The organism is Acinetobacter sp. (assembly GCF_041919735.1).
In the GTDB taxonomy this organism is placed as follows: Bacteria; Pseudomonadota; Gammaproteobacteria; order Pseudomonadales; family Moraxellaceae; genus Acinetobacter.
This window is the reverse complement of sequence record NZ_JAYRTF010000002.1, coordinates 1-57,671: the sequence shown is the minus strand read 5'-3', so window position 1 is coordinate 57,671 and position 57,671 is coordinate 1. Positions and strand designations below refer to the sequence as shown.

Genomic DNA, 57,671 nt, shown 5'->3' with positions numbered 1-57,671 from the left:
CGCAATAAGCGCACGCTGGCTCAAGCCAGCATTGTTAATCAGCCAGTCAATACGGCCTTTGCATTTTAAAACCTGCGCATAGGCTTGGCGAACTTGGCTTTCATCGGTAATGTCCGCAGGAATAGAAATATGCTGATCTGGATGAAGCAAACTGACACGGACTTTTTCCAGCTCTTCAAAACGCCGCGCAGTCAAGATCACTTGCGCGCCCTGCAATGCGCATTCTTGCGCCAAAGCTTTTCCCAAACCGGATGAAGCGCCTGTAATCCACACGATTTTTCCGTTTAAATCATCCAGTTTCGCCATGATGCATTCCTTATGAAATCATTGCATTATTCAAAGTTTACAGCGCTTATTTTAAACCTTTTTTTATTTCTGCTCATTATTCAAAAAAACCAAAAAGTGCTCAAAGTAGCCGCTCATCGAATTGGCGTCATAGACTTTTCCTAATTTATCAAAACGCTTATAGCCCAGCTGCGTGGTCACATGAATCACGCCATTTAAGGTTTTATCTACAACAACATTGAATTTCAGCATTTTTTTCGGCTCACGGATTAAATGCGTCACCCCTTGATCAACCACCTCAGTAAACGCTTTCAGCGCTGGCGATACAAAGGCATTGTTGCCGTCCCTCATTTTGCCGACATGGCTCAGCAGCTCATTGGCCAAGGAATAATCCACAGGATAGGTCATATAGAACTGTCCTTCTTTCTCCACCGTTAATTCACGCAGATAATTCACCATCGGCACAAGACGGTCATTGCCGAAAAAAGAGACCGACCATGGCATATATTTGCGTGTCGTCTCAATAATGTGCTGAATAATTTTTTCTGATTCCCCGTCGCCGGATTTGGACATTTTGGCAATATCGCCAAAAACCTGGTCGATAATTTCACAAGCGATATCCGCTAAATTTTCACCGAGGGGCTTCGCTAAATTTGCGCTGTCCCCCTGATTGAGCCGCTGATGCAGGTCTTCAAAACGCCGATGGGTTTCTGGCTGTATTTTTAGTGAAATATTATAAGTCATTCAGCGGCTCCTCTTTTTTAAATTATGGCGGCTGCGAATTTTGCGCTTCAATCATGACATTATCATAAAACCATCAAAAAATACTGCCAACTGCGACACATTTTTTATAATTCAGCGCCGCTGCCGCTTTTCGCTGCGCCTGATTTTATTTTCACGGTCTTTGCCTTCAAGCTATCTGCCTAAAGCAGATATTTTTTTGCTACAATAGATGCAATTTTTTATTCACTTTCGATCTGTTTTCACTATGACTGATTCTGCGCAAAATATTGCTACGACCTACGATCCTACCGAGATCGAGAAAAAATGGTACAAGACTTGGGAAGAGAACGGCTACTTCAAGCCATCTCAGAAAGGCGATTCATTCTGTATCATGATTCCGCCACCAAACGTCACCGGTAGTTTGCACATGGGTCATGGTTTCAACAATGCCATCATGGATGCCTTGACGCGTTACAACCGTATGTCTGGCAAAAACACCTTATGGCAACCAGGTACTGACCATGCCGGTATTGCAACGCAAATGGTTGTAGAGCGTCAGCTCGGTGCAGAAGGCATCAGCCGTCATGACCTTGGCCGTGAAAAATTCATCGAAAAAGTCTGGGAATGGAAAGAACAGTCTGGCGGCACAATTACCCGTCAAATCCGTCGCCTCGGCTCATCTGTAGACTGGTCACGTGAACGCTTTACCATGGATGATGGTTTATCAAACGCAGTTAAAGAAGTGTTTGTAAAACTGCACGAAGAAGGTTTGATCTATCGTGGTAAACGTCTTGTTAACTGGGATCCAAAACTGCAAACTGCCCTGTCTGACTTAGAAGTTGAGTCAGATAAAGAAGAACAAGGTTCACTGTGGCACTTCAAATATTTCTTTGAAGATAAATCACTGCGTACGCATGACGGTAAAGATTACATCGTGGTCGCGACTACGCGTCCTGAGACATTGCTCGGTGATACTGCAGTTGCAGTTGCACCAGATGATGAACGCTACGAACATCTTGTGGGTAAAAACATTGTATTGCCAATCACCGGCCGTACTGTTGCGATTGTTAAAGATGAATACGTCGAAAAAGAATTCGGTACAGGCTGTGTAAAAATCACTCCTGCACACGACTTCAATGACTATGAAGTAGGTAAACGCTGCGAATTGCCAATCATCAACATTTTCAATAAAAATGCTGAAGTATTGGCTGAGTTTGAATATATCGCAAAAGCGGGTGAACAAATTTCTAAAACCATTCCTGCACCTGCGGACTACATTGGTTTAGAACGTTTTGCTGCACGTAAAAAATTGGTTGAGCAAGCTGAAGCTGAAGGCTGGTTAGATCAAATCCAACCGTATACCTTGAAACCGCCTCGCGGCGACCGTTCAGGTGTGGTCGTTGAACCACTTTTAACAGACCAATGGTATGTGAAAATTGCACCATTGGCTGAGCCTGCAATCAAAGCGGTAAAAGACGGCGAGATCAAATTTGTACCTGAGCAATACAGCAATATGTACATGGCTTGGATGAACAACATTCAAGACTGGTGTATTTCACGTCAATTGTGGTGGGGTCACCGCATTCCGGCTTGGTATGACAAAGACGGCAATGTATTTGTAGGCCGTGACGAAGCGGAAGTTCGTGCTAAACACAATATCCCTGCTGATGTTCAATTGGATCAAGACGAAGACGTACTGGATACATGGTTCTCATCTGGTCTTTGGACATTCTCAACATTGGGCTGGACTGGCGACGCGGCAAAAGATAAAGAAAACTATTTCTTAAATACCTTCCACCCGACTGATGTACTTGTCACTGGTTTTGACATCATCTTCTTCTGGGTTGCTCGCATGATCATGATGACCATGCACTTCATGAAAAATGAAGACGGCACACCGCAAGTTCCGTTCAAAACTGTGTATGTACACGGTTTGGTACGTGATGGCGAAGGTCAGAAGATGTCGAAGTCTAAGGGTAACGTGCTTGACCCATTAGATTTGATTGACGGTGTTGATCTTGAAACTTTAGTACAAAAACGTACAACAGGTTTGATGAACCCGAAACAAGCGTCGAAAATTGAAAAATCAACGCGTAAAGAATTCCCAGAAGGTATTCAATCTTACGGTACAGATGCGGTTCGCTTTACCTTCTGTGCACTTGCCAATACAGGCCGTGACATTAAATTCGACATGAAACGTGTTGAAGGCTACCGTAACTTTGCCAACAAAATCTGGAACGCAACGCGTTTCGTGATGATGAACATTGAAGGTCAACCTGTAGGTCAAGAAGTTCGTCAAGACCTTTGGGAATTGCCTGAACAATGGATCGTGAGCCGTCTGCAAAAAGCTGAACTTGCTGTGCAGCAAGCTTTTGCAACGTATCGTTTGGACTTGGCTGCGCAAGCAATTTACGAGTTCATTTGGAATGAATACTGTGACTGGTATGTCGAGCTGACTAAGCCTGTTCTGAATGATGAAAATGTTTCTGAAGAGCGTAAAGCGGAAGTTCGCCGTGTATTGCTTGCGGTAATGGAAGCATCTTTACGTTTGGCTCATCCGCTGATGCCTTACTTGACTGAAGAAATTTGGCAAACCCTTGCACCGAAACTTGGCATTGCTGGCGAAACCATTATGTTGGCGCAGTACCCTATTGCTGAGCAAGCGTTAGTGAATGAGCAAGCTGAAGCAGATATGCAATGGCTGCAAGGTTTGATTGGTGCGGTACGTAACATCCGTGGTGAGATGGGTCTAGGTAATGCTCGCTTGTTGCCTGTTCTTCTTCAAAACACGACGGATGCTGAAAAAGCGCAGATCACACGTATTGAAGCGTTGTTTAAAGCTCTGGCGAAAGTTGAGAGCATTACTTTCTTGGCTGATGCTGAGCAACCACCATTGTCTTCATCGAGTGTTGTCGGTCACGTGTCTGTATTCGTTCCAATGAAGGGCTTAATTGACCCTAAAGCGGAATTGGGTCGTCTACAAAAAGACCTAGACAAGGTTCAAAAACAGCATGACCAAATTACCACTAAACTGGGTAATGAAGGTTTCGTAGCGAAAGCGCCTGCGGCTGTGGTTGAAGGCGAGAAAGTGAAGCTTGCTGAGTTTGCTGACCAGTTAGCGAAGATTAAAGCAAATATGGAGCAAATTGCAGCGCTTTAATGTGTTGATGATTTAATCTAATTCGTAGTATAAAGGGCTGATTATTCAGCCCTTTATTTTTATAAGAAGATATATATGAATTCCAAGAGTATAGAAGAATATGATTTTGATAATCCAAATCGAATAACAATTTCTGCATCATTTGGAATCACTTCAAACCGAGCTAAAACCGTTTCAACAACAGTCGATGTACCAATAAAGAAAACTCAAACATTAAGTAAAACTGTTGCTATACCAATCAAAAAAGCTAGATCAGTTATTTCTGTAAATACAATTATTTCAAATTTAGAAAGATTAGCATCAAGCTTTGGAATTAATATCAAGGAAAATCAGAATGTTGTTGAATTAGAAGATATCGATCTAGGTGATATAGAAAAACTGCTTGAATTTGCAAATGACCCCATTTTTTCAACGGAGGGTGCAAACTTAAAGGAAGCATATTTTAAATTTCAAAATTCTGATGGAACCTACACACATAAGTCATTTATCGTTGAAACAGTACGGGTAAGTGACGAAGTAAAAGTTGAACCAAATTTATCTCCTACAACTTCAACAGATAATTTACAAAAATTATTACGTGTGATGCTTGTCCTATTAGCATTGTTTAATAACTCAGAATTGGGCAAAACGGCAAAGGATATTAGTACAGGTCTTTTTGCTTCGATTTTATATGACTATGGGGTAAAGCCCTATATTGAAAATTTAAAGCCTGATACTCAAAAGCAATCAGATATCTCTAACATAGAAAGTCTTAGAAAATTCCTTACGAATAAGAGAGTTACTAAACATAGAACTGACTTATTTGAATCCCCACAGTTAAAAAGTTCCATTATTGAAAACTTGCCTCCAGGTACTATGCTTACCTTTGTACCCGATAAAACTATTCCTAAATCTTGGTTAAAAGTGAAAATTACTTTAGATCAAAGTGACGTTGAAGGTTACGTTTTAAGACGATATACAGCACAAATCAGATAACCCTCACCCCAGCCCTCTCCCATAGGGAGAGGGAGCAACCCTTTGTGAATTCCACTGTTGTTTGATACTCAATGAAAATTCCCTCTCCTCTTAGGAGAGGGTTAGGGAGAGGTACTTTTCAATTCAAAGCATTTTTTCCACAAATCATCCAACACCAAATCCATCCGCCCCAACACATCAAGATTCCAATATCGCACCACAGTTAAACCCAAAGCATCTAAAAACTTTGTGCGTTCACCATCATATTCAATCGCATCATCTGTGCCATGCTGGCTACCATCCAACTCAATCACCAAACCAATTTCATGACAGTAAAAATCCACAATATAAGGTTTGATCACATGCTGACGGCGGAATTTAAGATTCATAAAACGCTTGGCACGAAGAATTTGCCACATGAGGTGTTCTGCATCGGTAGCGGTGTGGCGCATAGATTTGGCGAAGATAAGGAGTTTGGGGTCGAGCTTCTTGTTCATTTGGGATTTAATTTTTATTATTTCCTTTAGATTATCAAATTTTATAACCTCTCCCTAGCCCTCTCCTAAAAGGAGAGGGAACGTTCATTATTAAATTACTTGATGGTATCTAATCAAATGTAACTCCCTCTCCCTTTGGGAGAGGGCTGGGGTGAGGGAAACTAAAGAACTTGATGCCCCAACAGCATCTCCAGCCCACTCTCTTTCCCCATATAGCCCAGCCGTTGCTTTTCCACTTTTACTTGCTGTTTTAAAGCCGAAGTGTCTGCATCTATCTGCTTATACAAGTCCTCAATTTTCAGCTTGCCTTTCGACTTCTGCACGGTAATTTTGGCACTTTCAGACCAGACCAAAGCATCAATCAAATCATTTATTTGGCTCTGCAGTTTCTGACACTGCGCATCTAGCGCCATTTTATAAAACTTGACCTGTTCAGCGCTTAAACTCTTTTGCACACTGCTTTGACTCGACTCAACTTGCAACTGCAATTTCAGTAAATAAAATAAATCCTGCTGTTCATAGGCCTCATTGGCCCGTTGGAACAATTCAGTTTTCTCTAATTTTTTAGCTTCATCAGGCTCACGGTCAGGGTGAATGCTGGCGGCAATTTTCAAATACACCGTTTTTAGCGACTGCTCTACTAACTTCTCGGCTTGTTCACGTTTTTCTTGCTGGCGTTTCTGTTTGGCTTGTTCGCGTGCTTGGCTGTACTGCCCAGTGTTCCAATCGCTACTCTCCCATTGTGCATTTTCCCAATCCTCTGTTGCATCTATTTCACTGTCATCATACAAAGCGTCATTCACGCTTGAATGTTCTGTATCTGAGGAATTTTTCTTTTTGCTTTTTTTATTCTGTGCATATTCAGCCGTTTGCTGATAATACACATATAGATCATCCACTTTTTGCAGCTGCTGCGGATTCAGCAGTTTTGAAGCTTTCAGCATCTTGGCTAGAGCATGAATTTTATTTTCTAACTGTGCGGTATCGGCTTTATTAAACTCATATTGACTGAGGCTATTCCACAGCTGTTCTAATTGCTTAAACAGCACTTCATGCAGTGCTGCATATACAGGCATAAAATGCTTGCGGCTATAGAGCTGAATTTCCGATTGTGCATTTTCCCATGCCGCCAAGTCCCGTTTCAGCTGTTCAATTTGATCAATTAAACGGTTGAGCTTTTTATCAGGGGTAGAAAGCTCAATATTCGGCTGAATCGTGGTTTTTAAATCGAATGACATCAGAAAATATGCGCAAAAAGAATCATTATAAAGGATGCGCCATCAAAGCGGGAGGAAGCTACCATGCCATCAAGCAGCGTTCAAAGACCGCAGCGATAAGCTGCTCTAATGCTGTTCTTTTAAAATCCCCCTGAAGTTGATGCTTTTACATTCAACATCAACATTTGTTACCATAGCGCCACCCAATAATAATAATTTCTGATATTCCCTTATGACCGATCATTTAAGAGCCAAATTTGAAAATATAGAATTGAATGCTGGACTGGGCAAAATCAGCGCGTTCATCTCGATGACGCTCAGCCTGCTTTGCCTATTTGGCGCATTGTGCTTTTTATTTCCCAGTGTATTGACCACACCCGAACTGCGTCCGCTCTACAGCAAACATTATGATCTGTTTTATTTCAGCCTCATGGCTGGCATTGTCATTAGTGCGGGCTTTGGTGCATTCAGCGCCATTGTCCGGCAAAACCGCTACGGTTTTTATGGCCTCTGCATGGCGCTTGCTGCGGCGGTTCTCGGCTGCGGTGTAATTCAAGCGCCTGTGCTGCCAAGCGTGCCCTTTTATGCAGGCTTTGATTATTTTGTGCTGACCTTGGTCATTTTGGCGTTGGTGTTTATTCCGCTGGAAGGTTTTTTTGCGAAGAATCCGCAGCAAAAGCTGTTACGGGCTGGCTGGATTACCGACATGAAATATTTCATGTTCAGCCACATTGGCATTCAGCTGTTCAGCTTTTTAACCGTGATGCCTATTCAATACTGGATCACTCATCTGCCGAGCAATCCGATTGTGCCGTGGGTGCAGGCTCAACCGATTTGGCTGCAGTTTATAGAACTGCTGATTGTGGTAGATTTGACCACTTACTGGCTGCACCGCGCCATGCATGAGGTGAATTTCCTCTGGCGCTTTCATGCGATTCATCATTCGACTGAACATATGGATTGGCTGGCATCGTCGCGGCTGCATATTGTTGAAGTGCTGATGACCCGCTTTATTGCCACCCTGCCGATTTTCCTTTTAGGCTTTCACACCTCTGCAGTGTTTGCCTATCTGATTTTTATTTCGTTTCACGCGATTTTCATCCATTCCAATGTGCGTTTCCGTTTTCCTTATCTGCGCTGGCTGATTGCCACACCGGAATTTCATCACTGGCATCATTCTTCAGAAAAGCCCGCCATTGACAAAAACTATGCGGCCTTCATTCCGCTGTATGATGTGATGTTTAAAAGCGTCTATATGCCGGATCATCTGGCCAGCGTGTACGGCACAGTGGGCTATAAAATTCCCAACAGTTTTGTAAAGCAGTTTACCTGGCCCTTTAAAAAATACCTAAACCGCTTTAAAAAGCGCTTTGGCAGCCCGAAAGATCCGTCTTAACGCCCTGTTTTTTGCAGTTGATTTTTAGATGCTGCAGCTTTTGAACCCAGCATTTGCGCCATGCAGATGCTTTTCATTTCCCCTCTCAAGACATGTACAGCGCTATGTTTGGTCAATTCACCGCGCCCAAGTACATCATGATAAGCCTGCCCGCGTTCTGCATTCATATAGGCAGCCATCTAAAAAGCAGCATCAACCCATCCAGCGCAAAAATTTTTATAAGTTTTATTATTAACTTAGAGCAAGAAAACTTAAAAGCAATGCTCCTTTCAGGCAGTCGAGTGCATTGATCTTTTGTCTAAGCTGAAGCATTGCCGGCCTACGTATGGCACACATTGTGCTGTACTTTCCTCATATTTCCCTGCCAGAAAAACTTTTTAAATCCTAAACAGTTACCGTTAACAATTCGTAAAAAAATTTGCTTGAGCAATCCTTCAAATCTCGCTTAAGATGAATTCTGGTGTATTTTTTATACATAAAACAAAAACATCTGTTGCACCTATTTGATGGAATGATTCCATCGGCAACTAAAGCAATTGATGAACATGCAATAAAAAGGAGTTTTGCCAATGATCTATAAACGCACCATGACTTCCCTGTTCTGCGCCAGCGCACTGATGCTCGGTCTCAGCGCCTGCAGCGACAATAAAGCGCCATCTTCAGAAAAACCTGCCGGCGGTGAGGCTGCGGCTTCAGATTCGGGCACTTTAGATAAAATTAAAAAATCCGGCACGATTGTCTTAGGCTACCGCGACTCATCCATTCCATTTTCATATATTGCGGACAATCCAAATCAGCCGGTCGGCTATGCGCACGATTTGCAGATGCAAGTTGTTGATGCGGTGAAAAAGAAATCGGATATGCCGGATCTGAAAATCCGCTATAACCTGGTGACCAGTCAAAACCGCATTCCGCTGGTGTCGAATGGCACCGTTGATTTGGAATGCGGCTCAACCACAAATAACAAAGAGCGCCAGCAGCAAGTTGCTTTCTCGACAGGCTTCTTTGAAGTCGGTTCCCGCTTGCTCACCGCAAAAGACTCCGGCATTAAAGATTTTGCCGACTTAAAAGGCAAAAAATTAGTCACCACTGCCGGCACAACTTCTGAACGCTACATCCGCCAGCATGAAAAAGAGCTCGGCATTGGCGAAGTCATTTCTGCCAAAGACCATGCAGAATCATTCCTGATGCTGCAAAACGGCCGCGCGGCTGCCTTTATGATGGATGATATTTTGCTTGCCGGCGAAAAATCCAAAGCCAAAGATCCGAATAAATGGGAAATCGTCGGCACTGCGCCGATTCATGAAATTTACGGATGCATGATGCGCAAAGGCGATACCGGCTTTAAGCAAGTCGTGGATGATGCAATTAAAGCCACGTACAGCTCTGGCGAAATCAATGCCATGTATAAAAAATGGTTCCAGTCGCCAATTCCGCCTAAAAATATCAACCTCAACTTCCCAATGTCAGATCAGCTGAAAGCCTTGATCAGCAATCCGCATGACCGTGACGAATAACTATCCCTAACCATTCAAAATATGCTTAAGCCAAAAGGAGTTTGGCTTAAGCTAAATAAAGGGGGTTTCTATGAATTATAGCTGGAATTGGGGTGTGCTCTTCCAATCCACAGGTGTGGGAGATTCCACTTACCTGGGCTGGGTTTTAATTGGCTTAGGCTGGCTGTTTGTGATTGCGCTGGTGGCGTGGAGCATTGCGATGGTGCTCGGCAGCATTCTGGGCATCATGCGCACCTTGCCTAGCCCGATTGCCCGCGGCATTGGCACAGCCTATGTGACCATCTTCCGAAATGTGCCCTTATTGATTCAATTGTTTATTTGGTTCTATGTGGTCCCGAATTTTCTGCCGGCGCCAATCAAAACTTGGTGGATGAATGATCTGGGAGCCAATACGACAGCGCTCATTTCCGCCAGTGTCGGCCTAGGCTTATTTACCGCAGCGCGGGTCTGCGAACAGGTGCGCACCGGCATTGAAGCGTTGCCTCTGGGTCAAACCAATGCAGGCTATGCCATGGGTTTCAGCACGGCGCAGCTGTACCGCTACGTGATTTTGCCGCAGTCGTTCCGCACCATTTTGCCGCCGCTCAGCTCTGAGCTGACCAACTGCGTCAAAAACACCTCGGTAGCGTCTCTGGTGGGGGTAGCAGAAATTATTTCGCAGATGAAAACCATCAGTGAATACACGCAAAATACCATCGAAATTTATACCTATGTCACCATTATTTTCATGGTCATCAATGTATGCCTGATCGGCGTTATGACCTATCTGGAAAAGCGCCTGCGTGTTCCGGGCTTAATTGCAGGAGATAAATAATGGATTGGCTGACTTCATTTGTTCAAGATTTGGAACTGTCCGGCCCTGCGCTCTGGCATGGCTTCAGCATTACGCTGAAAGTGGTGATTGCGGCGACCATCGGCGGGGTGTTCATTGGCACGCTGCTGGCGCTGATGCGCCTGTCATCCATCAAAGTATTCAATCTCTTTGCCAAAGGCTATGTGAACCTCTTCCGTTCTATTCCTTTGCTGCTGGTGCTGATGTGGTTCTACTTTGCTGTGCCGTTCATCTACACCGGCATTACCGGCAATTACCTGACCATCGACACTGCGCTGGTATCGAGCATTGTGGCCTTTATGCTGTTTGAGGCTGCGTATTTTTCAGAAATTGTCCGCGCCGGCATTCAATCAATTCCCAAAGGGCAAACGGCTGCCGCCTATGCGCTGGGCATGAGCTACGGCCAAGCCATGCGCTTGATTATTTTGCCGCAGGCTTTTCGCAAAATGACGCCTTTGCTGCTGCAGCAAACCATTATCCTGTTTCAGGATTCCACCATGGTTTATGCCATTGGCCTTTTGGACTTTTTCCGCACCAACTACGTCCGCGGCGACTTAATGTCTCTCTTGACGCAATACATTCTTTTCGCAGGCTTGGTGTACTTCACTATTAGTATGATCGCAACGTATGCAGTTAAAAAATTACAACGGAGGTTAAGTGTATGACAGATCAAAAAACGATGATTGACCTCCAAAATGTCAGTAAATGGTATAAAGATTTTCAGGTGCTCACCGATTGCACCACGCAAATTAAGCAAGGTGAAGTGGTCGTGGTCTGCGGGCCTTCAGGTTCAGGCAAATCGACCCTGATCAAAACCGTCAACGGGCTGGAGCCTTTTCAATCCGGCACTATTTTAGTCGATGGCGTTTCAATCAATGATCCGAAAACCGACCTCAATAAACTGCGCAGCCGTGTCGGCATGGTGTTTCAGCACTTTGAATTGTTTCCGCATTTATCGATTACCGAAAATCTGACTATTGCGCAAATCAAAGTTTTAGGCCGTTCAGAAGCCGATGCTAAGAAAAAAGGCTTGGCCTATTTAGATCGTGTAGGCCTAAGCGCGCATGCCAGCAAGTTCCCGGCTCAATTGTCTGGCGGCCAGCAGCAGCGTGTGGCGATTGCCCGCGCGCTGAGCATGGACCCGATTGCCATGCTGTTTGATGAACCGACCTCGGCCCTTGACCCTGAAATGATCAATGAAGTGCTGGATGTGATGGTCGGCTTAGCCAAAGAAGGTATGACCATGATGTGCGTCACCCATGAAATGGGCTTTGCGCGCCAAGTGGCCAACCGGGTGATTTTTATGGATCAGGGGAAAATTGTTGAGGATTGCACCAAAGATGAATTCTTTGATACCCCGCGCGGCGAACGCGCGCAGCAGTTCCTCAATAAAATTTTGCATTGATCCTGCACCCTCACACAGAAAATGCGCGCCATGCAGTTAACTGACTGACAGCAATGGAAAAAAAGCAGATCACTTGGTCTGCTTTTTTATTTGGATCGCGCAATGCGTGATTAAATCACTCATCTTCTCTTTATTGGGCATCCAGCAGTTTTCAATTAATCCGTTCTGAATCAAGATCAGCCAGCTATGCGTTTCAGCTGGTTTTGCAAAATTAAGCTCCAGCTGTTCAGCGCTTTGCTTGCATTGCCCTTTTCAAACATCAAAGCAACAACAAACACGCTGCACAGAAGAATATTCAGCGGCATGCCCTGCCAAATAAATCAGCAAAAAGACGGTCAGGCTCTTATAGGCATGAGCATGGGAAAATTCTTAAAATTGATTCACTTGTCCTTGCTGATCAAGCGGGCCAAACTGCTCAGCCAAGGACAGAATCCAAACACTCAATGCTGTGAAATTTTATATCTCCGCCAATGGATTTCAGTACGTACTGCAAACCTTGCTTTATTGCAGTGCGTTTTATGCTTTGCATGCGCTGAGTGTCAGATTTTTTTCATCTTAAACCGTTTATTGAAATAGGAAACAAGCATGCACCTTTGCAAATCATTCAAAGTTAATTCACTATTTTCATAAAAACAAACTATTGAATTTAAATGATTTTATAAAAATACAATAGCATGAAAAATGCACCATATTGATGCAAAAATTGCCGTTTTGCTTTATATCGAGGCTTATCCATTTTTAATCGGCATTGATCAAAATTTCCCTTAACCTATGCTCTTTTCGAAACCGCCTGCATCGATATACTGAATTTCTTTTGTGACACTACGCACTAATATAGGACTCACAATGCAAAATATCGATTTACTTTTTCTCCTCCTTGGTGCTGTTTTAGTGCTTGCGATGCATGCCGGGTTTGCTTTTCTTGAGCTTGGCACGGTCCGTCATAAAAACCAAGTCAATGCTTTAAGCAAAATTTTAACCGACTTCTCCATTTCTGCAGTCGCCTACTTTTTCGTAGGCTATTACATCTCCTATGGACAGCATTTTTTCCATATTGGCCCAACGCTTGCCGCCGACCACGGCTACAATTTAATGCGCTGCTTCTTTCTGCTGACCTTTGCAGCAGCCATTCCCGCCATTATTTCCGGCGGCATTGCAGAACGCGCCAAGATGCGTTCGCAAGCCATAGCAACCCTCTTGCTGGTCGCGTTGGTCTACCCTTTTTTTGAAGGCATGATCTGGAACGGCAACTTTGGCTTTCAAAGCTGGCTTGAACGCACCTTTGGCGCAAGCTTCCACGATTTTGCCGGTTCTGTCGTGGTGCATGCCATGGGCGGCTGGATCGCGCTGGCAGCGGTGCTGCTGCTTGGCCCGCGTTATGGCCGCTATAAAAAAGACGGCCGCATCAGTGCGCATCCGCCTTCATCCATTCCATTTCTGGCCCTCGGCTCATGGATTTTAATTGTCGGCTGGTTTGGCTTTAACGTTATGAGCGCGCAGCGTCTGGATGCGATTTCCGGCTTGGTAGCCATCAACTCCTTAATGGCGATGGTCGGCGGCACCATTTCGGCAAATTTCATGGGTAAAAATGACCCCGGCTTCCTGCATAACGGCCCGCTGGCAGGCTTGGTGGCCATCTGCGCCGGTTCCGATATTGTCCATCCCGTCGGCGCATTGATCATTGGCATGTCTGCCGGCGTGATTTTTGTGAAGCTGTTCACCTATACACAAAACAAATTAAAAATTGATGATGTCTTAGGGGTTTGGCCTTTGCACGGTGTCTGCGGCGCTTTTGGCGGCATTGCTGTCGGCATTTTTGGCCAGCAATGGCTGGGCGGTTTAGGCCACGTTTCTTTGATGGCTCAGCTCCTGGGCACATTCCTCGCCATTGTCATTGCTTTGGCCGGCGGTTTGGCCGTCTATGGCGGATTAAAAGCAGTCATGGGCATCCGCCTCAGCCAAGAGGAAGAATTCCGCGGCGCCGATTTATCGATCCACCGCATCAGTGCAAATTCTGAAGACAATATGTTTTAAAATTCGATTCCGAAGACATATTTTGGGAACTGCTCTTTCAGGAAACTTAAAAACATCTGTTCAAAACAGTGTGCTTAAAGAATATTTCAATATGCAGCAGCATTGAATCCACGCGGCCTCACCGGCCGCTTTTTTTTACAGGCATGCCTCTGAATCAGCAGCGGTTCATTAAAAAAACAGGTTTGATCTAGGCACTGAATGCGGTTTGAAATCATCCGCTGATCGCTATGGGTATGAGCCATTCCAGTAAAAGCCTGCCTATCCCAAGAGTATCTTACTCATCATTCACTTGATGGCTCCCAATAAAGAGGCCTTGCTCTGGCACAATCTTTCATTTAACGCGGGTCTGAGGAAAAATTTATGGCTTCAGCTTACTAATATCTTCAAACTCCGAATGGACAATTTCATTCGAATAATTGCTGAAGCCTAAACCTTTCAGATGATTCAGCCACATTGCTCGCCTGCCCTTGGAAATCACCGCCAATTTATACGGCATCTGCTATAAAGCCTGCAGCAAAGGTTCTGCGCCCTGCCGCCAGAGCATGATCGCCAAAATGAACAAACCGAAAATATGTCAGCTCATCCGAATCCAGCCGAAACCCAAATCTTTAGATGCGTCAGCAATTGTTTTTCAGGATAACCGACATGATCGATGCGGTGAATAATGCTTTGAATCGGCGCCAAGTCTGCCTGCTTTAACATCGCCGCATAATGCTGTGCCAAAAATTGACTGCAGGCGGCAAAACTTTGCCATCGGCTGGTTTAGGCATTATCCAAATCAGAATCCTGCGGGTAGAGGCATAGCCCTCTTCAGGCATTCAGGCAGGGTCTGACTGGAATGTAGCACACTCAGCTCTTGCGGTTTTCTGATGCTTCATCAGCCTATCGGGCGGGTGTTGTTAAATCGTGTTTTCTATGCTGAATTTAAGAAACGTTTAAGCTGACTTTGCTGCAATGGAGCATCATTAAAAATCAAATGCTTTCATGAACGACCAACAACGTTTTATTTTCCTGCAAGCCAGCTTGCTGCTTTTCTGCTGTGCGGTGCTGTGGGTATTTTTTCCTGTGGGCGGCGCGCTGGATTTAAGCCTGATTGAACCTTGGATGGATGAAGCGGGCAATTTTCCGCTGCGCTATGACTGGGCGCTGGCAGTGCTGAATCACAGCTGGGTGAAAAACGTGCTGATTGCAGCCTATGTCATGATTTTGCTGAAATGGATCGCTTCATTTAAATATCAGCCCTTAAAAGCGCATCGTTTTGAATTTGGCTATTTCTTTTGGGTGGCCATGCTGTGCACCGCAGTCGTCGGCATTCTTAAATCACAATCTGCGCACGCCTGTCCATGGTCCATGACAACTTCATTGCCGCATGGTTTTTTATGGGTGCTGAAAAATGAAAACGGGCATTGTTTTCCAGGCGGCCATGCGTCTACAGGCTTTGCCTTTATGACTGGATATTTTGTGTATCGGCTATCTCAGCCCAAACGCGCCTGCTTTTTCCTGTTCTCAGGCTTGATTTTAGGCTTTGCCATGGGCTGGGCGCAAATGATGCGCGGCGCGCATTTCCTGAGCCATAATTTATGGACAGCATGGGTGGTTTGGCTCATCAATGTCATTGCTTATGGCATTTTCTACAAGCGCATGGCTAAAGATGCTGTGCTGAATCACCCAGTATTAAATGAACAGGCGCTGAATAAACCTGTGCCGAGCATATAAGCCTTTTCCCATCATGATGCTTCTGCTTCGGCAGGCGCAAATACCGCCCTGAAGGTTTCAGGGCATCGCTGCTGTAAAATAGACACTAAGAGACAGTTTCCCGGTTCTCAGCAGCAAGTATAGGCTGATCAGCATGGATTTATTTGCAATGCATAAGAAATGCTTTATGCAGATTTTCCTATAAAAATAAAAGCATAACAACTAAGTATTTTTCACTTACAGCTCGGCATTCATCGGCAAATGGACTGTGACCTGCAGGCCGCCCAAACTGGCGCTTACGCCGAAGTTCAAACGGCCCTGCAAGCGCTCGACCGCTTTATCCACAATAGACAATCCTAAACCGCTGCCTACTTCTTTGTGATGATGCACACGGTAAAAACGCTTTAAGATTTGTTCATGCAGCGCAGGATCAATGCCCGGGCCGCTGTCTTCAATCTGCACGATGGCTTTGCCGTTTTGCGCATAGACAGACACATTTATCACGCCATGTTCCGGCGTATATTTAATGGCATTATCGATTAAATTATAAATCACCGAATGCACCGCTGTTTCTTGCGTATGCAGCTGGATTTCTTCCTGCAGCTCAACACCTAAATCGATATCTTTTTGCATGGCCAAATCCATCAGCGACTCGACGCAATTCACAGCAGTGACATTGAGCAGAAACGTCTGGCTGCTTTCCAGTTCTGGCAAAGAAGCATCCTGTTTAGCCAAGCTCAGCAGCTGCGCCACCAAATGCTGCATACGCACCAAACCCAAAGCCAGATTGTTCAGTGCTTTATGTTCTGGGAACTCTTGCAGCAGGACTTTGATCTGCAGGTTCAGGGCCGTGATGGGCGTCCGCAGCTCATGCGCCGCATCGGCAATAAATTGGCGCTGTTCCTGCTGCGCCACAGAAATGCGATCAAATAAGCTGTTCATTTCATGAATGGTCGGCACAATTTCAATCGGGTAGTTATCCGATTGAATCGGTGACAATTCTTTCGAATCGCGCTGTGACAGCTCGGACTTGAAATCATCCAGCGGCTGTAAAATGCGGCTGATCATCCAGCCCAGCCCCCACAGCACAAAAGGCATAAAAATCAGATAAGGAATGAACATGCTGCCCGCAAGCTCTAAAGCCAAATTCTGGCGCACGGACTGCTGCTGGCTCACTTGAACCTGATAATCTTTAAGGGGCAAGACATAAGTGCGCCATGTGCCGTGCGCAGTTTTATGCGTATAAAATCCAGCCTTATGAATGGGCTGGATCAGCAGGTTAAATTCATGATATTGGTGGGTCTGCTGCGCATAAGGCCAAACATCCACAAATAAATCTTCTTCATGATAATGCTTGTCCGGATCAAATGCGCTTTGCACGGGAGCGGGCGAATGCGCGGCGACACGCTCCGCCAGATTCTGCATTTGCGCATCTAAAATTTCATTGGTTTCTTCCAAGGCAATTTTATAAGCTGAAACCACCAGCAGGCAGCCTAAAACCAAGCTGAAAAAAGAAGTATAAAGAATCAGCTTCCGCTTTAAAGAATTGCGTGTCCGCAGCGCCATGGTTGATGATTTCCCCGTTTTATTGCTGTCCTAGACGATACCCTAAACCGCGGATGGTGCGGATAAAATCTTTGCCTAATTTACTGCGCAAATGATGCACATATACTTCGATGGTATTGCTGCTGATTTCACTGTCAAAATCGTAAAGCTTATCTTCCAGATTGGTTTTGGAAAAAATTTTATTCGGATGCGTCACCAGCGGAATCAAGATTGCCCATTCACGGTTGGAAAGATCAATATATTCGCCTTTAAACTTGGCCAAGTGCTGTTCTACGTCCAAGACCAGATCGCCATAGCTTAAGATGGACTGGCTGTTTTGCAGCTGCTCTTTGCCGCTGCGGCGCAGCAAAGCATGCAGGCGCGCCAGCAGTTCGTCAAACTCATAGGGCTTAATCAAATAATCATCTGCGCCCTGATTCAGGCCATCGACCCGCTGCTGCAGCTGATCGCGCGCAGAAATAATCAATACAGGCAATGCTGGATGATTTTGGCGGATCTGCTTTAAAACCTGCATGCCATCCATCATCGGCAGGCCTAAATCCAGCAGGACCGCATCAATCTGCTCTTGCTGAATTTTTTGCAGGCCTTCAATGCCGTTATTGACCCAAACCACATCAAAGCCTTGATATTTCAGCAAGGTTTGCGTCGATTCGGCGATCATGAAATCGTCTTCAATGATTAATATCTTTGTCATTAATGCACTATCCTTTAGGCTGCCGGCGCACAATTCTGCAGCATGTTGTTCTTTGGATCAATCACTTGAGTACTTACATCCAGCAGGCTTAACAGGCTTGGGAACAAATTGTCCTGGCTTAATTCTTTGCTTTTTTGCGTGCTGAGGCAAGCTATTTGCTGTGGGTTTTTAGTTTTCCAGTCTGCAGAGAACCACATGATCATCGGCACATGCGTTTGCTGTTCAGGTGCAATCGCATAGGGCGCGCCATGCAAATACATGCCGTGTTCACCTGTTGATTCGCCGTGGTCAGACAGATACCAAAAACCGGTCTGATAGTTTTGATCCGCGTTTAAAGTGTCAATGATCTGGCTCAAAACATGGTCTGTATAGACAATTGAATTATCATAGGAATTGATCAGCGCATCCTGTGTGCAGCCTTGAATCGCGTTGGTATCGCACGTCGGTTTGAATGGCTGGTACGGCGCTGTGCTGCGTGCATAATACGCTGGCCCATGACTGCCCATTTGGTGCAGCACAATCAGGCGCGGTGTATGGTCATCAGCAGGGATTGCCTCGATATACTGTTTTAAGCCGTCAACCAGAATTTCGTCTTTGCATTCACCATTTGCGCCATTGCACCATTTTTTCTTCAATTCAGGGCTGATCTGTACTTGCTCAATCCGGTCGCAAGCCCCCTTGCAGCCTGAATTATTGTCCAGCCACGCCACTTTATAGCCGGCGCGTTTGGCAATATCCAATAAGCCTTCGCGGTGGCTGGCCAGCTGCTCATCATAGTCTTTACGCGGCATGCCTGAAAACATGCACGGTACAGAAACAGCCGTTGCTGTACCGCAAGAGCTGACATGGCTGAAATTCAAAATATCCAATTTTGACAATTCTGGATTGGTATTTTTGCTGTAGCCATTCAAAGAAAAGCTTTCCGCGCGCGCAGTTTCACCCACCACCAGCACCATCAGCTTCGGTTTATCCTGATGAGAAACTGCGATATTGCGGTGCGCATCCGTACCATAAGCCACCAAAGGCAGATTTTCTTTCGGCGCCTGATGGCGGTAATAAGACAGGCCTGAAGCAATGGCATTTTGCGGCGACAGCATACCTTTCAAGTCACGGTGTTCACGGAAAATCGCGGCATAATCCACATAGAAAACAAAAAGCAGGCCGCCGATAACCGCAAAAGATGCCACCAGGCTTAATGCCTTTTTCAGCAAAACTTTAGGGAAGGCTTCTTTGCGGATTGGAATCTGCGACAGCACCGCAATCGGCACAATCACCATCAGAACCGCCCAAAGCAGCAAATGAACAGACGCCAAATCTTTCACTTCATTGGGATCGGTTTGCATGGCATTTTGGATTTGATCAGGAGAAATCACCACGCCTAGACTGCTGACAAAATATGCGCTGAATCCGCCCACAAAAAGCAAAACCGCCGCCAGCGCTTTTGCATTCCAGCGCCATTGCAGCAGCTGCAGCAAAGCATTATACAGCGCGATGACCACGATCACGGTGGCTGCTAAAAACAGCTGCGCTTTGATGCCTTGATAAGGCGTGAGCTGCTGAATTTTTTGATAAAACATAGTATTTAGTGCAATACCCAGCCATAGCGCGACTAAAAAATTAAATCGTCCTAAAGAGACAGCCGGAATCTTTTTTTTCCATGTTGAGAATGTTGTCAGCATCTAAATTCATCATTGGCGTTTATTGATGCTGCTAACTTAAAGGCTCAAACTTAAAACTGGCTTAACACTTTTAAGCTTTTAAATACATAGGCTTTTTCTAGCCGCAGTGAATGATTGAAAATGTCGTACAAGGCTGCGCCTATCCAGAAAAAATACAGCAGCATCTGAGCGTTAGAACGCTAAATCCAGCGGTGAAAAATGCTCTTTTTTAAGACTCAGCAGATATCTGCATGCATTTTCGCTGTTCACGCCCCCAAAGCACTATCGGCACTATGCATAGCGTGGCAATGATCACAATCAGCATTAAATAATGGCTGTAGCCCAACGCATCTGCAGCGATGCCGCTCAGGCTATACAGCCCGCCGCTGACCGTTGCCATCAGCCCAACCTGAAAAGTAAAGTCCGTTCCAGCCAAATGCTTACGGCTGTATTGCATCACCACGGTCAGCATGACCACCAAAAGCATGGCGGAGAACAGATCTTCCAGCGCATTCACCGCATAAATGATCCAAGGCGGCACGGCATGCACCGCATCATACTGCCGCGCCAGCCATGCATAGGCTGCCAAACTGCCGATTTTGAGAATAGAAAACAGCAGCAGCGCATGAAAGCGTGAGAGCAATTTTAATGAAATCCCTGCCAGCCCAGCCCCTGCAAGCGCAGCTGCAGCCCCCAGCATCGTCACATAAAGGCCGATTTGGCTGAAGCTTAAGCCCATATCCACCATCAGCGGTTTTAACACCGGCCCGGCCAGTCCATCGGCTATTTTAAAAGTAAGCAGTACCAGCAGCCAGCAGCGCTGCGCTGGCGTATGCATAAAATACGACAGATATTCACGAATAATGGCCCAGTGCGGACGGCGCGCAGCATTGGACGTTTGAACGGTAGGGCTTGGCAGCAAAGTGCGGGCAGCTTCTGGATAAAATAAAATCGGAATGGTATTGAGCAGCACCAAGGCCGCTAAGATTAAAAACGTGCTTTGCCAGTGCAGCCAATCCAGCGCCCATAAAACCGCCCCGCCGCCGACAATAAAACCCAACCTTGAACCGACCACTTGAAAGGTATTGCCCCAATTCTGCTGTTCGCCTTTTAAAATATTCACCGCCAGCCCATCGGTCGCAACATCCTGCGTTGCGCCAATCAGGTTCATGCTGAGCAAGGTCACAAAAAAAGCCAGCAAATACAGAGGCTCATTCAAAGCTTGAATCGGTAAAAAAGATAACCCTGCGAGCACAGCGACCGTGAGCAGCTGCGTGGGAATAATCCAGGAGCGGTAATGTCCAAAGCGGCTGGAACCCGCACGGTCAACCCACGGCGCCCAAAAGATCTTGATTGACCAAGGCAGCATCAGCAGGCCAAAACCGCCGATATGCGCCAGCGAGACGCCCTGCGCCCGCAAAATGACTGGCAATGCATGCGTCATGAACCCCACAGGCAAACCTTGCGCCCAATACAGCGAAAACAGCAGCACATATACATTGCGCATTTGAAGCATGAGGTTTCCTTTTATGCTGAAGCATTGATCCAGTTTGCCGGATGTTTATTTCAAGACGGTTTTCATCTTTAAAGGCGGATTTTGGCCTTGATCGAATTTCCGAAGTGCACATAAGCGGGAACTGCACCCATTTTGGCGTTCATCATTGACTGCCGCTTTGATTAACTTCCATTTTGATTGACTGGCATGTTGATCCATTTGACTTGAAAACGCGCCAAAGCATGCGCCGCTGTTCATTGTTCCAGTCAAACTGCAGCATTTTGCCAATGCAGTCCCTATTTTCAAGGCTTATCATAAATTAAATGAATGGATTTCTCTGATAAAAACAATGACTCAACATTTTCCAACATTGCCAGACCAAGTGCCTGCACGCGGTTCAGCATTTACGAAACAGCTGTTTAAGCAAATTTTTCTGGCGCAAGGCTGGAGCTTTGAGGGCGAATTTCCCAATTTGCCCAAGGCGGTTGCGATTATTTCACCGCATACATCCAATATAGATGCGTGGCATGGCTTTACCGCCCTGCTCGGACTGGGCATTCAAATCACCATTTTCGGCAAGCACACGCTATTTGAAACACCTTTAAAGCCCCTATTAGAATGGATTGGCGTAATTCCTGTCGACCGCAGCAATCAGCAAGGGCTGACCAAGCAAATTGCCGGCATCATTCATGCCAAAGATAAAATCTGGATTGGCATGGCGCCTGAAGGCACCCGCAAGCAGGCCGAAAAAATCAAAAGCGGTTTTTATTATATTGCCTATGAGGCGCAGATTCCGATTGTGATGTTTTCTTTCGATTATGAACACAAAATCATTCACTGCTTGGGGGTATTCCAGCCCACAGGCCAGTATGAGCAGGATTTAGAGCAGATTTTGCAGCTGTACGAAGGCAAGTTCTCTCCGAAAAATCCTGAGTGGCTGGCCAAGCCGTTACAAAAGCGATGGAAAAACCGCTGGTAAAATGTGCAATTTTTTGCTGAGATGTGCGCCTATTTGAGCAGAACATTAACCATTTTATTGTTATGAAAATATTGCATTATTCCGCGCTAGGCTTATTGGCGCTCAGCCTTGCAGGCTGTGACAAAGCCGTCAACACACCCGCCAAAACCACGCCGCTCAAAGCGCGTGAACCGGTCATCGCCATTGCGCTGGGCGGCGGCGGCGCCAAAGGCTTTGCCCATATCGGCGTGTTAAAAGTGCTGGAATCGCATGGCATTAAACCGAAAATTGTCACCGGCACCAGCGCAGGCAGCTTTGTCGGCAGCCTCTATGCCAGCGGCAAAACCCCATATCAAATGCAGCAAATTGCTTTGAGCTTCAAAGAAGCCGATATCCGCGATTTAACCTTAAACCGCCAAGGGGTGATTTTAGGTCAAAAGCTGCAGGACTACGTCAACAAAAACGTCGGCAATAAACCGATTGAACAGTTCCCTATCCGCTTCGCCGCTGTCGCCACCCGCTTGGATACCGGCCGCAAAGCCGACTTTATTAAAGGCAATGCCGGCCAAGCGGTGCGCGCCTCCTGCAGCATCCCCAATGTCTTTGTGCCAGCCACCATCGGCGGCTTAAAATATGTCGATGGCGGCTTGGTCAGCCCGATTCCAGTGAAAACCGCCAAAGATATGGGCGCGGATATTGTGATCGCTGTAGATATTTCTGCCCGTCCAGACGGCAGCAAGGCGCTGAATATGTTTGGCGTGCTGGATCAAACATTGAATATCATGGGCCAGCAAAGCATTAATGAAGAACTGAACCAAGCCAGCATTGTGATTCAGCCTAAAGTGGGCCATATCGGCACGCTGGATTTGAAATCCAGCAATCAAACCATTTTAGAAGGTGAAAAAGCGGCGCAGCTGAAAGTCCGCGCTATTCAAAAAGCCATTAGCGACTTCAGGGCCTCTCCTGCAGCGCTGAAGCCTGCACCGGCGTCTAAATTCTAAAAATGCGCAATTTTTTAAATATTCAAAAACTTATTCATCTGCTACATTGATATAGATGCTTAGGATATAAAGGCTTCGCCATCTATATCAATTCAACTCGATCAATTCACTCTTATCTTTAGAGCAATACACGGGCAGATGTATGGAATTTGTTTTAGAACCTTGGCACTGGTTTGTATTGGGCGTTTTGCTGATTCTTTCAGAATTGCTGCTGCCCGCATTTGCCGCACTGTGGTTTGGCATTGGCGCCATCATGGTCGGTATTTTATATTTTCTTTTTCCGATGATGGGCACCACCACCCAGTTTGTCACTTGGATCATCCTCTCCATTTTATGCACGGTCGCTTGGTTTAAATTCATCAAGCCGCTGTCGACCGATAAAACCAAAGCGGGCCTTTCCCGTGAAGCGACCATCGGTCAAGTCGGCATGGTCATTCAGACCAATTTAGACCATGATCAGATTAAAGTACGTTTTCCGATGCCGGTACTGGGTTCCGATGAATGGAACTGCCGCACGCTGTCACCCGTGCAAGTCGGTGACCGTGTCCGCGTGGTCGACATTTTAGGCAATGACCTGGTTGTGCAATTGCACAGCGCCGCGGATCATCCTGCAAACAGCCCAACCAACAACGAAAAAAGTGAGTAAATCATATGAGCGCAGCTACGATTGTTGTCTTTGCCCTGCTGGCCTTTGTTGCCATCACCATTTTTAAGGGCGTACGTATCGTGCCGCAAGGCTATAAATGGATTGTGCAGCGTTTAGGCAAATACCATACCACCTTAGGCCCCGGCCTGAACTTCGTCATTCCTTACGTCGATGAAGTGGCGTATAAAGTCACCACCAAAGATATTGTGCTGGATATTCCGTCGCAAGAAGTAATTACCCGCGACAATGCGGTCTTGCTGATGAACGCTGTGGCCTACATTAACCTGACCACGCCGGAAAAAGCGGTCTATGGCATTGAAAACTATACATGGGCCATTCAAAACTTAGTGCAAACGGCGCTGCGTTCCATTGTCGGTGAGATGGATTTGGATGATGCGCTGTCTTCACGCGATCATATTAAGGCTAAACTGAAAGCCAGCATTTCTGATGATATTTCTGACTGGGGCATTACCTTAAAAACAGTCGAAATCCAGGATATTAAACCTTCTCACACCATGCAGGCCGCAATGGAAGAACAAGCCGCTGCAGAACGTCAGCGCCGCGCAACCGTAACCAAAGCCGACGGTGAAAAACAGGCCGCGATTTTAGAAGCGGATGGCCGCTTAGAAGCCTCACGCCGTGATGCGGAAGCGCAAGTGGTGCTGGCGGAAGCATCACAGAAAGCCATTGAAATGGTAACTTCGGCAGTCGGTGACAAAGAAATTCCTGTGGCTTACCTGCTGGGTGAGCAATATGTAAAAGCCATGCAGGATATGGCCAAGTCGAATAATTCAAAAACTGTGGTCTTGCCTGCAGATATTATGAATACCATTCGCGGCGTGATGGGCCGCAATCATTAATCTTACTGATTTTTGAATCATCTATGACCGCTTTTGAAATGCCAAATAGACAGCCTCCGCGCTGTCTATTTTTATTTAAACTGATAAAAATTCTGCAAAATTTGTTTATTTGTGGTTAAATTTCGCGTTAATTTTTGAAATCTTCTGAATTGATGGCAGTCTTTTTGCCCTCAATTGGCTCTCCTTTGCTGTCAATTCATATTTCGATCTGCTGTCCAACTCGAAAATGGATATCGTATGAGCTCCCTCAATCCAACGTTAATTACGTTTTTATTTTATATCGCCGCCATGATCGTGATTGGCTTAATGGCCTACCGCGCAACGTCGAATTTTTCTGATTACATTTTAGGCGGCCGCCGTTTGGGCAGTTTTGTGACGGCGCTTTCTGCAGGCGCGTCTGATATGAGCGGCTGGCTATTGATGGGCTTGCCTGGCGCGATTTACCTGTCCGGCCTTTCAGAAATGTGGATTGCCATCGGCCTGATCATCGGCGCTTGGCTGAACTGGCTGCTGGTGGCTGGACGCCTGCGTGTTCATACTGAAGTGCAGCACAATGCGCTGACGCTGCCGGACTACTTTGCCAACCGTTTCAACGACCAGAAGAAAATTCTGCGTGTGGTGTCTGCGATTGTCATTCTGGTGTTTTTTGCGATTTACTGCGCTTCCGGCATGGTTGCAGGCGCACGTCTGTTTGAGAGCATGTTTGACCTGTCTTACAGCACAGCGCTTTGGATCAGCGCCATTGCCACCATCAGCTATGTGTTTATTGGCGGATTCCTTGCGGTCAGCTGGACCGATACCATTCAAGCTGGCTTAATGATTTTTGCCCTGCTGCTGACGCCGATTGTGGCGATTCTGTCCTTTTCAGACCTGTCGCAAATTACGGCAGCGCTTGAAGCGGCCCGCCCGCAAGCCACCGATATTTTTGGCGATCTCAGCTTTATCGCGATTATGTCCTTATTGGCGTGGGGCTTAGGCTATTTTGGACAGCCGCATATTCTAGTGCGCTTTATGGCTGCAGATTCAGTCAAGTCAATTCCAAATGCGCGCCGCATCGGCATGACATGGATGACGCTTTGCTTAGGCGGCGCTGTCGCGGCCGGTTTCTTCGGGATTGCCTACTTCCAGCAGCATCCAGAATTGGCAGGCGTGGTCAATGCCAACCCTGAAACAGTGTTTATGGAGCTCACCAAAATTCTGTTCAACCCATGGATCGCAGGCATTGTCTTGGCCGCTATTTTAGCAGCCGTGATGAGTACCCTGAGCTGCCAGCTTTTGGTCTGCTCGAGCACATTGACCGAAGATTTTTACAAATCATTCCTGCGCAAAAATGCGTCGCAAAAAGAATTGGTCTGGGTCGGCCGTTTAATGGTGCTGCTGATTGCCCTTCTGGCGATTTGGATGGCAGGCAACCCAGAATCAAAAGTGCTTGGTTTGGTCGCTTATGCATGGGCCGGTTTTGGCGCGGCATTCGGCCCGCTGATCATTCTGTCTTTGTTCTGGAAACGCATGACGTTAAATGGCGCATTAGCCGGTATGGTGGTTGGTGCTGTCATGGTCATTCTATGGAAAAATGTCTGGGGCGATACGGGCGTGTATGAAATCATTCCGGGCTTTATCTGCTCATTCATTGCCATTATTGCAGTGAGCCTGATGGGCAAAGCGCCAGGCAAGGAAATTACCGAGCGTTTTGATGAAGCGCAGCGTATTTACAATGAAAGCAAATAATCCAATCTTCTAAGATGACGAGATGAAAAAAAGGAGGTCTAAATGGCCTCCTTTTTTTAAGCTTCTGTTTAGACTAAATCACTGAAGAAAAATAACTCAAACACAGTCACTGAAACTGTTTTAAGTTTCAGCCCACAGCGCTCAGCTTTTTCGGGACAATAAAAATTGCGTGATCTGCGTCAGCTGTTCTGCGTCTTCGCCAAAATATGCCAGCGCATCCATCGCTTGATTATGCAGTTCCTGCGCATAAGCTTTGGCCTGCTCCAAGCCCATCAACGCAGGATAAGTGGATTTTTCAACTTGCTGATCTTTTCCAGCCGTTTTGCCCAGCACTTCAGTATCGGAAATAATATCTAAAATATCGTCCTGAACCTGGAAAGCCAAACCAATCGCCTGTCCATATTCACGAAGCTTAGGAATAGCTTGATCTGTGCCTGCAAACAGCGTCACCGCAGCCATCATAATCGCCGCAGTAATCAATGCGCCGGTTTTATTGCGGTGGATCGTTTCCAATGCCTCTTGAGCAATATGCTTGCCTTCCGCCTGCAGATCCAGCACTTGGCCATTGACCATTTTTGACGAGGCGGTGGCTAAAATCTGCATTTGCTTCAATACAATCGGCGCTTCGACTGCTGGGCCTTGATCAAACAGGCGGCTGCCTAACACCTCAAAAGCCATGGACTGCAGAATGTCTCCGGCCAGCAAGGCGGTATCTTCACCAAATGCAGCATGGCATGTCGGCTGGCCGCGGCGCAGCAGATCATTGTCCATGCAGGGCAAATCATCATGCGCCAAGGAGTAGCAGTGGATGAATTCAATAGCGACAGCAGCGCGGCGTACCGCAGCGGCATTGGGATTTTGCTTCAATGCGCCTGCCGCATAGCAAAGCGCTGGACGCACCCGCTTGCCGCCCAGCATGACGGCATGGTGCACTGCGCCTTTTAACGGCTCTGGTATGGCGAAGGCATCCAGTGCAGTCAGTAAGTCCTGCTGAATGCGGTTCTGTGCTTCTGTCAGTGCATGAGCCTGCACATCAGTTAAAGACGACACGTTCACCTCAAATTTTTTATCAAAGCGGTTTAATCAACTGAAGTTGCCTGCGGTCATAAAAGTCGGCACGCATCAGTTTCTGGCTTGTTGCATCATACTGCTTTTGCCGTGTTTTCTCTATCTCGAAACTGAATTCTTATGGCCTATCTTTATTGTGCCAAGCAATCGGCCATCCCATGAAAATTAATGCCGCTGCGCAGCTTTAAAAACGCCATCAGCTGAGCCGATTTGTCCGGTTATTTTATAGATGCTGATTCATCCTAAAATTTAAGGAACTCAACCAGTCAATCTTTGGGCTTCAAACAGCGCAAAAAATAAAGCCCCGCAATCGGGGCTTTATCATAACGCATTTTTCTGCTGAAATGTTTTATCATTCAGCGCTTTAGCATAACCAAGGGATCAATTCAGTCTTGAGTTGAATCACTGGATATCCGCAAACTGCATGATGCTTATTTCAATGCATCTTGCGGAATGCGGACCCAGCCTTCCATCAGCACGCGCGCACTGCGGCTCATCACGGCTTTTTTCACAGCCCACTGGCCATTTTCAAAGACCGCCTGCGCGCCAACACGCAATGTGCCAGATGGGTGGCCAAAACGCACAGCCTCACGCTGGCCGCCGCCCGCGGCTAAATTCACCAAAGTGCCTGGAATGGCTGCCGCTGTGCCAATCGCCACCGCGGCTGTGCCCATCATGGCATGGTGCAACTTGCCCATCGACAAAGCGCGTACCAGCAGATCAGTATCCTGCTCAGCAATGTCTTTGCCGCTTGAAGAAACATAGGCTTTCGGTTTTGAAACAAATGCAATTTTAGGCGTATGCTGACGTTTTTCCGCTTCCGCAATATCTTGAATCAGGCCCATGTGCTTGGCGCCATACGCGCGGATTTTTTCAAAACGCGCTAAAGCAGCGGCATCGCCATTAATCGCATCTTGCAGTTCAGTGCCTTGGTAACCGATATCTTCTGCATTCAAGAAAATCGTCGGAATGCCTGCGTTAATAAAGGTCGCTTGAAATTCACCCACATCAGGTACAGTCAGCGTATCAACCAGATTGCCTGTCGGGAACATGGCGCCGCCCTCTTCACCGTCATCCGCCGGATCTAAAAACTCAATTTGCACTTCTGCCGCAGGGAAAGTCACGCCATCCAGTTCAAAATCACCAGTTTCCTGCACTTGGCCATTGGTCATCGGCACATGCGCAATAATGGTTTTTTGAATATTGGCCTGCCAGATATGCACTGTGCAAATGCCATTTTCCGGAATTTTTTCAGCATCCACCAAGCCATTGGAAATTGCAAACGCGCCTACTGCAGCTGTTAAATTGCCGCAATTGCCGCTCCAATCCACAAAGGCGCTGTCGATCGACACTTGTCCAAATAAATAATCCACATCATGATTCGGCTGAGCGCTTTTATCCAAAATCACTGTTTTGCTGGTGCTGGAAGTTGCGCCGCCCATTCCGTCAATTTGCTTGCCATAAGGGTCTGGGCTGCCAATAACACGCAATAAAAGCTGATCCCGGATTGCACCCGCTTTTTGAGCTTCTGCCGGCAAATCGCTCAACTTGAAGAACACACCCTTACTGGTGCCGCCACGCATATAGGTTGCTGGAATTTTAATTTGTGGTGCAAACGGCATATTTCTGAATCCTTATTTATCATTGTACTGCTCAATATCATTCCGATATTGATCACGCATTATCATAACGGCTTTTGTCAAGAAAATATTAGCTTCTTGACTTAAGTATAAAAATTCGTCATCCGTCAAACCGGCACAGCCTCAACATATTCACATTGAATAAATCAAATAAAATTAATCTATTGATTCATTTATTATTTATTAAATAAATTAACATAACTAATTTTATTTGAATTGATAATTTTTTTTCATGATTTTTGAGCTACTAGGCTATTCCCTCTTGATCTATTACAATCCAAATCACATATTCATTGTCGGGCTGAAATAACTTGAATAAAGAGTCGTCTCAACTTCAGCGTGGCTTAAAAAACCGTCATATTCAATTGATTGCCATGGGTGGTGCAATTGGTACTGGCTTATTTTTAGGTTCCGCACACGTGATTGAATCTGCCGGTCCATCCATTATTTTGGGTTATGCGATTGGCGGTTTAATTGCTTTTTTAATTATGCGCCAACTTGGGGAAATGATTGTTCAAGAGCCTGTCGCGGGCTCATTCAGTCATTTTGCAAATAAGTATTGGGGCAAATTCCCAGGTTTCCTTGCAGGCTGGAACTACTGGATGCTATACATTCTGGTAGCCATGACGGAATTAACTGCGGTCGCAAAATATATCAATTACTGGTGGCCCCACATTCCTGCCTGGGCTTCGGTATTGACCTTCTTTGTGATCATCACTTTAGTCAATCTGGGCAATGTCAAATTCTACGGTGAATCAGAATTCTGGCTCTCTATTGTCAAAGTGACAGCCGTAGTTGCCATGATTGTCTTCGGCATCTATCTGCTGGTGACAGCAGGCCCGGATTCAACTGCATCATTCAGCAACCTTTGGACGCATGGCGGCTTTTTTCCGCATGGTTTTGAAGGCCTGTTCTACATGCTGGCTTTCCTCATGTTCGCATTTGGCGGCATTGAGCTGATCGGTATGGCCGCGGCTGAAGCGCAAGATCCGCAGAAGTCTATTCCGAAAGCCATTAACCAAGTCGTTTTCCGTATCCTTATTTTCTATGTGGGTTCAATGACGATTTTACTGTCGCTTGTGCCTTGGAATGAATTGCAGCTCGGCGGTTTAGATAAAAGCCCGTTTGTGATGATTTTCAGCCAATTAGGCATTGGCTGGGCTGCGCACTTGCTGAACTTCATCATTTTGACTGCTGCCCTTTCAGTATATAACAGCGGCATGTATGCCAACAGCCGCATGCTGTTCGGTTTAGCGCAGCAAGGCAATGCGCCTAAAATCTTTACTAAAACCAATAAGCAAGGCGTGCCGATTCCAGCAGTGCTGTTTTCTGCGCTGTTGATTTTTGGCTGTGTATTGCTGAACTATTTTGCACCGGAAGATGCGCTCAGCAACCTGATTTATATCGTGGTTGGCGCTTTAGTTTTAAACTGGGCAATGATCAGCTTAACGCATCTTCAATTCAAGCAAGCCATGAAAACCGAAAGCGCGGTATCGCAGTTCCCTGCGCTTTGGGCGCCATTCAGCAACTACTTAGTGCTGGCATTCATTGCGGTTGTTCTGTACATCATGTGGACACAAGGCTTGAGCGGTGCTGTGATCATGATCCCTATTTGGATTGCATTGATGTTTATTCTATTCAAAGTTCTGTATAGAAAAGCTTAAATTTCTTCATTTTTAAAAAGTTATTGTTTCGGCAATAACTTTTTTTTTGCCTCAAATTGGAGTAAATTAACTGCGTTTTACGCGCTCTTAGCTTAACTGGATAGAGCAGTTGCCTCCTAAGCGACCGGCGTGGGTTCGAGTCCCGCAGAGCGCACCATGTCATCATTTGTGATGAACTTAACAATAATAAATTTTAAAAATCACATATTTGTGATTTTTTTTGACTCGCCAGATTTTTTTAAATAGCGCTTTTATTTATTTAAAAACAATATCTTGTATTTTATTTTTTTTATTTTTTAGTATGAATGCTCTAATATGCCTGCTTTTTAACCTTATTTTTCCAGCTAGAGCATTTACTCTTATTTTTTTTGTGATATTTTTGTCACATAGCGTAACAGATAAGCGTGTTGAGAACGCATTAGCCAGTATTCGCTTAACTCAAAATAAAATGCAGTAAGTTCTATTTGCACACCAAGGAAAGACAAAGAATGAAATTAAAAAAGCTCTCAACAGCCTTAATACTTGCAACACTGCCAGCGACTGGCGTATTTGCCGCCGGAATGGATCGATCAGGCCAATCAATCGCTGCATTCTTACAACCTGGGAATTATTTTGAAGCTGGTATTTCAGTTCTGGATCCAAATGTTTCAGGTCAAAGTACACCTTTAGCTCCAGGCCATCCCTCACAATCAACAGGAGATATGGCTAGCGATTACTATTTTCCATCAGCAGCTCTCAAGTTGCAGCTAACTGATAATTTTTCATTCGGTTTACTTTATGATGAGCCTTTCGGTGCCGAAGCAGGATACACAACGCCATCTATAAACTTTACTGATGCAACTGGCGGCACATCAGCTGAAGTAAAAACAGAAAATCTAACTTTTTTATTTGGTTTCCAACCTAATGAAAATTGGAATTTTTATGCTGGACCTGTAGTTCAAACCGCTAAAGGGAATGTATCATTACGCGGCGCGGCTTATGGCGGCCCAACAGCATTTGGTTCTTATGATGCTTCAATGAAGAAAGATACTGAGTTAGGCTGGATTGCAGGTTTAGCATTCCAAATTCCAGATATCGCTTTAAAAACTTCTTTAACTTATCGTTCAGAAATTAAACACGAACTTCAAGCAACTGAAACTCTTGGTTATGGAGCTATTGACCCTGCTACGTTAAATCCTACGTTTACTCCAGGAAAAACTGCTGTTACCACTCCACAGTCTGTAAACCTTGATTTCCAAACAGGCATTATGGCGGATACAGTTGCATTTGCAAACGTACGCTGGGTGAACTGGAAAGACTTCTCAATTCGTCCAAATTATTTTGGACAGGTTGCAGATGCTAAAGGTTTAGTTGGCGCTAATTTAGTCGATTACAGCGATGATCAAATCTCGGCCAATGTTGGTGTTGGACGCAAGCTAACTGAAAAATGGGCTGGTAATGTCTCTGTAGGCTATGATACTGGCGCAGGTAACCCGGTTACAACACTTGGCCCTACTGAGGGCTATTGGAATCTTGGTTTAGGTGTACAGTTTAGCCCAGCAGCAAATTACTTTATTGCTGGCGGTGTAAAATACTTCTGGCTAGGTGACGCCACAGCTAAAACAGCTGCTGTCAATAATGTAGGTAAATTTGAAGACAACGATGCTTGGGGCTATGGTCTGAAAATCGGTTACCGCTTCTAATTTTTAAGAATATCAAGAAGATCATAGTTAGCTATGGTCTTCTTTTTAGTGCCCAATAGATCAACCGTTTTAAAAACAGCCAATTAAATTTTCGGCGCCGCATAATAAAAATAAAACTTTTACTCTAATTATTCATTTAAAAATCATTACCATACAAAGGCATTCTTAGTACAATTACTCTAAGCAAGCATATTATTCAACCTCTTCAGTTCATTTTGCACGCATAGCTGAGCATTTACTCTTTTTAGATTTATGTTACTTTTCCTTCGTTTTTACATAAAGCTACAATCAGGGAATGTTTTAATGAAACAAACCGCTCTTCGCTCGGCTATTTTACTCAGCCTACTCCCAGCTTCATCGGTTTTCGCTGCAGGTCTAGACCGTTCTGGCCAATCAGTATCGGCATTTTTACAGCCAGGCAACTATGCAGAAGCCTCTTTCACAGTCCTTGATCCAACAGTAGAAGGTACAGCCAATGCTAAATTAGGCAGCGGTTCACTTTCAGATATGGGTGATGACTACTATTTCCCTACAGCTGCAGTAAAAGTACAAGCAACTGATAAAATTTCTTTAGGCCTTTTGTATGATCAGCCCTTTGGTGCTGATGCAACATATGGTCTTGATTCAGGTGTGTTTAATCAAAATGGTGAAGCGACCACAGTTAAAGTCCGTACAAATAACTTAACTGCGCTTGTGGGTTACCAACCAACAGAAAACTGGAATATCTACGCTGGCCCAGTATGGCAAACAGTCAAAGCGGATATCTCTTTGCGCGGTAATGCATATGGAGGCCCAGCTCCCACTGGTTTAAGCGGTTACAATATTAAAGTCGATCAAGAAGATGCCTATGGCTGGGCAGCTGGCTTTGCATACCAAATTCCTAAAATTGCTTTAAAAGCTGCTGTAACCTATCGTTCTGAAATTAAACACAAGGCCAAAGCTACAGAAACAATGACAACCCCAATTGGTACATTGCAATTATTAACTTCAGACTTAGATGCAATTACACCTCAATCGGTGAATGTTGATTTACAAACGGGGCTTGCAGCCAACACTTTAGCCTTTGCAAACCTACGCTGGGTGCATTGGGACCAATTTGTTGTTAGCCCTAAATTTCTTGCAAGTAAAGGTCAAGACCTGATTAATTATTCAGATGATCAATATTCTGTAACCACAGGCCTTTCTCATAAATTCAATGATCAATGGGCTGGTACAGCAGCAATCGGCTGGGATTCAGGCGCTGGCAACCCCGTGACTACACTGGGCCCTACAGAAGGCTACTGGAGTGTTGGCCTAGGCGGTCAATACAGCCCTGCCGCAAATTATTTTATTCAAGCCGGTGTAAAATACTTCTGGTTGGGTGATGCAGAAGCACAGACCGGAGGTGAAGTAAAAGCATCATTTACGGATAACCATGCTTTAGGCTATGGCATGAAAATCGGTTATCGTTTTTAACAAAAAATAAATAAAAAAAGCTCTTTTATAGAGCTTTTTTTATACATGGAAGAAGTTTATTTCACATTAATATTATTTATAACAAAAAATACAGGGTAAAAAATAGACAAATGAACAAAAAACGCACCAAATTGAATCAAATAAAATTTAATAATATATTCAGATAGTTAAACCAAAACTTATTAAGTAAATACAAATTTTATCCAGTTTTCAATATCATAATTTACCAAAAATTCAAATTAGAGTCTTTACTCTTTTTTATTTTGTAATAATTTTCGCACAAGGATGTAAGAAAAAATAAATTACATATCCGATATTTTTATTAACACATTGATGCGTGTTTTTACATTTAAAGAGTCAAGGAATATGATTTCTAAAGTTAAGGCGCTAACCAGCGCAATTGTACTTGCCAGCCTACCTACATCAGCCGTTTTTGCAGCAGCGCTAGATCGCTCTGGCCAATCCATTTCAGCATTTTTACAGCCAGGGAACTACTTTGAAGCAGGGATTTCAGCATTAGATGCGGATGTATCTGGCAGATTAAAAGCAGATTACAAACCGACAGGCGGAGAAGCATCTAAGGTCGGTGAACTGGCAAACAGCGAAGTTGGCGATATGGCCAGCAGCTATCAATTCTATAATGCAGCATTAAAAATTCAAGCAACTGATAAATTGTCATTTGGTTTGATCTACGATCAGCCTTATGGTGCAAAAGCTGAATATTCTAAAGCAGACCAACGCCATGCAGTACTTAATGATAAGCTGTCTGGTGATCTAGGCGTTACACGAGTTGGCGCGTTTACTGCTGGTGATGAAGCAACCAATGTAGATGTTAATACTCAAACACTGTCATTTATCTTTGGATTCCAGCCTACAGAAAACTGGAATATTTATGCAGGTCCTGTCTATCAAACAGTAAAAGGTGATGTAGCGCTTCATGGTTCAGCATATGGCCCTTTCGGCGGTGTAACCTGTCTGCCGGCTTTGGGACAAGTATCATGTTCACAAGGCGCCAATGTCCAAGGTGCCAGCACACTTACTCGCTTTACAGGTTATAAAGCTAATATTTCAGAGAACTCATCCATTGGCTGGTTAGCTGGCTTATCTTACCAAATATCTGAAATTGCACTGAAAGCCTCTGTAACATACCGTTCTGAAATTGATCATAAAGTTATGGTCGATGAAACAATGCCATACAGTATCCTCATGGGAACGAAAGTTCCTCAGATGAAGAAAGATTATAAATTTACAGAAGAAAAAACAGATGTAACAACACCACAATCTGTCAATCTCGATTTCCAAACAGGAATCATGGCAAATACTGTTGCTTTTGCTCAACTGCGCTGGGTAGATTGGTCCGAATTTAAGATCCGTCCTAATAAGTTTGGCCAATTAGCTTCAGGCTTAACACAATATGCTATTGGTGATCCTCGCGGTTTTGATCTTGTTGCTTATGAAAAAGATCAAATTTCAGCTAACGTCGGTGTAGGCCGTAAGTTTAATGACCTATGGGCGGGTACAGTCATGGTTGGCTGGGACTCTGGTGCAGGCAACCCTGTTTCTACTTTAGGCCCAACTGAAGGCTATTGGAGCCTTGGCTTAGGCGGTCAATACTCGCCAACACCACAATCATTTATCCAAGCCGGTGTGAAGTATTTCTGGTTAGGCGATGCTAAAGCACAAGTTGCCAGTCATTTTGGCACGGATATATATGCCGCTGACTTTACTGATAACCATGCAATCGGCTACAGCATGAAAATCGGTTACCGCTTCTAATTTGCGCTGCAAAAATTAGGATTAAACAAGAAAGGGCGCCATTGGCGCCCTTCTCTTATTTTCCTGAAATAAACTTTTTAAGGATTAAGCAGGAATATTGCGTACGGAAGCATTGCGGATCGCTTCTTTTAATGCATCATAGCCGTGAATTGGCGGGAACTGCGGAAATTCTGCAATCACATTTTCAGGCGCATCAAACAAGAAGCCATGATCTGCTTCGCCCAGCATGGTTGTATCATTATATGAATCACCTGCTGCAATCACGCGGAAATTCAAACCGTGCAGTGCTTTCACAGCTTGACGCTTCTGGTCAGGCTGACGCAATTTATAGTCTGTGATCATGCCGTTGTCATCTGTTTCCAGTTTATGACAGAAAATAGTCGGCCAATCCAGCTGCTTCATCAAAGGATGGGCAAATTCATAGAATGTGTCAGAAAGAATAATCAGCTGGAAATGCGTGCTCACCCATTTCACAAATTCTTTCGCGCCTGGAAACGGCCCCATATCAGCAATCACGGCTTGAATATCATTCAAACCCAAGCCATGTTCTTTCAAGATATTCAAACGCTGAGTCATCAGCACATCGTAGTCTGGAATATCACGTGTAGTTGCTTCCAACTCTTTAATTCCAGTTTTTTTAGCGAAATTAATCCAGATTTCTGGAACTAAAACACCTTCTAAATCAAGACATACGATTTCCATGGGTTCTCCCAATGCCAGTGAAAAAAATTTGCACTATCATAGCTGAAGAAACGCCGTTTGCCTTGTTCTTTTTTAAATCTATTTTTTTCATAAGTATTTATTTTTTAGTGATAAGTCATATTTCCCAATTCTATTAAAATAGCCGTGAAATAAATTAATATAGGTTTTGACGTTCCAAGCCTATAGCCAGGACTTACATGAAGACAATCCCTACTATTGATCTGGTTGATGCGCTTGCATCTGAATATGCAGATAAATCTCCAAATGAAATTCTTGAACTTGCTTTAAGCCAAGAAGGTGAAATTGCCATTTCATTTTCCGGCGCTGAAGATGTGGTTCTGATTGATATGGCATCACATCTGGGCAAACCGTTTCGTGTTTTCAGCCTGGACACTGGGCGTCTGCATGCCGAAACCTATCAATTTATTGATGCTGTACGCAAACACTATAATATTGATATTGAAATCTGCTTCCCAGACACGGAAGCCGTGCAAAAGCTGGTCACAGAAAAAGGCTTTTTCAGCTTTTATCAAGATGAGCATAAAGAATGCTGCGGCATCCGCAAGGTTCAGCCGCTGCGCAAGAAATTAGCCACCTTAGATGGCTGGATTACCGGTCAGCGTAAAGACCAAAGCCCTGGCACCCGGACTGAAATTCCCGTGGTGCAGGCAGATCCCGGCTTTTCCGGCCCTGGCAAGCAATTGATCAAATACAATCCTTTGGCCAACTGGTCAAGCGCGGATGTATGGAACTATATCCGCCTCATGGAAATCCCCTATAATCCGCTGCATGAGCGCGGCTACATTTCTATTGGATGCGAACCTTGCACACGGCCGGTTCTACCGAATCAGCACGAACGTGAAGGACGCTGGTGGTGGGAAGATGCGACCCATAAAGAATGCGGACTGCACGCCGGAAACCTGAAAAAATAGTCAAGCCCAAACCACTGCAAAAACAGTGGTTTTTTTCAACGTATTGATACATATAAAGCAGTTTTATTCTGCTTGAAAACCGCTATACTTTCTAAGACATTTATAATTCTAACAAGGCGGCTCACACAAAAGCTCCCATAGATATTGCAGTGAGGCAATCCACGCTATGCGTCCATTACACCCGATTGATTTTATCTTTCTCACATTAGAAAAACGCCAGCAGCCGATGCATGTTGGAGGATTATTTTTATTTACAATTCCAGACAATGCACCCTCCAGTTTTATTCAAGATTTAGTCAGCGATATCCGTAATTCAAAATGCATTCCTATCCCGCCGTTCAATAACCGTTTAAACGGCTTTTTTTGGGATGAAGATGAAGAGTTCGATTTAGACCACCATTTCCGACATATTGCCCTGCCTCACCCGGGCCGTATCCGCGAACTGCTGACTTATATTTCACAAGAGCACAGCACGCTGATTGACCGGGCGAAACCGCTGTGGACATGCCACATTATTGAAGGCATTGAAGGCAACCGCTTTGCCATGTATTTCAAAATCCACCATGCCATGGTCGATGGCATTGCCGGCATGCGCCTGGTTGAAAAATCACTGTCAGATGATCCAAATGCGAAAAGCATTGTGCCGCCTTGGTGTGTAGAAGGCCCGCGCTCAAAACGTTTAAAAACACCGAAAGCCAGTAAAATTAAAGGTTTAATTGATGGCGTGAAAGGCCAGCTGGAATCTACACCGCGTGTCATGTATGAACTGTCGCAAACAGTCATGAAAGATATGGGCCGCAACCCAGACTATGTATCCAGCTTCCAAGCGCCGAGTTCTATTTTAAATCAGCGGGTCAGCTCTTCGCGCCGCTTTGCAGCGCAGTCTTTTGATTTTTCCCGTTTGGCGTTTATCGCTAAAGAGCTGGGCGTCACCATTAATGATATTGTTTTGGCGATCTGTTCCGGCGCTTTGCGTGAATATCTCATCAGCCAAAATGCCTTGCCGAAAAAACCGCTGATCGCCATGGTGCCTGCATCTGTACGCTCAGATGATTCCGATGTATCGAACCGCATTACCATGATTCTGGCGAATTTGGGCACGCATAAAGAAGACCCGCTGGAGCGGCTCCAAATTGTCCGCCGCAGCGTATTGAATGCAAAAGAACGCTTCAAGCGCATGAATGCCAATCAAATTCTCAATTACAGCGCATTTGTTTATGGCGCTGCCGGTTTGAATATTGCTTCTGGGCTCATGCCGAAACGTCAGGCGTTTAACTTGGTGATTTCCAATGTTCCGGGACCGCGTGAACCGCTGTATTGGAATGGCGCGCGTTTAGATGCGCTTTACCCTGCTTCTATTGTGCTGGATGGGCAAGCCTTGAACATCACCATGACCAGCTATTTGGATAAACTGGAAGTCGGATTGACGGCATGCCGCAACGCACTGCCAAAAATGCAGAATCTGCTGACGCATTTGGAAGAGGAAATTCAGCGCTTTGAAGAGATAGTGAACAAAGATCACCCAAAGCTGCAGGCGGTGAGCTGACCGCAAACCCGCTGGAATAAATTGCCAATCTTATCGGCACATCAAGAGAAATAAATAATTCAAAAAATAATCAAATAATCGATCTGACAAACTTAAGGGCTTTTTAAAAGCCCTTAGTTTTTAATATTTCGGCATTGTTTTAATAATTGGTGGCACGCAGAACGGATCATTGATGCAGTAATTTGCACCTCATTGCCGCGTTCATCAACGATATAAGCGGAATGCATTGTCTTAGCATCCAGCATATGCTTTAAACCTGTACTCATCACTGCTTTACTGACACCCATATCACACCTCATTTTGCTAAACCTACGAAAAAAGGTTTTGGCTATTCGATGTGTTAAGTATAAAAAATACAGGTTAAAAGTAAAATTTCAGTTGTAACAAGTGTTTAACGATATTCTGTTACAATTTCAACTCAAGATGATATCGTATTGCTCTTGCGTATACAGATTTTCCACCTGGAACTTAATCACGCAGCTGATGAAATGCTCTAAATCAGCCACTGCAGGCGCTTCAGCAGTCAATAAGCGGTCAATGACTGATGGATGCGCAACGACAGTAAAGCCACTCTGATTTTCAAAAGCGCGCGCATAACGCAATATTTCCCGAAAGATTTCGTAACACACTGTCTCTGCTGTTTTGACATAACCGCGGCCCTGACAGGTCGGGCAAGATTCGCACAGCAAATGCTCTAGAGATTCACGGGTGCGCTTGCGGGTCATTTCCACCAAGCCCAGTTCGGACACTTGGGTAATCTTGGTTTTGGCGTGATCGCGCTCCAGCATTTTATCAAACTGGCTCATCACCTGTTCGCGATGGTGCACTTCCTGCATATCAATGAAGTCAATGATGATAATGCCGCCCAGATTGCGCAGGCGCAGCTGGCGCGCAATCACTTGCGTCGCTTCCATATTGGTTTTAAATACAGTGTCTTCCAGCGTACGGCCGCCCACGTATGAGCCGGTATTGACATCAATGGTGGTCATAGCTTCCGTCTGATCAATCATCAGATAGCCGCCAGATTTCAGCGCAACTCGGGTTTGCAGCGCTTTCTGAATGTCTTCTTCAACATTGTACAGGTCAAAGATGGGACGCTCACCCGGATAATGAATCAGGCGGTCGCGCATGCTGGGCACAAATTCTTCAACAAATTCAATCAATTTCGCATGTATCTCACGTGAATCCACCTGAATTTTAGAAGTGTCCTCATTGGCTAAATCACGAATCACGCGCTGCGGCAAAGGCAACTCTTCAAAAATCAGTGAAGGCACCGCAGTATTTTTTTGCTTGCGCTGAATGAATTCCCACAGTTTGGCCAAGTAAGCCATATCCTGCGCAATTTCCGCTTCGGCGATTCCTTCCGCCGCAGTACGCACAATCACCGAACCCGGCAGCTGATGCTCTGCCTGAATCCGCTCAATCATGCTGCGCAGGCGGTCACGCTCCTCTTCAGATTCGATGCGCTGGGAAACGCCGGTATGGCTGCCAAAAGGCATCAAAACCAAATAGCGCGAAGGAATGGAAAGATCGGTGCTTAAACGCGCGCCTTTGGTGCCCAGCATATCCTTCATGACTTGAACCGTCAGGATTTGCCCCGGCTGCAGCAGCTCAAATACATTAGGCGTAGACTGATTGCGCGGCCAGACCATATCATTGATATGCAGAAAGGCCGTACGTGACAGGCCGATATCCACAAAAGCGGCCTGCATGCCCGGCAGTACGCGCACCACCTTCCCTTTATAAATATTGCCTACTAAACCGCGTTTCACCGTGCGCTCAACAAATAATTCATTGACCGTACCATTTTCGATTAACGCGACACGGCACTCCATCGGTGTGACGTTAATCAACAACTCGTCAGACATAATAAAACTCAAAACATTATAAAAATTCTTTTGTTCAGCAGTTAATTTAGTGCCTTAACTGTCTGCAATCATTCACTTTAAAGTTTTTTGAACAGGCGATTTTAAAGGCGCTTATTTGAGAATCCGCTGCAGCAATTGCGCGGTTTCATGCAAAGGCAGCCCCACCACATTGGAATAGCTGCCATCAATGCGCGGAATATAGCGCGCTGCAATCCCCTGAATGGCATAGGCTCCCGCCTTGCCTAAGGGTTCACCTGTCGCCCAGTAATCTTCCATATCACTCAGGCTCAGTATCTGAAATTCAACTTCAGTACGTACTACTATACTGCATATTTGTTCTTTTGTACGCACGCAAACACCTGAAAAAACATCATGTTTGCGGCCAGAGATTTGCGCCCACATCTCAAAAGCATGCTGTTTGGATTCAGGCTTGCCTAAAATTTTGCCGTCCACCCCTAAACTGGTATCGGCAGCCACAATCACGGCATCAGGAAAACGTTCCTGCACGGCTTTGGCTTTCACTCTCGCTAAGCGCTCGACATAAACAGCCGCCTGCTCGCCTTTCAGCACAGACTCATCAATATCTGGACTGTAGATATCAAAGCTTAGGCCCAATTGGCTGAGCAGCTCTTTGCGCCGGGGCGAACTGGAAGCGAGAATTAAATGCGCCATTTTTTCAACAGATAATAAAGCACAGGCCAAAGCAGAATGCTGCTGAGCAACGGCTGCCAATGGCGGGCAAATGAAAAATGCACGCCGCTCATCACTTGCGCAATCCAGACAAAAAACAGATGCGCCAGCACAGCGATAGAGGCAATAATCCACAGATTGCTGAAGGTCAGGATACGGCGTTCACGCGTCAAAAAGCGGGCGGTAAAAGCGATCAGCACAAAACTCAGCGCATTCATGCCCAGCGGCGCGTCCACCAGCAAATCGACAAACAATCCGGTGCCGAAAGCAAACCAGACCCCGCACCATGTCGGCTGGCAAAGCACCCAGAACAGCATCACCATCAGCATGAACAGCGGGCGCCAGCCCGAAATATCATAGGATAGCGGATAGACAATTAAGACCGAGGCGATCACTACCGAAAAAATAATCGGAAACAAAGGATCGCGGTTTTCCGGACGGTTCAGCTTAGCGATCGGCATTCGGCTGCTCCATCGCTAAAGAATCAGAAAACAGCACCACGACATGATGCCCGCCGGCCAATTGCGCAGCTGGAATGACATCAATTTTCGCAAATTCACCCGAATTATGGCGCTGCACTTTGGACACGGTTCCGACTAAGTAGCCAGCTGGGAAATGCGCCCCAAGACCAGAGCTATACACTTTTTCCCCCACTTGGATATTGGCGCTGGTTGGAACATATTCCATTTTCAAGCGTCCTAAATCACCTGTGCCTGTCACAATCGCGCGCATGCCTGTACGTTCTAAACGCACAGACAGGGAATGCTCTTTGTCCGACAGCAGCATGATGCGGCTGCTGTGCGGATAGACATCCACAATCTGCCCCATAATGCCTTTATCATCCAGCACAGTTTGCCCGACTCTCAGCTGGCTGCTGGCGCCGCGGTTAATCACAATAATGTGGCGCAGCGGGTCGGCATCCGTCCCGATCACTTCTGCAATTTCCATACGGCCGTCAATAATCAGCGGCGTATCCAATAGGCCGCGCAGACGGGTATTTTCTGCAGAAAGTTCGGAGAGTTTTTGCAAACGGACTTGAGCCTGTAAAAGCTCAGCCTGCATCGCGGTATTTTCACGGCGCAGTTGAGCTTCAGACTTGGTTTGTTGATTCAGCCATTCTCTCGATAACACTGGATAGCTTGCCGCGGCATAAATGGGATTATACGCCGCATACAAAACATCTCTTGCGGGCTGAATGACATGCGGCATGCGCCAATCAAAGAAAAGCACCACCAGACATGCAATGACCGCAATGATCAATGAGCGAAAAGATGGCGGCTGTCTTGAAAACAGTTGAGTTTGCACCCGCCCAGTCCTTTTCTTAGCCTACAAACAGCATATCGTGATTTGGATTGTCAAAGAAATCGAGCACTTTGCCGCCGCCTCGTGTTACGCAAGTCAGCGGATCTTCAGCCACGACAACCGGCAAGCCAGTTTCTTTCGCTAACAGTTTGTCCAGGTTGCGCAGCAATGCGCCGCCGCCAGTCAGCACAATGCCGCGTTCCGCGATATCAGATGACAATTCAGGCGGAGTTTGTTCCAATGCGGATTTCACTGCAGATACAATGCTTTGCAATGGATCTGAAATCGCTTGAGTGATTTCATCCGATGTGACGGTAATCGCGCGAGGCACGCCTTCTGCCAAGTTGCGGCCGCGGACTTCAATTTCCAGCGCTTTCGCGCCTTCTTCAGGAAGCGCCATGCCGACTTCTTTTTTAATGGTTTCAGCGGTAGTTTCACCGATCACGCAGCCATGCGCTTTACGCACATAATTGATGATCTGTTCATCAAATACATCGCCGCCAATGCGCAATGAATCTGCATAAACACAGCCTTGCAATGAAATAATGGCAATTTCTGTTGTGCCGCCGCCCACATCAACCACCATCGAACCGCATGCCTGCTCTACCGGCATGCCTGCGCCAATTGCAGCCGCCATCGGCTCTTCAATTAAACGCACATCACGCGCGCCGGCATTGTATACCGCTTCACGGATCGCGCGGCGCTCAACCAAAGTTGATTTGCACGGCACGCACACCACGACACGCGGCGCTGGCGGGAACAGGCGTTTTTCATGCACTTTGCCGATAAATTGGTTCAGCATGGTTTCAGTCACTTCAAAATCCGCAATCACGCCATCTTTCATTGGACGGATTGCTGAGATATTTGCAGGCGTACGGCCGAGCATTTGCTTTGCATCCAGGCCTACAGCCGATACAATTTTTTGCGAACCGCTGTGACGGATTGCCACCACCGTCGGTTCATTTAATATAATGCCTCGTCCTGGCGCATAAATAAGTGTATTTGCTGTACCTAAATCAATGGCTAGATCGGGCGAAAACAAGCCAATTAGTCTTTTTAGAATCACGGAGACGTTCTCGATTAAACTTTATGTGGACGCAAGGTGGCAACTTTAACTAAATGTGATGATTTGGACAAGTCAATCGCTTATCATAACGCACGATAATTTGAAATTTTTTAATACTGATTAGGTAATGTTATGTCTACATCGGATGCACAGCATTCTGCAGATCTCAATGCAAAAACAGTTTCAGCAATTGCCCATTTGGCAAGATTGTCGCTGGATGAGGCTCAATCTGCTGAATATGCTCAAAGTTTAAATAAAATTTTAGGCATGATGGACACTTTAAAAGGCATCAATACTGACGGTGTTGAACCGCTGAAAAGCCCATTCGACAACCCGCAGCCATTACGTGAAGATGTAGTGACTGAAGAAAATCATCGTGAGGAATATCAAGCTGTTGCTCCTGCAACGCAAGACGGCTTGTATCTTGTTCCGCGCGTAATTGAGTAATTACTGCTCAGTTCATCTATTTTCTTAAATTAAACGTAAAGAATTATTTCTCATGACAGATTTACATCGCTTATCCGTTCGCGAACTGACCGAAGGTTTGGCTGGCGCTAAATTTTCATCACGCGAACTGACTGAACACTATTTAAAGCGCATTGAAAAAATCGATGCCAAAGTGCATTCCTACATTACTGTGACGGCAGAACAGGCTTTGGCTGAAGCGGATGCCGCAGATGCGCTGCGCCATGCTGGCGGCGCCACCGTACTGACAGGCGTGCCGATTGCGCATAAAGATATTTTCTGCACCCACGGCATTAAAACCACTGCCGGTTCTAAAATGCTGGACAACTTTATCTCTCCTTACGACGCCACCGTTGTAGCGAAAGGCAAAGCTGCCGGTTTGGTGACCTTAGGTAAAGTCAACATGGATGAATTCGCCATGGGCTCTACCTCAGAAAACCCATTCTATGGCGCAACCAAAAACCCATGGCACTTAGAACACGTGCCTGGCGGTTCATCTGGCGGTTCGGCTGCAGTTGTTGCAGCAGACTTGGCGCCGTTTGCGACAGGTACCGATACCGGCGGCTCAATCCGTCAGCCAGCTTCATTCTGCGGTTTGACTGGCCTGAAGCCAACCTACGGCCGTGTATCGCGTTTCGGCATGATCGCCTATGCATCGTCTATGGACCAAGGCGGCCCAATGGCGCGTTCGGCTGAAGACTGCGCATATCTGATGAACGTGATGGCAGGCCATGACGCGAAAGATTCGACTTCGGTTGAAAAAGACGTCGATAACTACGTTGCAAACCTGAACGGCACATCGGTGAAAGGCTTACGCATCGGTATTCCTAAACAATACTTCAATGTTGCCGGCTTAGACGCAGACGTAAAAGCGCGCGTTGAAGAATCATTGAAAAAACTGGAAGACATGGGCGCGACCTTGGTTGAGATTGACCTCAACATGACTGATGCTTATGTTCCGACCTATTACCTGATTGCCCCTGCGGAAGCATCGTCTAACTTATCGCGTTTTGACGGCGTTCGTTACGGCTACCGCGCAGAAAACCCTGTGGACTTGATGGACCTGTACAAGCGTTCACGTTCTGAAGGTTTTGGCCCTGAAGTGCAGCGCCGCATCTTGATTGGCACTTATGCGCTTTCTGCAGGTTACTACGATGCGTATTATGTAAAAGCGCAAAAAGTTCGTCGTCTCATCCAGCAAGACTTCCTCAAAGCATTTGAATCAGTTGACGTGATTGCTGCGCCATCTGCACCGACGACCGCCTATAAAATTGGCGCGAACCTCAGCCCGACTGAAATGTATTTGGGTGACATTTACACTCTGGCAGTCAACTTGGCAGGCCTGCCTGCGATTAACGCGCCTGTTGGTTTTGACAAAGACAATTTACCGGTCGGCTTACAGCTGATTGGCAACTACTGGTCAGAATCTCAATTGCTGTCTGTGGTGCATCAGTACCAACAAGCAACCGATTGGCATACAAAACGCGCTGCAATTGCTGAGGAGAATGCATAATGGCGAAGAACGCTGCGAAACCAAAATCTAACCTGATTGATGGTTGGGAAGTGGTGATTGGTATCGAGATTCATACTCAGCTTGCCACCAATACTAAAATTTTCTCTGGTTCTTCAACCACTTTCGGTCAAGACCCAAATACACAAGCCAGCCTTGTCGATTTGGCGATGCCGGGCGTACTGCCTGTATTGAACAAAGAAGTGGTTGATCTTGCGATCCGCTTCGGTTTGGGGATTGATGCGTACATCGACCAAGCTTCTGTGTTTGCACGTAAAAACTATTTCTACCCAGACTCACCTAAAGGCTACCAAATCAGCCAAATGGACAACCCGATTGTCGGCTTGGGTCACATCGACATTCAGCTTGAAGATGGCACCGTAAAACGCATTGGCGTAACCCGTGCTCACCTTGAAGAAGATGCTGGTAAATCGATCCATGACCAATTTGAAGGTCAATCTGGCATCGACTTGAACCGTGCCGGTACGCCGCTGCTTGAAATCGTTTCTGAACCGGATATGCGTTCGGTTGAAGAAGCTTTGGCGTATATCAAGTCGATTCACACTTTGGTGCGCTGGTTAGGTATTTCTGACGGTAACATGGCAGAAGGTTCATTCCGTGCAGACTGTAACGTGTCTTTACGCCGTCCGGGCAATGAATTTGGTACGCGCTGCGAGTTGAAAAACCTCAACTCATTCCGTTTCATTGAACAAGCGATCAATGTTGAAATTGAACGTCAAATGGAAATCTTGGAATGGGACGGCACCATTGACCAAGAAACACGTTTGTTCGACCCAGTGAAGATGGAAACGCGTTCAATGCGTTCGAAAGAAGAAGCGAACGATTACCGCTACTTCCCAGACCCAGACTTACTACCAGTCATCATTGCCGATGCACAAATTGAAGCAGCACGTGCTGCTTTGCCTGAGTTACCTGCTGCACGCCGTGCGCGTTTTGTCGCGGACTTTGGTGTGACTGAGTACGATGCTCACGTGCTTACGCTGACCCGTGAAATGTCAGAATTTTATGAAGATGTGGTGAAAGCTGCTGGCGGCGCTGCGCAAGGTAAAGTGTCTGCAAACTGGGTAATGGGTGAATTCTCTGGTGCTTTGAACAAAGCAAGCTTGGAGCTGCACGATTCTCCTGTATCTGCTGAGAAACTTGGCGGCATGATCGCACGTATTGTGGACAACACCATCAGCGGTAAGATCGCGAAACAAGTGTTCGGCTTTATGTGGGAAGAAGGCAAAACTGCGGACGAAATTATTGCTGAGAAAGGCTTGAAACAGGAAACTGATACAGGCGCAATTGAAGCGATTATTAAGGAAGTGCTTGCTGCCAACGAGAAGATGGTTGAAGAGTATAAGTCTGGTAAAGACAAAGCCTTTAACGGTCTGGTTGGTCAAGTGATGAAAGCGTCTAAGGGTAAAGCTAACCCTGCTCAAGTGAATGAATTAATGAAGAAATTGATTGGTTGACCTAATTAATTTTGGAAGAAGAAACCCGCTTTAGAGCGGGTTTTTTATTGCATATATTTAACAAATATAATTGAAGCAATAATACTTGCTAATATATTAAAACCAAGCATAAATAAATGCCCTCCTATTTTTCTAACCCTCTCAGGTTGAGCAATTTTTATTATTTTCTTATCAACAGCATTAAAATCGATATAGCTAATTGAGCGATAAGAATCCACTGATGTCTCTAACTTTTTCCCAAACAAATGCGTTAATAAAAACATAATCACTAAATAACCGGAAAAATTTACTAAGTAATTTGTTAATACTAATAGATTTTCAATTTTCAACGTCGGTAATAATGCTAAATTAAACCAAGTAAGAATGATAATAATCATTACAATTTTAGAAAATAGTGCAAAGTAATGTGAAACATTTTGAGCTCTAATTATTAATTTATCCATCAGGCTATCAGAATTATCACAAGTGTTTACCCATTCTTCCAGTGATTTTATAAATGCAACCGTAGTCAAATAATCACTATATTTCATAGTAAAATCTACTGTTGGTATCATTTTTAAAATATTATTGTGGAAATTTTTAGGTACTTTATTTGATTTTGAAAGTTCAAGAGCCAAGCCTAATTTAGAGTTTAAGGTCAAATTAATCTCATATCTACGAGTCTCACCACTCATAGAGTTTCTCAAACAAAATGAATACTCAATAATAATTTGAGTTGTACCATTATCTTGAGAAATAGCATTTTCTTCAAATGCTTCAAAACTTAAAAAGCTCTGTGATTCATCGCCAACTCGAACTATTGTTACCTTTGTATCATTAACAACATTATGATAGTTCTCTTGATTTGACAACTGGACTAATTTTAAATAAATATTCTTAATACTATTTATATCAAGCAACAAATTATCAAAAAATTGTTTATTAATTTTTTGATTAGATTTAACTATTTGATCATGAATTTCCTTATACGTCCTTAATGAAATTATCTCCCCAGAAGGAGTTCTTATTGTTTGATGATCATTTGTTCTTTCTGGTAATAATGACACTATCACCCCCAACTGAATAAAATTCAAACAAATATAATTTAAATGATTATTTTTGCAAGTTTTTTTAGAGAAATCACCTTAAATTCTCTGACCACAGTCGATATACAGTCAACTTTCACAGTCCTACTTTATGCGTGACTAGTACCCTCACCCCAACCCTCTCCCAACGGGAGAGGGAGAAATCATTACTAATTAAATCACGCCATAAATTTAATATTAGACATTCCCTCTCCTTTTAGGAGATGAGCAGCACTGCTGCGCAAGGGGAGAGGTAAAACATTTAATTTTCAAAATTTTAAACATACAATCGATTCACACACTTCACATCAAAAACAACATGACCATCAAAAAAGTATCCTCTATCGCCAAACTCGAAGACCTAGGACGTATTCAACTTTCAAAATCCCTCTTTATGCGCGATTTCCTCTATAGCGAAATTGCCAATTGGTACGGTGTACCCAACTTCCCTGACCATCCTGATATTGCCATCCGAACAGGTACACAGCTTTGCACAGAACTGCTCGAACCTCTACAAGAAAAGTTTGGACGCATCGCGATTCGTTCAGCCTATCGCTCACCAAGCGTGAACCAACTCGGCAATGAAAAAGGACATAACTGCGCCAGCAACGAGAAAAACTTTGCCAGTCATATTTGGGACTACCCCGATGCAAAAGGCTATGGTGCAACGGCATGTATCGTCATTCCATCATTCTTAGAACTTTATGAAAAAGAGCAAAGCAATTGGCAACAACTTGCCTATTGGATTCATAACAATCTGAACTATAGCCATCTACAGTTTTTCCCAAAACTCTGTGCTTTTAATATTAGTTGGCATGAACAACCTGCACGGGAAATTTATAGTTATATTCAACCGAAAGGCTACTTACTGCGCGGTGAAGCGGTAAATAAAGAGTTTGAAAAGTTTTATCCAGATCTATTGTGATTCCGCCCTCACCCCCTTGCGCAACAGTGTTGCTCATCCCATAGGGAGAAGGAGCTTTCATTGCTAATTAAATCACACCATAGATTTAATATTGGGCATTCCCTCTCCTTCTAGGAGATGAGAAGCACTGCTTCGCAAGGGAGAGGTGAATTTCAAAAAACCTCTAAATCTCCCTTTCAAAAAAGGGAGACTTTTATCATGTAATTATTTTAATATACATTGCCCTTTTCTCTATACGCTGCTTGATCTGTGCCAAATTCTAGCCGCCAATAACCACGCTTCCCCATAGCACCATTAACCCCCTAAGTAGCAGATAAAGCTTTTGCTTTAAATGAAAATCTAAAAAAACCGTGAAAGCTGAATTCAAATTTTTCAATTGCGGATAATCACAGCATTTGAATGCATGCGTCATTTTTTGAGTATTGACAGTATTCTAACGATCGTTTAAAAATTAAATCTGCACAAATAATCAACACCATCAAAATTTACACCAATCGCAAAGTGTACAAATAATAAGTTACCGCCTATCAATACACAGCGCCGGAGCCTGCTATGGACAAACTGCAAGGAACACATCAGCACGGAAAAGTCAGCCGCGAAATCCGCGGCAGCCTAATGCTGATCGGACTCGACCGCGCCGAGAAGCGCAATGCCTTTGACAGCCATATGATTGAGGATTTGTCATTGGCGCTGACCGAATATGAAGATCATCCAGATTTACGTTGCGCCGTCATCTTCGCGCATGGCGAGCACTTTACCGCTGGGCTGGATCTTGTTGAATTGCAGCCAAAGCTGGTCACGGGCGTTTTCGATTTCAATGAACATCAAATCAACCCTTGGGGCACCACCTCACGCCAGCGCAGCAAACCCGTGATTGCCGCGGTGCAAGGCTACTGCTATACCGCGGGCATTGAGCTGATGCTGAATGCAGACTTGGTGATTGCACAAGACAACTGCCAGTTTGCGCAGATGGAAGTGCAGCGCGGCATTTTGCCTTTTGGCGGAGCAACCGTCCGCTTTGTACAGGCTGCTGGCTGGGCCAAAGCCATGCGCTACCTGCTGACAGGCGACAGTTTTGATGCGCAGACAGCTTTGGACTTAAACCTGATCAATGAAATCACTGCGGCGCCGCCAATTGCGCGCGCGATAGAACTGGCGGAACAGATTTGCCGCGCGGCGCCTCTGGCGGTCAAAGCCACTTTGGCTTCGGCGCAGGATGCTATTTTGCATGGCCCCGAGACGGCATTTGAACGATTGCCTCAGCATCTGCATCCGCTGCTGCACACTCAAGATGTACAGGAGGGCGTCATGGCGATGCTGCAGCGCCGTCCGCCGCAATTTAAAGGTGAATGATACCGTGCTTAAAAATGCATAGCATCACAGCCCACTCCGCTTGCTCCTAAAATATTTCAAAGGCATCAGGGAAAATCCGCCATGACCCATTCAAAGAAACAGCCCAGCATCGAAAGCCTAAAAATTGCGTTCAGCACTGCTGATGGCTATCCGCTTTCAGGCCTGCTCTATGCCCCGCCGCAGCCCCAAGCCAGCTTGGTCGTATCCAGCGCGACGGGCGTTCCGCAAGGATTTTACCGGCGTTTTGCTGAATATGCGGCCCAGCAAGGCTTTCAGGTGCTGACCTTTGATTACCGCGGCATTGGAGCATCTGCTCCACGCAGCCTCAAAGGCTTCCGCATGTCTTATCTGGACTGGGGACGGCAAGATCTCAGCAGCGCCATTGATGTCTTGGCGCAAGACGGCCTGCCGATTTATATGATTGGGCATTCTTACGGCGGGCAAGCGCTAGGGCTGACCCGCAACCATCATTTGGTTCGGGCGATGCACTGCTACGGCACCGGTGCCGGCTGGCACGGCTATATGCCGCCAAAAGAAAAATTTAAAGTTCAAGTCATTTGGAATATTGTCTTTCCGCCCATGGTCGCGGTAACCGGCTATTTGCCTTGGAGCAAATTGAATATGGGGGCAGACCTGCCGATAGATGTTTACCGTCAATGGCGCAGATGGTGCAAAAATCCAACGTACTTTTTTGCCGATCCCGAACAGCACGCGCTGAAAAACCTCTATGCGCAGGTCAAAACACCGATTTATGCCGTCGCTGCTCTGGATGATGACTGGGCGCTGCCAGCTTCTCGCCAAGCCTTCATGCAGCATTACAGCAATGCGCCTATGCAGTTTATTGATATGCGCGCTTCAGATTATGGCATGCAGGCCATTGGCCATATGGGCTATTTCCGCAAAGGCGCAGAGAAAATCTGGGATCAGGCGCTGCAGCAATTCAAATCACTGCAGGCGCAGCATGCGTCCGCGTAAGCTCAGCCGTGAACAGCTGCTGCTGGAAGCGGCCTGCTGCTTTAAGCAGCATGGCTATACAGGCGCCAGCATCAGCTTGCTGGCGCAGGCCTGCGGACTGAGCAAAGCGGCCTTTTATTACGATTTCAGCAGCAAAGATGCCCTGCTGTATGAAATTCTGGATGCGACGCATCAGCAGCTGAAGCATGGCATGTTCCAGCAGCTCCGCAAGCCGCAGCTGCCGCTGGATACGGCGTTCGAACAGATTCATGCCAGTGCCGAAAAGTTTTTCAGCTTTGGCGGCATCGGCTGCTTGGCTGGAATTCTCAGCGCAGAGCAGCCGAATTTGCCGCAGCCGATTCAGGACAAGCTGATCTCTATTTTTCAGGATTGGGAACAGGCTTTTTTAGTATTTTTCAGCCAAGCGGCGGATCAGGCTCAAGCGCAGATCTGGGCCAAGCTGGCCGTTGCCGATTATGAGGGGGCAATTTTAATGACGCGCATCCGCCCAGCGGCAGGCTATTTAGATTTGCTGCAGCAGCGGATCCTGCAGCAGCTTCGAAGCGCAAAATAAGCGCTTAGCTAAAACAGCCTTGCGCACGGATATCCTGTTTATGCTCTTCGCCAAAACGGTCAACATGCGCATAAAACACGCCATATTTTCCGACATAATATTCCAGCGACTGATCGTAAAAAGTCCAGTAGATGGACCATTCCTCCAAATCCATTTTACGGATTTGAGTTTTGGAGCTGACCGGCATCTTGCGGAAAACATCCGCCTGCACCTGTTCAGCATCGGCAAGCGCATGCAGCTGCCCTTCCTGCATAAACAAGACTGCAATATCATCAAACAGCTGCTGTTCATAAGCGTCAACTACTGCCGCAGTTTCTTCTTCACGTGCAGCGTCTTGCACGTCTGTCACACTGGCGCCGCGCGCAGGCGCCTGATACTTCCGCCACTGCTTGAGCATGCGCCGCGTTTTATATATTTTAATGCCAATCATCCAAGCCACAGCAATCACAATCAAGATGCACAGCATCAATAACAGTTTGACCATAACCGAATCCTAACAAGATTTAATTATCAATTTAACAAAAGTATAACATGGCAAAACCGAATATTTTTCATACAATTTTAACACCAAAATAACAGTTGTTTTTAAAGCCGAAGTTCAAAATCAATCGGCCGGGCACATGGGAAATAAACGGAAAAACGCAGCGCAATTTCGTTCTTGCGCAGGCTTTGCCGGCTTGCCTTTCATCAATGCGTTTTCTTTATTCGGCAACGCTTTCTCAAAAAGCTTTTTGAGCCTGAACTCAGTAAAGATGAATGTTCAATCACTTTTATTGTGCGATAGACATCACATTTTGAAAGGTCCGGTAAAAATAGCTCAACAGATCTGCAATAAAACTCTCTTATTTCTCTGCAAAAACTGCGAAAAAGCATCATAAAACTACATTATTCCACTTTTACCGCATGAATATATCTTCTGAAATGTAGCGACTTTTTCAATTCAACAAGAAAAATTATGATACGAGAATCAAGGATTGAAGATATTCCCGAAATTATCCGGGTTATTCATGAAAGTGTCCGTTCCTGCATTCAGGATCATCAGCGCAATGAAAGCGAGATTCAAATCTGGCTGGAAAAAACCAGTCAATCCAATCTCCTGCTTTGGATTCTGTATAATGACAGCTGGGTCTATATTGAAAACGATCAAATTGCCGGCTTCATTATGGTCAATGATCAAGGTGAGATTCTGCTGAATTACATTCGCCCTGAAATGCAGCTGCAAGGCATCGGTACAGCATTATTGATGAATATGATTGACTGCCTGCGCGAAAAGAAAATTCCGCAAGTCAGCTTGGACAGCACGCAAACCGCTTTGCCTTTTTATAAAAAATGCGGTTTTCAAAGCCCGGCCATGACAAATCTGAATGGCATTCCATCCACAAGCCTGATTAAATACCTAGCATAAGCGCATAGGCTTCCCCATTTGCAGAGTATAGATCTGCATAGAAAATGATGCGCTGCAAAACCTGCTTGAGCCACAGTCGTCCGCTACGCGGCTTTAAGCTGATCCCGCCCAGACTGTTTCGCCTCATATAATTTTTCATCCGCTGCGCGCATTAACGCGTGAATATCCTCAAACGTCTGCGCACTGTCCATGCACGCCATCCCCATGCTGACCGTCACAAAGTTTTTGCCGTCACCGCGCCGGCAATGCTCAAATTGCGCCTGCCGAATAGCCTGCAGCACTTTATCCATAACATCCACCGAGACTTGCAGCGGCACATTCTGCATGACAATGGCAAATTCTTCGCCGCCATAACGCGCAAGAAATGCGTTTGCGGGTAGATTCTGAGAGATTACCTGCACCAGCTGCTTTAAAATCTCATCGCCTTTTAAATGCCCGTAGTAATCATTGTAATTTTTAAAATAATCAACATCGAGCATAGCAAAGGCCAAAGTGCCTAGGCGCTGGCGTTTGGTTTCAGCAAAACGCTCCTGAATTTCATCATTCAGAGCGCGCCGATTATAGGCGCCCGTCAGTGCATCGACTTTGACCTGATGCTCCAGTTTGGCATTCAGCTCATGCAGCTGCTCGGTCCGCGATTTCACTTTCTGATCCAGCAGCCGGTTCAGCTCCATTAAATTATTATTCAGCAATTCAGTATGATAGGTCTGATAAGCATAATTCCGTGACTGCTGAAACATAATCAGCAGCGCATATAGGCTGGTGGACATAAAGGATAAATAGACCGAATCGACCCAATTCATCATCATCATGAAATCATTTAGAAAAGTCACGCACAGGAAAATCACGGCGCATAGATTGAGCACCGAATACGGTTCTTTGAGCTTCAGCGTCTGATAAAAGCCGTAAGCAAAGTTAGCCAGCACCATCAGGCTGTATGCGGATGAAAACAGCGCCAGCCGTTCAAACATTTCTGGACGTGAGGACAGCGTCACGCCGATATTCAGCGCCAGCAGCAGCATCGCGATTTGAAAATTGATTCGATGCAAATAACGTGGATTCAGCAAGTGAATATAGCTGATGAAAAAGATCAGGGTGAAATAAGTGAATAAATATTCTAAGCGTGTGCCCCAAAGCCAATTGATATCCATCACCGCGCTATAGGCAAAGGGTGCTGAGAAAAAGTTATGCAGCGCCAAAAAGATGATGAAAATGCCGAACACAAAAATGCTTTTACGGTTGCGCTGTTCTGCGCCGCGGAATACGGCAAATAAAATAGTGAATAAGCCGATGCCTAAGACCGCGCCGCAGACCATGCCGATGCTCATCATCAGCTGCTGATACTGCCGGTTGATGGTTTTCGCCAAGCCTATGCGCATAGGGTTTTCCAAACCGCCATGCTGGGATGAAAAGTTAGAGGCTTGAATCGTTAAGGTGAAATATTCTTTTTCAGCCACAAAATAAGCAATTCTTGGCGCATTTTCTGTAATTTGGCTGGCCTCGCTGTCCCCCACTTCTCCCAGGCGGACAAGAAAATCGCCATTCAAATACACCCTGTATGCGCCATACTGATTCGGAATTTTCAGGCCGATACGGCGGCCGACAAACTCTTTCGGCAATTTGAAATAACCGACAAATGTGCCATAGGTTTCATTGCTGCCGGTCAGCTCTTTAAATGATGACGGCAGAACAACTGTTTGTGAGGCCAGTTTGCTGCTGGGTTCCGTTAAAAAGTGTTTGGGATAAAACTGCCACTGCCCTTTGAGCTGGGTGCTGTCGGATTCGCCAAAGTGCACAATATTGATGTTATCGCTGTACTTTTCATAAAAAGAGGCCGGCGCCGGCTCATATTGAGCGTACACAGATGCAGGCCCGAACACAGCAATACAGCACAGCAGTAATAATCCCTGAACGACACGGACAGCATCATGCAAATAGCGCAAAACTCACGGTTCCCTAACTCTGTATTTTGTCAATGTAAGATGAAAAGCAATGATTTCCAAATATTATTTTTTATTTTTGATCAACAGCATCCTTGCCGTTTCACATCTGCAGCAGAGTAAAAATCAATCGCGTGTTTTTACGTCAAATAACTCAATTTCAAAAATCAAATTTGAGTTTGCAGGGATGATATTGCCCATTTTGCGGGAGCCGTAAGCCAAGTGCGCCGGAACGATCAGTTTGCGCTTGCCGCCGACTTTCATGCCCATAATGCCTTGATCCCAGCCTTTAATCACACGGCCAGTGCCGATCACTGTTTCAAAATAATTGCCGCGGTCAATTGAAGAGTCAAATTTAGTGCCGTCTTCCAGCCAGCCGGTATAGTGCGTCGTAATCAGCGCGCCTTTCACCGCTTCTTTACCTTCACCGATTTTCAAATCGATAATTTCTAATTCGTTAGACATGTCTGTACCTAAAATAAAGCATTCGCAATGCTGCATTATAAACAGCTGACGGCATTTTTGACGCCTTTCTTGCGTATTTGGTGAAAAGCCGGTCCACCACAAGGCCTGCCCGCATAATCAGGGTTCAGCTTAGAAGCTCAGCTCCATAATATCCGAGTCATCCAAGAGATACTCCGTCAGTTTGCGGTGATTTTCCGCCGTTCCGATCAGCACCCAGCGCCCAGTAATTTTCTGTTCAGTTTTATGCTGGGTATTGCGGATCACCTGCATATCAAAATCCTTGAACAGCTCTTCATATTTATCCAGCGTTTCCTGCTGATACATGCAGACAATGCGGTAAGTGCGCGCCTGATGCACCTGCTCTATGCGCTCCTGCACATAAATCAGCATCACCAGCACAATCATGACAATAAATGCGGCAAATAGGCTCAGCAGCACATAGCCTGCGCCAACAGCCATGCCGAGGGCCGCAGTCATCCAAATGGTTGTCGCGGTGGTAATGCCTGAAATGCGGTTTTCTTCTTTAAAAATCACCCCGGCGCCCAAAAAGCCTAGCCCCGTTAAAATATTGGCTGCCAAACGGTCAGGATTTTCTACGCCAATTTTCAGCGATAAAATGGTAAATAAGCAGGAGCTGAGGCTGACCATGATCATGGTGCGCAAGCCCGCTGATTTGCTGCGGTATTCCCGCTCGGCGCCGATAATTGCGCCAATGCCTAAAGCAATCAGCAATTGAATTAAATCAGAATAATCTGCCTGCATGCCGCTGCGCCTTTGTTCTTCTTTCCTGTTTCAGATATACGCAGCTTTAGGGCTAAGATGCAAGCCTTGCCTGCATCTTTTATCAATGAAAATAACGCTTGATGTTCCGCTTTTCAGGCAGCGTGCGCGGCAATCAAAACGGATGCAGATGTTCTGCAAGCGCATAGCGATATTACTGCAGCTGTTCCCACTCAATCACAGCTTGAGCGTTATCGCCAATCAGCGTCCATTCGCCGTCCATGACATTCAATTGCAGCTGCATGGTGCGCTCGCAAAGCGCCTGAACCGCCTCAGTCGTTGCCAAAGACAATTTCCAGATTTCCAGATTTTTTAAAGTTTTCAGCTTGCTGTTGCGCTTATACCATTCATCCACAGCTGTGCCATAGGTCACAATCGCCACTTGGCTGCAGCGCGCGCAGGCTTTTTTCACTTTGTCTTCATCTGGGCTGCCCACTTCAATCCATTTCACCAGCTGGCCAGTCAGGTCTTTTTCCCACAGCGCAGGCTCATCGGTTTCAAATAAATCTTTGGTAAATTCCAGCGCCTCATCCGCATAGCGGGCATAAGCCAAAATGCGCACCATCAAGCGTTCAATCGTTTCCGATGGGTGCAGCGCCATGGTCAATTGGAAGTCACCATACTGATGCACGTCCATATTGGCTATGTTCAAATCTGCTTTATAAATTGTAGCTTTCAGCGCCATGATCAAGTCCTCAAATTTGGCGCTTAGCATACCCGATTTAAACCGCCTTGACGCACTTTGACGAAGTTTTTACATCAGTGGAAAAACAAATCATTAATCGCGATCACAATATGTGGACAGCAGCCTGAATCCAAGACAAAAAACTCTAAGTATCAATGCATATTGTTATTTTAATGGATAATTAATCCCACAAATGAATGAACAGTGATTCCCATCCCACTTGGACACTTCTATTTGGGGCTTACATAGGGTGTTATTCACCAATTAAAATGTCTATGCGATAAACCATTTAAAATGTCCTGTTTTTAACCACAAGAGTCAAGCACAGGATTTAAGTTTCTTTGTTCAACAACAGCTTTCT

At 45.5% G+C, this 57,671-nt stretch carries 53 protein-coding genes and 1 tRNA gene (1 of these 54 running past the window's edge); 29 read left to right on the top strand and 25 right to left on the bottom strand.

Annotated features, from left to right (window positions below; translation table 11 throughout):
* Positions 1-306, bottom strand: the 5' end (the start) of a protein-coding gene (locus tag ACE3T3_RS01370) for an SDR family NAD(P)-dependent oxidoreductase (RefSeq protein ID WP_374663338.1). The gene continues 501 nt to the left of window position 1, outside the view; the window shows 306 of its 807 coding nt (coding positions 1-306); the start codon lies at positions 304-306; its stop codon lies beyond the left edge, outside the window.
* A 63-nt stretch (positions 307-369) separates the two neighbouring features.
* Positions 370-1,029, bottom strand: coding sequence for a hypothetical protein (locus tag ACE3T3_RS01365; RefSeq protein WP_374663337.1), 660 nt, complete (start codon positions 1,027-1,029; stop codon positions 370-372).
* Positions 1,030-1,273: 244 nt separating this feature from the next.
* Here ACE3T3_RS01365 and ACE3T3_RS01360 point away from each other — a divergent pair, with 244 nt between their 5' ends.
* Together ACE3T3_RS01360 and ACE3T3_RS01355 are read left to right on the top strand one after the other, a co-directional pair.
* Positions 1,274-4,168, top strand: a complete 2,895-nt coding sequence (locus ACE3T3_RS01360; protein WP_374663336.1) for a valine--tRNA ligase — start codon at positions 1,274-1,276, stop codon at positions 4,166-4,168.
* Between the two features lie 75 nt (positions 4,169-4,243).
* Positions 4,244-5,143: a hypothetical protein gene (locus ACE3T3_RS01355; protein ID WP_374663334.1), complete on the top strand. Its 900-nt coding sequence runs from the start codon at positions 4,244-4,246 to the stop codon at positions 5,141-5,143.
* Positions 5,144-5,244: 101 nt separating this feature from the next.
* On the opposite strand, the gene ACE3T3_RS01350 is transcribed toward ACE3T3_RS01355, so the two are convergent.
* Positions 5,245-5,619: an endonuclease domain-containing protein gene (locus tag ACE3T3_RS01350; protein WP_374663332.1), complete on the bottom strand. Its 375-nt coding sequence runs from the start codon at positions 5,617-5,619 to the stop codon at positions 5,245-5,247.
* A gap of 161 nt (positions 5,620-5,780) precedes the next feature.
* The gene (locus ACE3T3_RS01345; RefSeq protein ID WP_374663330.1) at positions 5,781-6,857 is read right to left on the bottom strand and encodes a molecular chaperone DnaJ; all 1,077 of its coding nucleotides are present in this window, start codon (positions 6,855-6,857) and stop codon (positions 5,781-5,783) included.
* A 211-nt stretch (positions 6,858-7,068) separates the two neighbouring features.
* Between ACE3T3_RS01345 and ACE3T3_RS01340 the strand changes: the two genes are divergently transcribed.
* Entirely contained in the window at positions 7,069-8,232 is a 1,164-nt protein-coding gene (locus ACE3T3_RS01340) for a sterol desaturase family protein (protein WP_374663328.1), read from the top strand.
* Here the strand turns inward: ACE3T3_RS01340 and ACE3T3_RS01335 are convergent.
* Entirely contained in the window at positions 8,229-8,411 is a 183-nt protein-coding gene (locus tag ACE3T3_RS01335; protein WP_374663326.1) for a hypothetical protein, read from the bottom strand. The genes ACE3T3_RS01340 and ACE3T3_RS01335 overlap by 4 nt on opposite strands.
* 390 nt (positions 8,412-8,801) lie before the next feature.
* Between ACE3T3_RS01335 and ACE3T3_RS01330 the strand changes: the two genes are divergently transcribed.
* From ACE3T3_RS01330 to ACE3T3_RS01310, 5 genes are all read left to right on the top strand, one after another.
* Positions 8,802-9,749: a transporter substrate-binding domain-containing protein gene (locus ACE3T3_RS01330; protein WP_374663324.1), complete on the top strand. Its 948-nt coding sequence runs from the start codon at positions 8,802-8,804 to the stop codon at positions 9,747-9,749.
* Positions 9,750-9,819: 70 nt separating this feature from the next.
* Entirely contained in the window at positions 9,820-10,563 is a 744-nt protein-coding gene (locus ACE3T3_RS01325) for an amino acid ABC transporter permease (RefSeq protein WP_374663322.1), read from the top strand.
* Positions 10,563-11,246 carry an ABC transporter permease subunit gene (locus tag ACE3T3_RS01320; RefSeq protein WP_374663320.1) on the top strand — a complete coding sequence of 228 codons (684 nt, stop codon included), beginning with the start codon at positions 10,563-10,565 and terminating at the stop codon, positions 11,244-11,246. The genes ACE3T3_RS01325 and ACE3T3_RS01320 overlap by 1 nt, the downstream gene beginning before the upstream one ends.
* Positions 11,247-11,260: 14 nt before the next feature.
* Entirely contained in the window at positions 11,261-11,986 is a 726-nt protein-coding gene (locus ACE3T3_RS01315) for an amino acid ABC transporter ATP-binding protein (protein ID WP_374663632.1), read from the top strand.
* An 846-nt stretch (positions 11,987-12,832) separates the two neighbouring features.
* Positions 12,833-14,020, top strand: coding sequence for an ammonium transporter (locus ACE3T3_RS01310; RefSeq protein ID WP_374663318.1), 1,188 nt, complete (start codon positions 12,833-12,835; stop codon positions 14,018-14,020).
* A 579-nt stretch (positions 14,021-14,599) separates the two neighbouring features.
* Here ACE3T3_RS01310 and ACE3T3_RS01305 read toward each other — a convergent pair.
* Positions 14,600-14,743: a hypothetical protein gene (locus ACE3T3_RS01305; RefSeq protein WP_374663316.1), complete on the bottom strand. Its 144-nt coding sequence runs from the start codon at positions 14,741-14,743 to the stop codon at positions 14,600-14,602.
* Between the two features lie 261 nt (positions 14,744-15,004).
* Between ACE3T3_RS01305 and ACE3T3_RS01300 the strand changes: the two genes are divergently transcribed.
* A complete protein-coding gene (locus tag ACE3T3_RS01300; protein WP_374663314.1) occupies positions 15,005-15,736 on the top strand; it encodes a phosphatase PAP2 family protein in 732 nt (243 codons plus the stop codon).
* Positions 15,737-15,952: 216 nt separating this feature from the next.
* On the opposite strand, the gene ACE3T3_RS01295 is transcribed toward ACE3T3_RS01300, so the two are convergent.
* The 4 genes from ACE3T3_RS01295 to ACE3T3_RS01280 all read right to left on the bottom strand — a co-directional run bounded on the left by ACE3T3_RS01295 (position 15,953) and on the right by ACE3T3_RS01280 (position 21,140).
* Positions 15,953-17,281: an ATP-binding protein gene (locus ACE3T3_RS01295; protein ID WP_374663312.1), complete on the bottom strand. Its 1,329-nt coding sequence runs from the start codon at positions 17,279-17,281 to the stop codon at positions 15,953-15,955.
* Positions 17,282-17,300: 19 nt separating this feature from the next.
* Complete coding sequence (locus ACE3T3_RS01290; RefSeq protein WP_374663310.1) at positions 17,301-17,975, bottom strand: response regulator transcription factor; 675 nt, start codon at positions 17,973-17,975, stop codon at positions 17,301-17,303.
* Positions 17,976-17,989: 14 nt separating this feature from the next.
* Positions 17,990-19,654, bottom strand: a complete 1,665-nt coding sequence (locus ACE3T3_RS01285; protein ID WP_374663308.1) for a phosphoethanolamine transferase — start codon at positions 19,652-19,654, stop codon at positions 17,990-17,992.
* 208 nt (positions 19,655-19,862) lie between these two features.
* Entirely contained in the window at positions 19,863-21,140 is a 1,278-nt protein-coding gene (locus tag ACE3T3_RS01280) for an MFS transporter (protein ID WP_374663630.1), read from the bottom strand.
* A gap of 337 nt (positions 21,141-21,477) precedes the next feature.
* Here ACE3T3_RS01280 and ACE3T3_RS01275 point away from each other — a divergent pair, with 337 nt between their 5' ends.
* From ACE3T3_RS01275 to putP, 5 genes are all read left to right on the top strand, one after another.
* On the top strand, positions 21,478-22,107 hold the full coding sequence (locus ACE3T3_RS01275) for a 1-acyl-sn-glycerol-3-phosphate acyltransferase (protein WP_374663306.1): 630 nt from the start codon (positions 21,478-21,480) through the stop codon (positions 22,105-22,107).
* A gap of 62 nt (positions 22,108-22,169) precedes the next feature.
* The gene (locus ACE3T3_RS01270) at positions 22,170-23,087 is read left to right on the top strand and encodes a patatin-like phospholipase family protein (protein ID WP_374663305.1); all 918 of its coding nucleotides are present in this window, start codon (positions 22,170-22,172) and stop codon (positions 23,085-23,087) included.
* A 142-nt stretch (positions 23,088-23,229) separates the two neighbouring features.
* Positions 23,230-23,733, top strand: a complete 504-nt coding sequence (locus ACE3T3_RS01265; RefSeq protein ID WP_374663303.1) for an NfeD family protein — start codon at positions 23,230-23,232, stop codon at positions 23,731-23,733.
* A 5-nt stretch (positions 23,734-23,738) separates the two neighbouring features.
* Entirely contained in the window at positions 23,739-24,593 is an 855-nt protein-coding gene (locus ACE3T3_RS01260; RefSeq protein WP_374663301.1) for an SPFH domain-containing protein, read from the top strand.
* A gap of 237 nt (positions 24,594-24,830) precedes the next feature.
* Positions 24,831-26,321 carry a sodium/proline symporter PutP gene (gene putP / locus ACE3T3_RS01255; RefSeq protein ID WP_374663299.1) on the top strand — a complete coding sequence of 497 codons (1,491 nt, stop codon included), beginning with the start codon at positions 24,831-24,833 and terminating at the stop codon, positions 26,319-26,321.
* A 141-nt stretch (positions 26,322-26,462) separates the two neighbouring features.
* Here putP and ACE3T3_RS01250 read toward each other — a convergent pair whose 3' ends face one another.
* Both ACE3T3_RS01250 and prpF read right to left on the bottom strand, forming a co-directional pair.
* On the bottom strand, positions 26,463-27,371 hold the full coding sequence (locus ACE3T3_RS01250; protein ID WP_374663297.1) for a polyprenyl synthetase family protein: 909 nt from the start codon (positions 27,369-27,371) through the stop codon (positions 26,463-26,465).
* Between the two features lie 449 nt (positions 27,372-27,820).
* Positions 27,821-29,011: a 2-methylaconitate cis-trans isomerase PrpF gene (gene prpF, locus ACE3T3_RS01245; RefSeq protein WP_374663295.1), complete on the bottom strand. Its 1,191-nt coding sequence runs from the start codon at positions 29,009-29,011 to the stop codon at positions 27,821-27,823.
* A gap of 329 nt (positions 29,012-29,340) precedes the next feature.
* Here prpF and ACE3T3_RS01240 point away from each other — a divergent pair, with 329 nt between their 5' ends.
* From ACE3T3_RS01240 to ACE3T3_RS01220, 5 genes are all read left to right on the top strand, one after another.
* The gene (locus tag ACE3T3_RS01240) at positions 29,341-30,693 is read left to right on the top strand and encodes an amino acid permease (RefSeq protein WP_374663293.1); all 1,353 of its coding nucleotides are present in this window, start codon (positions 29,341-29,343) and stop codon (positions 30,691-30,693) included.
* 81 nt (positions 30,694-30,774) lie between these two features.
* A tRNA-Arg gene (locus ACE3T3_RS01235) sits at positions 30,775-30,850 on the top strand.
* A gap of 331 nt (positions 30,851-31,181) precedes the next feature.
* Positions 31,182-32,375: an OmpP1/FadL family transporter gene (locus ACE3T3_RS01230; protein WP_374663291.1), complete on the top strand. Its 1,194-nt coding sequence runs from the start codon at positions 31,182-31,184 to the stop codon at positions 32,373-32,375.
* Between the two features lie 303 nt (positions 32,376-32,678).
* Complete coding sequence (locus ACE3T3_RS01225; RefSeq protein ID WP_374663628.1) at positions 32,679-33,830, top strand: OmpP1/FadL family transporter; 1,152 nt, start codon at positions 32,679-32,681, stop codon at positions 33,828-33,830.
* 366 nt (positions 33,831-34,196) lie between these two features.
* On the top strand, positions 34,197-35,606 hold the full coding sequence (locus ACE3T3_RS01220; protein WP_374663289.1) for an OmpP1/FadL family transporter: 1,410 nt from the start codon (positions 34,197-34,199) through the stop codon (positions 35,604-35,606).
* 84 nt (positions 35,607-35,690) lie between these two features.
* On the opposite strand, the gene thrH is transcribed toward ACE3T3_RS01220, so the two are convergent.
* Positions 35,691-36,308 carry a bifunctional phosphoserine phosphatase/homoserine phosphotransferase ThrH gene (gene thrH / locus ACE3T3_RS01215; RefSeq protein WP_374663287.1) on the bottom strand — a complete coding sequence of 206 codons (618 nt, stop codon included), beginning with the start codon at positions 36,306-36,308 and terminating at the stop codon, positions 35,691-35,693.
* Between the two features lie 197 nt (positions 36,309-36,505).
* Between thrH and ACE3T3_RS01210 the strand changes: the two genes are divergently transcribed.
* Together ACE3T3_RS01210 and ACE3T3_RS01205 are read left to right on the top strand one after the other, a co-directional pair.
* Positions 36,506-37,240: a phosphoadenylyl-sulfate reductase gene (locus ACE3T3_RS01210; RefSeq protein ID WP_374663285.1), complete on the top strand. Its 735-nt coding sequence runs from the start codon at positions 36,506-36,508 to the stop codon at positions 37,238-37,240.
* Between the two features lie 166 nt (positions 37,241-37,406).
* Positions 37,407-38,786 carry a wax ester/triacylglycerol synthase family O-acyltransferase gene (locus tag ACE3T3_RS01205; protein WP_374663283.1) on the top strand — a complete coding sequence of 460 codons (1,380 nt, stop codon included), beginning with the start codon at positions 37,407-37,409 and terminating at the stop codon, positions 38,784-38,786.
* A gap of 113 nt (positions 38,787-38,899) precedes the next feature.
* On the opposite strand, the gene ACE3T3_RS01200 is transcribed toward ACE3T3_RS01205, so the two are convergent.
* The 6 genes from ACE3T3_RS01200 to ACE3T3_RS01175 form a co-directional block, all read right to left on the bottom strand.
* Complete coding sequence (locus ACE3T3_RS01200; protein ID WP_374663281.1) at positions 38,900-39,073, bottom strand: PA1571 family protein; 174 nt, start codon at positions 39,071-39,073, stop codon at positions 38,900-38,902.
* A gap of 126 nt (positions 39,074-39,199) precedes the next feature.
* Positions 39,200-40,654, bottom strand: coding sequence for a ribonuclease G (rng, locus tag ACE3T3_RS01195; RefSeq protein WP_374663279.1), 1,455 nt, complete (start codon positions 40,652-40,654; stop codon positions 39,200-39,202).
* Between the two features lie 111 nt (positions 40,655-40,765).
* On the bottom strand, positions 40,766-41,326 hold the full coding sequence (locus ACE3T3_RS01190; protein ID WP_374663277.1) for a Maf-like protein: 561 nt from the start codon (positions 41,324-41,326) through the stop codon (positions 40,766-40,768).
* On the bottom strand, positions 41,314-41,805 hold the full coding sequence (gene mreD, locus ACE3T3_RS01185; RefSeq protein WP_374663275.1) for a rod shape-determining protein MreD: 492 nt from the start codon (positions 41,803-41,805) through the stop codon (positions 41,314-41,316). Before mreD ends, ACE3T3_RS01190 begins: the two co-directional genes overlap by 13 nt.
* Positions 41,792-42,649 (bottom strand): rod shape-determining protein MreC, encoded by an 858-nt coding sequence (gene mreC, locus ACE3T3_RS01180; protein WP_374663273.1) that lies wholly within the window; start codon positions 42,647-42,649, stop codon positions 41,792-41,794. The genes mreD and mreC overlap by 14 nt, the downstream gene beginning before the upstream one ends.
* 16 nt (positions 42,650-42,665) lie before the next feature.
* Positions 42,666-43,712 carry a rod shape-determining protein gene (locus ACE3T3_RS01175; RefSeq protein ID WP_005011659.1) on the bottom strand — a complete coding sequence of 349 codons (1,047 nt, stop codon included), beginning with the start codon at positions 43,710-43,712 and terminating at the stop codon, positions 42,666-42,668.
* A 132-nt stretch (positions 43,713-43,844) separates the two neighbouring features.
* Between ACE3T3_RS01175 and gatC the strand changes: the two genes are divergently transcribed.
* The 3 genes from gatC to gatB are packed head-to-tail and all read left to right on the top strand — an operon-like array spanning position 43,845 to position 47,165.
* The gene (gatC, locus tag ACE3T3_RS01170; protein WP_374663271.1) at positions 43,845-44,159 is read left to right on the top strand and encodes an Asp-tRNA(Asn)/Glu-tRNA(Gln) amidotransferase subunit GatC; all 315 of its coding nucleotides are present in this window, start codon (positions 43,845-43,847) and stop codon (positions 44,157-44,159) included.
* A gap of 52 nt (positions 44,160-44,211) precedes the next feature.
* Positions 44,212-45,690, top strand: a complete 1,479-nt coding sequence (gene gatA / locus ACE3T3_RS01165) for an Asp-tRNA(Asn)/Glu-tRNA(Gln) amidotransferase subunit GatA (RefSeq protein WP_374663269.1) — start codon at positions 44,212-44,214, stop codon at positions 45,688-45,690.
* Positions 45,690-47,165 (top strand): Asp-tRNA(Asn)/Glu-tRNA(Gln) amidotransferase subunit GatB, encoded by a 1,476-nt coding sequence (gene gatB / locus ACE3T3_RS01160; protein ID WP_374663267.1) that lies wholly within the window; start codon positions 45,690-45,692, stop codon positions 47,163-47,165. Before gatA ends, gatB begins: the two co-directional genes overlap by 1 nt.
* Positions 47,166-47,209: 44 nt before the next feature.
* Here the strand turns inward: gatB and ACE3T3_RS01155 are convergent, their stop codons facing one another.
* Positions 47,210-48,211, bottom strand: a complete 1,002-nt coding sequence (locus tag ACE3T3_RS01155) for a hypothetical protein (protein ID WP_374663265.1) — start codon at positions 48,209-48,211, stop codon at positions 47,210-47,212.
* Between the two features lie 337 nt (positions 48,212-48,548).
* On the opposite strand from ACE3T3_RS01155, the gene ACE3T3_RS01150 reads away from it, so the two are divergent.
* The 4 genes from ACE3T3_RS01150 (at position 48,549) to ACE3T3_RS01135 (ending at position 52,035) form a co-directional block, all read left to right on the top strand.
* The gene (locus ACE3T3_RS01150; RefSeq protein WP_374663263.1) at positions 48,549-49,154 is read left to right on the top strand and encodes a hypothetical protein; all 606 of its coding nucleotides are present in this window, start codon (positions 48,549-48,551) and stop codon (positions 49,152-49,154) included.
* Between the two features lie 552 nt (positions 49,155-49,706).
* Positions 49,707-50,507: a crotonase/enoyl-CoA hydratase family protein gene (locus ACE3T3_RS01145; protein ID WP_374663261.1), complete on the top strand. Its 801-nt coding sequence runs from the start codon at positions 49,707-49,709 to the stop codon at positions 50,505-50,507.
* 81 nt (positions 50,508-50,588) lie between these two features.
* Positions 50,589-51,482, top strand: coding sequence for an alpha/beta fold hydrolase (locus ACE3T3_RS01140; protein ID WP_374663259.1), 894 nt, complete (start codon positions 50,589-50,591; stop codon positions 51,480-51,482).
* Complete coding sequence (locus ACE3T3_RS01135; RefSeq protein WP_374663257.1) at positions 51,469-52,035, top strand: TetR/AcrR family transcriptional regulator; 567 nt, start codon at positions 51,469-51,471, stop codon at positions 52,033-52,035. The genes ACE3T3_RS01140 and ACE3T3_RS01135 overlap by 14 nt, the downstream gene beginning before the upstream one ends.
* A gap of 4 nt (positions 52,036-52,039) precedes the next feature.
* On the opposite strand, the gene ACE3T3_RS01130 is transcribed toward ACE3T3_RS01135, so the two are convergent.
* Positions 52,040-52,519 carry a hypothetical protein gene (locus ACE3T3_RS01130; RefSeq protein ID WP_374663255.1) on the bottom strand — a complete coding sequence of 160 codons (480 nt, stop codon included), beginning with the start codon at positions 52,517-52,519 and terminating at the stop codon, positions 52,040-52,042.
* Between the two features lie 471 nt (positions 52,520-52,990).
* Between ACE3T3_RS01130 and ACE3T3_RS01125 the strand changes: the two genes are divergently transcribed.
* A complete protein-coding gene (locus tag ACE3T3_RS01125; protein WP_374663253.1) occupies positions 52,991-53,440 on the top strand; it encodes a GNAT family N-acetyltransferase in 450 nt (149 codons plus the stop codon).
* Between the two features lie 83 nt (positions 53,441-53,523).
* Here the strand turns inward: ACE3T3_RS01125 and ACE3T3_RS01120 are convergent, their stop codons facing one another.
* From ACE3T3_RS01120 to ACE3T3_RS01105, 4 genes are all read right to left on the bottom strand, one after another.
* Positions 53,524-55,383: a diguanylate cyclase gene (locus tag ACE3T3_RS01120; RefSeq protein WP_374663251.1), complete on the bottom strand. Its 1,860-nt coding sequence runs from the start codon at positions 55,381-55,383 to the stop codon at positions 53,524-53,526.
* A gap of 123 nt (positions 55,384-55,506) precedes the next feature.
* Positions 55,507-55,845, bottom strand: a complete 339-nt coding sequence (locus ACE3T3_RS01115; protein ID WP_374663249.1) for an FKBP-type peptidyl-prolyl cis-trans isomerase — start codon at positions 55,843-55,845, stop codon at positions 55,507-55,509.
* A 129-nt stretch (positions 55,846-55,974) separates the two neighbouring features.
* Complete coding sequence (locus tag ACE3T3_RS01110) at positions 55,975-56,607, bottom strand: MgtC/SapB family protein (protein ID WP_374663247.1); 633 nt, start codon at positions 56,605-56,607, stop codon at positions 55,975-55,977.
* A gap of 172 nt (positions 56,608-56,779) precedes the next feature.
* Positions 56,780-57,310 carry a YaeQ family protein gene (locus tag ACE3T3_RS01105; protein WP_374663245.1) on the bottom strand — a complete coding sequence of 177 codons (531 nt, stop codon included), beginning with the start codon at positions 57,308-57,310 and terminating at the stop codon, positions 56,780-56,782.
* Between the last annotated feature and the right edge of the window lie 361 nt (positions 57,311-57,671).

Bases quoted from the DNA above. Each gene is read 5' to 3' on its own strand.
- ACE3T3_RS01325 (WP_374663322.1), top strand. From the start codon at position 9,820: ATGAATTATAGCTGGAATTGGGGTGTGCTCTTCCAATCCACAGGTGTG.
- ACE3T3_RS01275 (WP_374663306.1), top strand. From the start codon at position 21,478: ATGACTCAACATTTTCCAACATTGCCAGACCAAGTGCCTGCACGCGGT.
- thrH (WP_374663287.1), bottom strand. From the start codon at position 36,308: ATGGAAATCGTATGTCTTGATTTAGAAGGTGTTTTAGTTCCAGAAATC.
- ACE3T3_RS01285 (WP_374663308.1), bottom strand. From the start codon at position 19,654: ATGCTGACAACATTCTCAACATGGAAAAAAAAGATTCCGGCTGTCTCT.
- ACE3T3_RS01335 (WP_374663326.1), bottom strand. From the start codon at position 8,411: ATGGCTGCCTATATGAATGCAGAACGCGGGCAGGCTTATCATGATGTA.
- ACE3T3_RS01230 (WP_374663291.1), top strand. From the start codon at position 31,182: ATGAAATTAAAAAAGCTCTCAACAGCCTTAATACTTGCAACACTGCCA.
- ACE3T3_RS01140 (WP_374663259.1), top strand. From the start codon at position 50,589: ATGACCCATTCAAAGAAACAGCCCAGCATCGAAAGCCTAAAAATTGCG.
- ACE3T3_RS01135 (WP_374663257.1), top strand. From the start codon at position 51,469: ATGCGTCCGCGTAAGCTCAGCCGTGAACAGCTGCTGCTGGAAGCGGCC.
- ACE3T3_RS01300 (WP_374663314.1), top strand. From the start codon at position 15,005: ATGAACGACCAACAACGTTTTATTTTCCTGCAAGCCAGCTTGCTGCTT.
- ACE3T3_RS01355 (WP_374663334.1), top strand. From the start codon at position 4,244: ATGAATTCCAAGAGTATAGAAGAATATGATTTTGATAATCCAAATCGA.
- ACE3T3_RS01210 (WP_374663285.1), top strand. From the start codon at position 36,506: ATGAAGACAATCCCTACTATTGATCTGGTTGATGCGCTTGCATCTGAA.
- ACE3T3_RS01225 (WP_374663628.1), top strand. From the start codon at position 32,679: ATGAAACAAACCGCTCTTCGCTCGGCTATTTTACTCAGCCTACTCCCA.
- ACE3T3_RS01205 (WP_374663283.1), top strand. From the start codon at position 37,407: ATGCGTCCATTACACCCGATTGATTTTATCTTTCTCACATTAGAAAAA.
- ACE3T3_RS01115 (WP_374663249.1), bottom strand. From the start codon at position 55,845: ATGTCTAACGAATTAGAAATTATCGATTTGAAAATCGGTGAAGGTAAA.
- ACE3T3_RS01290 (WP_374663310.1), bottom strand. From the start codon at position 17,975: ATGACAAAGATATTAATCATTGAAGACGATTTCATGATCGCCGAATCG.
- ACE3T3_RS01190 (WP_374663277.1), bottom strand. From the start codon at position 41,326: ATGGCGCATTTAATTCTCGCTTCCAGTTCGCCCCGGCGCAAAGAGCTG.
- ACE3T3_RS01345 (WP_374663330.1), bottom strand. From the start codon at position 6,857: ATGTCATTCGATTTAAAAACCACGATTCAGCCGAATATTGAGCTTTCT.
- gatB (WP_374663267.1), top strand. From the start codon at position 45,690: ATGGCGAAGAACGCTGCGAAACCAAAATCTAACCTGATTGATGGTTGG.
- ACE3T3_RS01365 (WP_374663337.1), bottom strand. From the start codon at position 1,029: ATGACTTATAATATTTCACTAAAAATACAGCCAGAAACCCATCGGCGT.
- ACE3T3_RS01260 (WP_374663301.1), top strand. From the start codon at position 23,739: ATGAGCGCAGCTACGATTGTTGTCTTTGCCCTGCTGGCCTTTGTTGCC.
- ACE3T3_RS01320 (WP_374663320.1), top strand. From the start codon at position 10,563: ATGGATTGGCTGACTTCATTTGTTCAAGATTTGGAACTGTCCGGCCCT.
- gatA (WP_374663269.1), top strand. From the start codon at position 44,212: ATGACAGATTTACATCGCTTATCCGTTCGCGAACTGACCGAAGGTTTG.
- gatC (WP_374663271.1), top strand. From the start codon at position 43,845: ATGTCTACATCGGATGCACAGCATTCTGCAGATCTCAATGCAAAAACA.
- ACE3T3_RS01150 (WP_374663263.1), top strand. From the start codon at position 48,549: ATGACCATCAAAAAAGTATCCTCTATCGCCAAACTCGAAGACCTAGGA.
- ACE3T3_RS01315 (WP_374663632.1), top strand. From the start codon at position 11,261: ATGATTGACCTCCAAAATGTCAGTAAATGGTATAAAGATTTTCAGGTG.
- mreD (WP_374663275.1), bottom strand. From the start codon at position 41,805: ATGCCGATCGCTAAGCTGAACCGTCCGGAAAACCGCGATCCTTTGTTT.
- ACE3T3_RS01105 (WP_374663245.1), bottom strand. From the start codon at position 57,310: ATGGCGCTGAAAGCTACAATTTATAAAGCAGATTTGAACATAGCCAAT.
- ACE3T3_RS01265 (WP_374663303.1), top strand. From the start codon at position 23,230: ATGGAATTTGTTTTAGAACCTTGGCACTGGTTTGTATTGGGCGTTTTG.
- ACE3T3_RS01295 (WP_374663312.1), bottom strand. From the start codon at position 17,281: ATGGCGCTGCGGACACGCAATTCTTTAAAGCGGAAGCTGATTCTTTAT.
- ACE3T3_RS01360 (WP_374663336.1), top strand. From the start codon at position 1,274: ATGACTGATTCTGCGCAAAATATTGCTACGACCTACGATCCTACCGAG.
- ACE3T3_RS01145 (WP_374663261.1), top strand. From the start codon at position 49,707: ATGGACAAACTGCAAGGAACACATCAGCACGGAAAAGTCAGCCGCGAA.
- ACE3T3_RS01270 (WP_374663305.1), top strand. From the start codon at position 22,170: ATGAAAATATTGCATTATTCCGCGCTAGGCTTATTGGCGCTCAGCCTT.
- ACE3T3_RS01310 (WP_374663318.1), top strand. From the start codon at position 12,833: ATGCAAAATATCGATTTACTTTTTCTCCTCCTTGGTGCTGTTTTAGTG.
- ACE3T3_RS01220 (WP_374663289.1), top strand. From the start codon at position 34,197: ATGATTTCTAAAGTTAAGGCGCTAACCAGCGCAATTGTACTTGCCAGC.
- ACE3T3_RS01125 (WP_374663253.1), top strand. From the start codon at position 52,991: ATGATACGAGAATCAAGGATTGAAGATATTCCCGAAATTATCCGGGTT.
- putP (WP_374663299.1), top strand. From the start codon at position 24,831: ATGAGCTCCCTCAATCCAACGTTAATTACGTTTTTATTTTATATCGCC.
- ACE3T3_RS01350 (WP_374663332.1), bottom strand. From the start codon at position 5,619: ATGAACAAGAAGCTCGACCCCAAACTCCTTATCTTCGCCAAATCTATG.
- prpF (WP_374663295.1), bottom strand. From the start codon at position 29,011: ATGCCGTTTGCACCACAAATTAAAATTCCAGCAACCTATATGCGTGGC.
- ACE3T3_RS01280 (WP_374663630.1), bottom strand. From the start codon at position 21,140: ATGCGCAATGTATATGTGCTGCTGTTTTCGCTGTATTGGGCGCAAGGT.
- ACE3T3_RS01200 (WP_374663281.1), bottom strand. From the start codon at position 39,073: ATGGGTGTCAGTAAAGCAGTGATGAGTACAGGTTTAAAGCATATGCTG.
- ACE3T3_RS01110 (WP_374663247.1), bottom strand. From the start codon at position 56,607: ATGCAGGCAGATTATTCTGATTTAATTCAATTGCTGATTGCTTTAGGC.
- ACE3T3_RS01330 (WP_374663324.1), top strand. From the start codon at position 8,802: ATGATCTATAAACGCACCATGACTTCCCTGTTCTGCGCCAGCGCACTG.
- ACE3T3_RS01340 (WP_374663328.1), top strand. From the start codon at position 7,069: ATGACCGATCATTTAAGAGCCAAATTTGAAAATATAGAATTGAATGCT.
- ACE3T3_RS01130 (WP_374663255.1), bottom strand. From the start codon at position 52,519: ATGGTCAAACTGTTATTGATGCTGTGCATCTTGATTGTGATTGCTGTG.
- rng (WP_374663279.1), bottom strand. From the start codon at position 40,654: ATGTCTGACGAGTTGTTGATTAACGTCACACCGATGGAGTGCCGTGTC.